General features: G+C 65.7%; 53 protein-coding genes (2 of these 53 only partly in view). 27 read left to right on the top strand and 26 right to left on the bottom strand.

The annotated features are described in order from the left end of the window. Nucleotides 1-1,199, bottom strand: the 5' end (the start) of a protein-coding gene (locus JJB99_RS28985) for a phosphoketolase family protein (protein ID WP_200495651.1). Its footprint begins 1,216 nt before the window's first position; only the first 1,199 of its 2,415 coding nucleotides appear in the window; the start codon lies at nucleotides 1,197-1,199; its stop codon lies off the left edge, out of view. Nucleotides 1,200-1,411: 212 nt separating this feature from the next. On the opposite strand from JJB99_RS28985, the gene JJB99_RS28980 reads away from it, so the two are divergent. The 4 genes from JJB99_RS28980 to JJB99_RS28965 all read left to right on the top strand — a co-directional run bounded on the left by JJB99_RS28980 (nucleotide 1,412) and on the right by JJB99_RS28965 (nucleotide 5,600). Beyond that, nucleotides 1,412-2,590 carry a PA0069 family radical SAM protein gene (locus JJB99_RS28980; RefSeq protein WP_200495650.1) on the top strand — a complete coding sequence of 393 codons (1,179 nt, stop codon included), beginning with the start codon at nucleotides 1,412-1,414 and terminating at the stop codon, nucleotides 2,588-2,590. A 23-nt stretch (nucleotides 2,591-2,613) separates the two neighbouring features. Further along, nucleotides 2,614-3,069, top strand: a complete 456-nt coding sequence (locus JJB99_RS28975; RefSeq protein ID WP_200495649.1) for a VOC family protein — start codon at nucleotides 2,614-2,616, stop codon at nucleotides 3,067-3,069. 74 nt (nucleotides 3,070-3,143) lie between these two features. After that, a complete protein-coding gene (locus JJB99_RS28970; protein ID WP_200495648.1) occupies nucleotides 3,144-3,992 on the top strand; it encodes a ribonuclease HII in 849 nt (282 codons plus the stop codon). A 99-nt stretch (nucleotides 3,993-4,091) separates the two neighbouring features. After that, on the top strand, nucleotides 4,092-5,600 hold the full coding sequence (locus tag JJB99_RS28965) for a glycosyltransferase family 39 protein (protein WP_200495647.1): 1,509 nt from the start codon (nucleotides 4,092-4,094) through the stop codon (nucleotides 5,598-5,600). A gap of 122 nt (nucleotides 5,601-5,722) precedes the next feature. Here JJB99_RS28965 and JJB99_RS28960 read toward each other — a convergent pair whose 3' ends face one another. After that, nucleotides 5,723-6,538, bottom strand: coding sequence for a uracil-DNA glycosylase (locus tag JJB99_RS28960; RefSeq protein ID WP_200495646.1), 816 nt, complete (start codon nucleotides 6,536-6,538; stop codon nucleotides 5,723-5,725). Nucleotides 6,539-6,674: 136 nt separating this feature from the next. Here JJB99_RS28960 and JJB99_RS28955 point away from each other — a divergent pair, with 136 nt between their 5' ends. From JJB99_RS28955 to JJB99_RS28945, 3 genes are all read left to right on the top strand, one after another. Continuing rightward, on the top strand, nucleotides 6,675-8,336 hold the full coding sequence (locus JJB99_RS28955) for an electron transfer flavoprotein-ubiquinone oxidoreductase (RefSeq protein ID WP_200495645.1): 1,662 nt from the start codon (nucleotides 6,675-6,677) through the stop codon (nucleotides 8,334-8,336). Between the two features lie 304 nt (nucleotides 8,337-8,640). Next, a complete protein-coding gene (locus tag JJB99_RS28950; protein WP_200495644.1) occupies nucleotides 8,641-10,437 on the top strand; it encodes a tetratricopeptide repeat protein in 1,797 nt (598 codons plus the stop codon). Between the two features lie 110 nt (nucleotides 10,438-10,547). Further along, a complete protein-coding gene (locus tag JJB99_RS28945) occupies nucleotides 10,548-11,432 on the top strand; it encodes a 4-(cytidine 5'-diphospho)-2-C-methyl-D-erythritol kinase (RefSeq protein WP_200495643.1) in 885 nt (294 codons plus the stop codon). A gap of 100 nt (nucleotides 11,433-11,532) precedes the next feature. Here JJB99_RS28945 and JJB99_RS28940 read toward each other — a convergent pair whose 3' ends face one another. From JJB99_RS28940 to JJB99_RS28920, 5 genes are all read right to left on the bottom strand, one after another. After that, entirely contained in the window at nucleotides 11,533-12,426 is an 894-nt protein-coding gene (locus JJB99_RS28940) for an alpha/beta fold hydrolase (protein WP_200495642.1), read from the bottom strand. Next, entirely contained in the window at nucleotides 12,419-13,045 is a 627-nt protein-coding gene (locus tag JJB99_RS28935; protein ID WP_200495641.1) for a LysE family translocator, read from the bottom strand. The genes JJB99_RS28940 and JJB99_RS28935 overlap by 8 nt, the downstream gene beginning before the upstream one ends. Nucleotides 13,046-13,084: 39 nt before the next feature. Next, on the bottom strand, nucleotides 13,085-14,347 hold the full coding sequence (gene fabF / locus JJB99_RS28930) for a beta-ketoacyl-ACP synthase II (protein WP_200495640.1): 1,263 nt from the start codon (nucleotides 14,345-14,347) through the stop codon (nucleotides 13,085-13,087). 1 nt (nucleotide 14,348) lies between these two features. Next, complete coding sequence (locus JJB99_RS28925) at nucleotides 14,349-14,864, bottom strand: winged helix-turn-helix transcriptional regulator (protein ID WP_200495639.1); 516 nt, start codon at nucleotides 14,862-14,864, stop codon at nucleotides 14,349-14,351. Between the two features lie 389 nt (nucleotides 14,865-15,253). Next, complete coding sequence (locus tag JJB99_RS28920; protein ID WP_200495638.1) at nucleotides 15,254-16,261, bottom strand: polyprenyl synthetase family protein; 1,008 nt, start codon at nucleotides 16,259-16,261, stop codon at nucleotides 15,254-15,256. 131 nt (nucleotides 16,262-16,392) lie between these two features. Here JJB99_RS28920 and JJB99_RS28915 point away from each other — a divergent pair, with 131 nt between their 5' ends. The 6 genes from JJB99_RS28915 to glyS all read left to right on the top strand — a co-directional run bounded on the left by JJB99_RS28915 (nucleotide 16,393) and on the right by glyS (nucleotide 22,067). Next, a complete protein-coding gene (locus tag JJB99_RS28915) occupies nucleotides 16,393-16,620 on the top strand; it encodes a DUF2007 domain-containing protein (protein WP_200495637.1) in 228 nt (75 codons plus the stop codon). Continuing rightward, a complete protein-coding gene (locus tag JJB99_RS28910) occupies nucleotides 16,613-17,380 on the top strand; it encodes a tRNA1(Val) (adenine(37)-N6)-methyltransferase (protein ID WP_200495636.1) in 768 nt (255 codons plus the stop codon). The genes JJB99_RS28915 and JJB99_RS28910 overlap by 8 nt, the downstream gene beginning before the upstream one ends. 214 nt (nucleotides 17,381-17,594) lie before the next feature. After that, a complete protein-coding gene (locus JJB99_RS28905) occupies nucleotides 17,595-18,503 on the top strand; it encodes a S49 family peptidase (protein WP_200495635.1) in 909 nt (302 codons plus the stop codon). A gap of 104 nt (nucleotides 18,504-18,607) precedes the next feature. Beyond that, a complete protein-coding gene (locus JJB99_RS28900; protein ID WP_027558178.1) occupies nucleotides 18,608-18,799 on the top strand; it encodes a hypothetical protein in 192 nt (63 codons plus the stop codon). Between the two features lie 233 nt (nucleotides 18,800-19,032). Continuing rightward, entirely contained in the window at nucleotides 19,033-19,968 is a 936-nt protein-coding gene (locus JJB99_RS28895; RefSeq protein WP_200495634.1) for a glycine--tRNA ligase subunit alpha, read from the top strand. Beyond that, the gene (gene glyS, locus JJB99_RS28890) at nucleotides 19,968-22,067 is read left to right on the top strand and encodes a glycine--tRNA ligase subunit beta (RefSeq protein ID WP_200495633.1); all 2,100 of its coding nucleotides are present in this window, start codon (nucleotides 19,968-19,970) and stop codon (nucleotides 22,065-22,067) included. Before JJB99_RS28895 ends, glyS begins: the two co-directional genes overlap by 1 nt. Nucleotides 22,068-22,408: 341 nt before the next feature. Here glyS and JJB99_RS28885 read toward each other — a convergent pair whose 3' ends face one another. Next, complete coding sequence (locus tag JJB99_RS28885) at nucleotides 22,409-22,762, bottom strand: DUF1236 domain-containing protein (RefSeq protein ID WP_200495632.1); 354 nt, start codon at nucleotides 22,760-22,762, stop codon at nucleotides 22,409-22,411. A 222-nt stretch (nucleotides 22,763-22,984) separates the two neighbouring features. Between JJB99_RS28885 and JJB99_RS28880 the strand changes: the two genes are divergently transcribed. The 3 genes from JJB99_RS28880 to JJB99_RS28870 all read left to right on the top strand — a co-directional run bounded on the left by JJB99_RS28880 (nucleotide 22,985) and on the right by JJB99_RS28870 (nucleotide 28,162). Further along, nucleotides 22,985-23,140 (top strand): DUF3096 domain-containing protein, encoded by a 156-nt coding sequence (locus JJB99_RS28880; RefSeq protein ID WP_014497329.1) that lies wholly within the window; start codon nucleotides 22,985-22,987, stop codon nucleotides 23,138-23,140. Between the two features lie 96 nt (nucleotides 23,141-23,236). Next, nucleotides 23,237-26,173, top strand: coding sequence for a pyruvate, phosphate dikinase (ppdK, locus tag JJB99_RS28875; protein WP_200495631.1), 2,937 nt, complete (start codon nucleotides 23,237-23,239; stop codon nucleotides 26,171-26,173). 510 nt (nucleotides 26,174-26,683) lie between these two features. Continuing rightward, a complete protein-coding gene (locus tag JJB99_RS28870; protein WP_200495630.1) occupies nucleotides 26,684-28,162 on the top strand; it encodes a cell wall hydrolase in 1,479 nt (492 codons plus the stop codon). A 151-nt stretch (nucleotides 28,163-28,313) separates the two neighbouring features. Here the strand turns inward: JJB99_RS28870 and nadC are convergent, their stop codons facing one another. From nadC to nadA, 3 genes are all read right to left on the bottom strand, one after another. Beyond that, nucleotides 28,314-29,192 carry a carboxylating nicotinate-nucleotide diphosphorylase gene (gene nadC, locus JJB99_RS28865; RefSeq protein ID WP_200495629.1) on the bottom strand — a complete coding sequence of 293 codons (879 nt, stop codon included), beginning with the start codon at nucleotides 29,190-29,192 and terminating at the stop codon, nucleotides 28,314-28,316. A gap of 9 nt (nucleotides 29,193-29,201) precedes the next feature. Further along, on the bottom strand, nucleotides 29,202-30,809 hold the full coding sequence (locus tag JJB99_RS28860; protein WP_200495628.1) for an L-aspartate oxidase: 1,608 nt from the start codon (nucleotides 30,807-30,809) through the stop codon (nucleotides 29,202-29,204). 170 nt (nucleotides 30,810-30,979) lie between these two features. Beyond that, entirely contained in the window at nucleotides 30,980-32,086 is a 1,107-nt protein-coding gene (nadA, locus tag JJB99_RS28855) for a quinolinate synthase NadA (protein ID WP_200495627.1), read from the bottom strand. A 328-nt stretch (nucleotides 32,087-32,414) separates the two neighbouring features. Between nadA and JJB99_RS28850 the strand changes: the two genes are divergently transcribed. From JJB99_RS28850 to JJB99_RS28830, 5 genes are all read left to right on the top strand, one after another. Further along, on the top strand, nucleotides 32,415-33,668 hold the full coding sequence (locus JJB99_RS28850; RefSeq protein WP_200495626.1) for an MFS transporter: 1,254 nt from the start codon (nucleotides 32,415-32,417) through the stop codon (nucleotides 33,666-33,668). A 40-nt stretch (nucleotides 33,669-33,708) separates the two neighbouring features. Further along, on the top strand, nucleotides 33,709-34,695 hold the full coding sequence (gene acuI, locus JJB99_RS28845; protein WP_200495625.1) for an acrylyl-CoA reductase (NADPH): 987 nt from the start codon (nucleotides 33,709-33,711) through the stop codon (nucleotides 34,693-34,695). A gap of 112 nt (nucleotides 34,696-34,807) precedes the next feature. Next, nucleotides 34,808-35,395 carry a hypothetical protein gene (locus JJB99_RS28840; protein WP_200495624.1) on the top strand — a complete coding sequence of 196 codons (588 nt, stop codon included), beginning with the start codon at nucleotides 34,808-34,810 and terminating at the stop codon, nucleotides 35,393-35,395. 153 nt (nucleotides 35,396-35,548) lie between these two features. Continuing rightward, nucleotides 35,549-35,800: a DUF6894 family protein gene (locus JJB99_RS28835; RefSeq protein WP_200495623.1), complete on the top strand. Its 252-nt coding sequence runs from the start codon at nucleotides 35,549-35,551 to the stop codon at nucleotides 35,798-35,800. Between the two features lie 247 nt (nucleotides 35,801-36,047). Beyond that, entirely contained in the window at nucleotides 36,048-37,736 is a 1,689-nt protein-coding gene (locus tag JJB99_RS28830) for a methyl-accepting chemotaxis protein (protein WP_200495622.1), read from the top strand. A 4-nt stretch (nucleotides 37,737-37,740) separates the two neighbouring features. On the opposite strand, the gene JJB99_RS28825 is transcribed toward JJB99_RS28830, so the two are convergent. From JJB99_RS28825 to JJB99_RS28800, 6 genes are all read right to left on the bottom strand, one after another. Beyond that, a complete protein-coding gene (locus tag JJB99_RS28825) occupies nucleotides 37,741-40,452 on the bottom strand; it encodes a DUF2339 domain-containing protein (RefSeq protein ID WP_200495621.1) in 2,712 nt (903 codons plus the stop codon). A gap of 50 nt (nucleotides 40,453-40,502) precedes the next feature. Next, entirely contained in the window at nucleotides 40,503-41,471 is a 969-nt protein-coding gene (locus JJB99_RS28820; protein WP_200495620.1) for an NUDIX hydrolase, read from the bottom strand. A gap of 172 nt (nucleotides 41,472-41,643) precedes the next feature. After that, entirely contained in the window at nucleotides 41,644-42,150 is a 507-nt protein-coding gene (locus JJB99_RS28815; RefSeq protein ID WP_200495619.1) for a tyrosine phosphatase family protein, read from the bottom strand. A gap of 126 nt (nucleotides 42,151-42,276) precedes the next feature. Then, entirely contained in the window at nucleotides 42,277-42,891 is a 615-nt protein-coding gene (locus JJB99_RS28810) for a YfbR-like 5'-deoxynucleotidase (protein WP_200495618.1), read from the bottom strand. Next, entirely contained in the window at nucleotides 42,888-43,514 is a 627-nt protein-coding gene (locus tag JJB99_RS28805) for a DNA-3-methyladenine glycosylase I (RefSeq protein ID WP_200495617.1), read from the bottom strand. Before JJB99_RS28805 ends, JJB99_RS28810 begins: the two co-directional genes overlap by 4 nt. Then, entirely contained in the window at nucleotides 43,511-44,386 is an 876-nt protein-coding gene (locus tag JJB99_RS28800; RefSeq protein ID WP_200495616.1) for a YgfZ/GcvT domain-containing protein, read from the bottom strand. The genes JJB99_RS28805 and JJB99_RS28800 overlap by 4 nt, the downstream gene beginning before the upstream one ends. Before the next feature lie 96 nt (nucleotides 44,387-44,482). On the opposite strand from JJB99_RS28800, the gene JJB99_RS28795 reads away from it, so the two are divergent. From JJB99_RS28795 to JJB99_RS28775, 5 genes are all read left to right on the top strand, one after another. Continuing rightward, entirely contained in the window at nucleotides 44,483-45,817 is a 1,335-nt protein-coding gene (locus tag JJB99_RS28795; RefSeq protein ID WP_200495615.1) for a dihydroorotase, read from the top strand. 235 nt (nucleotides 45,818-46,052) lie between these two features. Further along, a complete protein-coding gene (locus JJB99_RS28790; protein WP_200495614.1) occupies nucleotides 46,053-46,922 on the top strand; it encodes a sulfurtransferase in 870 nt (289 codons plus the stop codon). A gap of 112 nt (nucleotides 46,923-47,034) precedes the next feature. After that, nucleotides 47,035-47,724: an RNA polymerase sigma factor gene (locus JJB99_RS28785; RefSeq protein ID WP_200495613.1), complete on the top strand. Its 690-nt coding sequence runs from the start codon at nucleotides 47,035-47,037 to the stop codon at nucleotides 47,722-47,724. Nucleotides 47,725-47,814: 90 nt separating this feature from the next. Then, entirely contained in the window at nucleotides 47,815-48,348 is a 534-nt protein-coding gene (locus JJB99_RS28780; protein ID WP_200495612.1) for a DUF4142 domain-containing protein, read from the top strand. Between the two features lie 11 nt (nucleotides 48,349-48,359). Continuing rightward, nucleotides 48,360-48,680 carry a cupredoxin domain-containing protein gene (locus tag JJB99_RS28775; protein ID WP_200495611.1) on the top strand — a complete coding sequence of 107 codons (321 nt, stop codon included), beginning with the start codon at nucleotides 48,360-48,362 and terminating at the stop codon, nucleotides 48,678-48,680. 54 nt (nucleotides 48,681-48,734) lie between these two features. Here JJB99_RS28775 and JJB99_RS28770 read toward each other — a convergent pair whose 3' ends face one another. From JJB99_RS28770 to JJB99_RS28755, 4 genes are all read right to left on the bottom strand, one after another. After that, nucleotides 48,735-49,001: a hypothetical protein gene (locus tag JJB99_RS28770; protein ID WP_200495610.1), complete on the bottom strand. Its 267-nt coding sequence runs from the start codon at nucleotides 48,999-49,001 to the stop codon at nucleotides 48,735-48,737. Nucleotides 49,002-49,142: 141 nt separating this feature from the next. Continuing rightward, nucleotides 49,143-49,520 carry a TIGR02301 family protein gene (locus JJB99_RS28765; RefSeq protein ID WP_200495609.1) on the bottom strand — a complete coding sequence of 126 codons (378 nt, stop codon included), beginning with the start codon at nucleotides 49,518-49,520 and terminating at the stop codon, nucleotides 49,143-49,145. Between the two features lie 46 nt (nucleotides 49,521-49,566). Then, nucleotides 49,567-50,001, bottom strand: coding sequence for an NUDIX hydrolase (locus JJB99_RS28760; protein WP_200495608.1), 435 nt, complete (start codon nucleotides 49,999-50,001; stop codon nucleotides 49,567-49,569). A gap of 170 nt (nucleotides 50,002-50,171) precedes the next feature. After that, the gene (locus JJB99_RS28755; protein WP_200495607.1) at nucleotides 50,172-50,672 is read right to left on the bottom strand and encodes a hypothetical protein; all 501 of its coding nucleotides are present in this window, start codon (nucleotides 50,670-50,672) and stop codon (nucleotides 50,172-50,174) included. A gap of 63 nt (nucleotides 50,673-50,735) precedes the next feature. On the opposite strand from JJB99_RS28755, the gene JJB99_RS28750 reads away from it, so the two are divergent. Then, entirely contained in the window at nucleotides 50,736-51,506 is a 771-nt protein-coding gene (locus JJB99_RS28750; protein WP_200495606.1) for an SOS response-associated peptidase, read from the top strand. 195 nt (nucleotides 51,507-51,701) lie between these two features. On the opposite strand, the gene JJB99_RS28745 is transcribed toward JJB99_RS28750, so the two are convergent. The 5 genes from JJB99_RS28745 to JJB99_RS28725 all read right to left on the bottom strand — a co-directional run. Beyond that, entirely contained in the window at nucleotides 51,702-52,895 is a 1,194-nt protein-coding gene (locus JJB99_RS28745; RefSeq protein ID WP_200495605.1) for a CaiB/BaiF CoA transferase family protein, read from the bottom strand. A 36-nt stretch (nucleotides 52,896-52,931) separates the two neighbouring features. Then, nucleotides 52,932-53,861, bottom strand: a complete 930-nt coding sequence (locus JJB99_RS28740) for a glycine reductase (protein ID WP_200495604.1) — start codon at nucleotides 53,859-53,861, stop codon at nucleotides 52,932-52,934. Between the two features lie 154 nt (nucleotides 53,862-54,015). Further along, nucleotides 54,016-54,597 carry an NUDIX domain-containing protein gene (locus tag JJB99_RS28735; RefSeq protein WP_200495603.1) on the bottom strand — a complete coding sequence of 194 codons (582 nt, stop codon included), beginning with the start codon at nucleotides 54,595-54,597 and terminating at the stop codon, nucleotides 54,016-54,018. A 9-nt stretch (nucleotides 54,598-54,606) separates the two neighbouring features. Continuing rightward, on the bottom strand, nucleotides 54,607-55,026 hold the full coding sequence (locus tag JJB99_RS28730) for a GNAT family acetyltransferase (RefSeq protein ID WP_433995794.1): 420 nt from the start codon (nucleotides 55,024-55,026) through the stop codon (nucleotides 54,607-54,609). Nucleotides 55,027-55,046: 20 nt separating this feature from the next. Continuing rightward, nucleotides 55,047-55,249: the 3' portion of an FAD-binding oxidoreductase gene (locus JJB99_RS28725; protein WP_200500343.1), read on the bottom strand. Its footprint extends 1,225 nt past the window's final position; 203 of the gene's 1,428 nt are visible here — the last part of the coding sequence; its start codon lies off the right edge, out of view; it ends in the stop codon at nucleotides 55,047-55,049.

The raw sequence follows: 55,249 nt of genomic DNA, 5'->3' as shown, positions 1-55,249 counted from the left end.
CGCGTTGCTTCGCCGGCAACGGAACCTGGCTGCGGTACGTCCACCGCGAAGTTGCGGAAGTCCGGCAGCTCGAGCTCCTTCTTGAGGAGGCCGCCATTGGCGTGCGGATTGGCGCCCATGCGCCTGTTGCCTTCGGGCGCGAGCGCCTGAAGCTCGGAGATGAGTGCGCCGCTCGCATCGAACAGCTTTTCCGGTTCGTAGCTGCGCATCCACTCTTCGAGCAGTCTCAGATGCGCCGGGTTCTCGCGGCAGTTCGCAACGGGAACCTGATGTGCGCGCCAGAAACCTTCGACCTTCTTGCCGTCGACCTCCTTCGGGCCGGTCCAGCCCTTCGGGCTTCGCAGCACGATCATCGGCCAGCGCGGCCGCTCAACTGCCTTGCGGTCCTCGCGGGCGTGCTGCTGGATCGAGCGGATGCTGGCGAGCGCGACGTCGAGCGCGTCCGCCATGGCCTGGTGCATCAATTTGGGCTGGTCGCCCTCGACGAATAGCGGCTCGTGGCCGAATCCGCGAAAGAGATCGCGGATCTCGCTGTCGCCCATCCGGCCGAGCACGGTCGGGTTGGCGATCTTGTAGCCGTTGAGATGCAGGATTGGCAGCACCGCGCCGTCATGGGCGGGGTTGAGGAACTTGTTGGAGTGCCAGGAGGCCGCGAGAGGACCGGTCTCGGCCTCGCCGTCGCCGACCACGCAAGCGGCGATCAGATCGGGGTTGTCGAACGCCGCGCCATAGGCATGCACCAGGGCGTAGCCGAGCTCGCCGCCTTCGTGGATCGAGCCCGGCGTTTCCGGCGCCGCATGGCTCGGAATGCCGCCGGGGAAGGAGAACTGCCGGAACAGTTTCCGCAATCCGTCCACATCGCGCGCGATATCAGGATAGATCTCGCTGTAGCTGCCTTCGAGATAGGTGTTGGCGACCATGCCCGGGCCGCCATGGCCGGGACCACAGATGTAAATGACATCTAGGTCCAGCGCGCGGATGACGCGGTTGAGATGGGCGTAGATGAAGTTCAGGCCTGGCGTCGTGCCCCAATGGCCGAGCAAACGCGGCTTGATGTGCTCGGGCCGCAGCGGCTCGCGCAGCAGCGGATTGTCGAGCAGGTAGATTTGCCCGACGGAGAGATAGTTTGCGGCGCGCCAGTAGCGATCGAGCAGGGCGAGGTCGCCGGCTGCGACGGCCGATTGTTGTCGATTTGTCATGATGTGCCGACCCTTCACGCAAGGATCGTCACCAACCCTGCTCTGGCGCGATCGATCCCTCAGTGCCACCAAACGAAATCGCGAAATTGGTGATGTTGCGGGAGGTCAGGGACCGGTGCGCAAAGTTTCGGCAGCTCTACTGTGCATGGGGTTGTTTTCACGTTTTCGGTTTGCGTTCTTGATTTGTTCTTGTGTCGTGCTATCTTGGCTGCATGAGTCCAGCAGCATCCTCTCATGCTCTCAAGCACCCGCCGGTCAAGGCGCTCTCCGAGCCGGCGGGTGCGGACTCTGATTTTCCCTCCGATTTTCCAGAACTCGGCGTCGCCATCGACCGCGCACGCAGGCGAGGGCGGGGCGCCCAATCCAATGCCAGCGGCCGTTATGAGGCCGAGGCCCGCGTCGCCTTCGACGATGGCTGGCAGAGCCTGGAAGAGCTGCCGCCGTTCAAGACCAGTGTGGCGGTCGACACCTCCCGCAAGGTGATCACCCGCAACGACTCCCCCGATATCGGCTTCGACCGCTCGATCAATCCCTATCGCGGCTGCGAGCATGGCTGCGTCTATTGCTTCGCGCGGCCCACCCATGCCTATCTCGGCCTGTCGCCGGGGCTCGACTTCGAGTCAAAGCTGTTCGTGAAGCCCGAGGCGCCGTCGCTGCTGGAGAAGGAGCTCGCCGCAGCAAATTACGAGCCGCGGATGATCGCGATCGGCACCAACACCGATCCCTATCAGCCGATCGAGCGCGAGCGGAAGATCATGCGCGGCATTCTCGAGGTGCTGGAGCGCGCGGGTCATCCCGTCGGCATCGTCACCAAGTCGGCGCTGGTCGTGCGCGACATCGACATTCTCGCGCGCATGGCCAAGCGCAACCTCGCCAAGGTCGCGATCTCGGTGACCTCGCTCGATCCGAAGCTGGCGCGCACCATGGAGCCGCGCGCATCGACGCCGCCGAAGCGGCTGGAGGCGCTGAAGCAGCTTTCGGAGGCCGGCATTCCGACCACCGTGATGGTCGCGCCCGTGATCCCCGCGCTGAACGATTCCGAGATCGAGCGCATTTTGGATGCCGCCGCCCATGCCGGCGTCAAGGAAGCCTCCTATGTGCTGCTGCGGCTGCCGCTGGAGGTGCGCGATCTCTTCCGCGAGTGGCTGATGGCCAACTATCCGGACCGCTATCGCCACGTCTTCACGCTGATCCGCGACATGCGCGGCGGCCGCGACTACGACGCGAAATGGGGCGAGCGGATGAAGGGCACGGGCCCGATGGCCTGGACCATCGGCCGCCGCTTCGAGATCGCCTGCGACAGGCTCGGCCTCAACAAGCGCCGCTCCAAACTGACCACGGATCACTTCGCAAGGCCGAAGCGGAACGGCGATCAGTTGAGCTTGTTCTGAGCGGGAGATGGAAGAGGCGTCGCATGAACAAGGAATTGCCGGCTCCGGTGCCGCGGCTCACCGTCATCACGCTGGGCGTCAGCGACATCAGCGCCAGCATCGCTTTTTACGACGCGCTCGGTTTCCCGCGCCGGCTGAAGGCAACCGGCGAGGCCGTCGCGTTCTACGATACGGGAGGTCCGGTGCTCGCGCTGTATCCCTGGGATCAGCTCGCAGCCGACGCCGAGTTGCCTGACGATCCGAGGCCCTCGACCTTCCGCGGCATCACGCTCGCCTGGAACTGCCGGACACGCGAGGAGGTCGATTCGGTGCTGGCCTTCGCGCTCGGCAAGGGCGCCAAGCTGCTGAAAGCAGCGCACGAGACGGAATACGGCGGCTATTCCGGCTATTTCGCCGATCCCGACGGCCACCCCTGGGAAGTCGTGGTCGCACCCGGCATCGCGGTCGGCGAGGACCGGCGGGTGCATCTGGCGGAGTAGGGCCGGTCTGAATAACGGGAATTGCGCTGGGTTCCCGGTTGCGCTGGCCAAATCGCGTGCGCACGATCCCGGGCATGATTCGGGACAAGTCCGCCAACAAGCCGGCCAAGGCTGCGCCAAAGAAGGACGCTGCGATCAAGGCTGCGCCTGCCAAAGCATCGGTGGCCAAGGCTGCGAAGGCTCCTGCCGGCAAGAAAGGCATCATCGCCATCGCGCCGCCGAGCTTCCGCCGCGAGCGCGCGCTGATCAAGCGCGGGGTCTGGCCGGTCGCGGGCTGCGACGAAGCCGGCCGCGGGCCGCTGGCCGGTCCCGTGGTGGCGGCCGCGGTGATTCTCGATCCCGACCGCATTCCGCGCGGCATCGACGATTCCAAGCGCCTGACCGCCGAGGAGCGCGAAAAACTATTCGACAAGATCTGCGCCACCGCGCAGGTCTCGGTCGTCGTCGCCTCGCGCGAGCGCATCGACCGCGACAACATCCTGCGCGCCTCGCTCTGGGCGCTGAAGCGCGCCGTGATGGCGCTGCCTGAGGCGCCCCGCCACGTCTTCGTCGACGGCCGCGACCGCCTCGACACGGCCTGCGACTGCGAAGCCGTGATCGGCGGCGACGGCATCGTGCTGTCGATCGCAGCGGCCTCCATCGTCGCCAAGGTGACGCGCGACCGGCTGATGTGCGCGCTGGCGCAGGACTGCCCCGGCTACGGCTTCGAGCAGCACAAGGGCTATGCCGTCCCCGAGCATCTCGACGCGCTCGACCGCCTCGGTCCCAGCGTCCACCACCGCAGCTTCTTCGCCCCCGTCGCGGCGGCGCGGGCCAAGCACATGCCCTGGACGGTCGAGCCGGTGCAGGACCTGTTCTCCGTGAGCGACGCCGAACTCCAGGTGGAAGCCGCCGTTGAAATCGATGCTTCAGCGGGCCTTTAGAGCACACGGTCGTTGCCACGGCGCATAGCGCCCATTATCAAAACACACGTGAGCGAATAGGGCCGGCTGGACGGGTTGGCTGCATCTGTCGGACGTTGCATGCGGTTTACCTCCCTGGTCATCGAGCTCATTCGCGCCCGGCCGCGGCTGATCGTATGGATCGCCGTGCTGCTCCAGGCTTTGATGTGGCTGTTCGTGGCGCTGGCGTTCTACCGCAGCCCGCCCGGCAGCCTTGCGACGCTGCTGGCGTTCGGCCGCGAATATCAGGTCGGGACGGATCTCGGCCCGCCGCTGCCGGTCTGGCTCGCCGACATCGCCTATCGCGCCGCCGGCGGCCACATGGTCGGCGTCTATGTGCTGGCCGAGCTGTGCGAGATCGCGACCTTCATCGCGCTCTATCATCTCTCCCGCGCCGTGGTCGGCTCGCAGCAGGCGGTGCTCGCCGTGCTCCTGACCATGACGGTGCTGGCGTTCTCCTCGCCCGCGCTCGATTTCGGCGCGCTGGTGCTGGCGCGCCCGCTCTGGGCGCTGCTGCTGCTGCATTCCTGGCAGATCATCGGCCAGCGCCGTGGCAATGCCTGGTTCGCCTGGTCGATCGAGGCCGGCCTGTTGCTGCTGACGACGCCTGCGGCGGTTTTCCTGCTGCTGCTGCTCATCATCTTCGCGGTCTCGACCGCCGGCGGCCGCCGCACCTTGCGCGCGCTGGATCCCTTGTTCGCGCTGATCGTCGTCGCGGTGCTGGCGCTGCCCTATGCGGTCTGGCTGATGCGCGCCGAGACGCTTGTGTTGCCGGCGTTGCCTGAGATCGCGGAGCTGAATGCCCGCGCCCTCCACGCGGCCTGGCTGCTCGGCGGGCTGGTGCTCGGAGCCGCGGCGATCCCGGCGCTGACCTTCCTCAATACAGGCCTGTTCGTCGCCAAGGGCGAGGAGGCGCCGATCATCTACCGCCCGCCGGTGGCCCCGCTCGCGCGCAACTACGTCTATTTCTTCGCGCTCGCGCCGGCGCTCGGTGCGGTGCTGATCTCCGGCGTGCTCGGGCTCGATGCCGTCGTCGGCGGGCCCGGCGTCGTGCTGGTGATGTCCGGGCTTGCCGTGGTGGTCGCGGCCGGCGATCTCATCGCACTGCGCCGCGCGCGCATGCTGCGGATGGTGTGGGCCGCCGCCGTCGTGGCGCCCGCCGCCGGCGTCGTGCTCGCGGTGCTGTTCCTGCCCTGGACCGGCGCCAATGAGATCGCGACCTCGATGCCGGCACGCGAGATATCGGATTTCTTCGACGAAAGCTTTGCCCGCCGCACCAATCATCGCCTGCGCGCGGTCGCCGGCGAGACCCAGCTTGCCAGCCTGATCACGCTGCATTCCGGCCGGCCGCATCTGTTCATCGACGCGCAGCCTTCGCGCACCCCGTGGATGAGCCAGGCCAAGTTCAGCGAGACCGGCGGCGTCGTGGTCTGGCGTGCCTCCGATACCGCCGGCACCCCGCCGCCGGAAATCCTGGCGCGCTTCCCCGGCATCGTGCCGGAAGTGCCGCGCGCCTTCGAATGGCTGGTCAATGGTCGACAGGGACTATTGCGGATCGGCTGGGCGATCGTGCGGCCGAAGGGGACGTAAGTCAGTGTCATTCCGGGGCGCGGCGAAGCGGCGAGCCCGGAATCCATTCATCCACCAACTCTGTCGCTCGATGGATTCCGGGCTCTCGCTTCGCGAGCCCCGGAATGACGGCGTGGGTGTAGTTACACCGCCGCTTCCGCCAGCACCTTCGCGATCGCGCGCAGATCCTGCCAGGCCAGCCGCTTGTATGACGGCGAGCGCAAGAGATACGCCGGATGGAATGTCGGCAGCGCGCGGATGGTGCGCTGGCCGGTCTCGTACTCGAACCAGCGTCCGCGCGTGCGCATGATGCCTTCGCGCGTTCCGAGCAGCGTCTGCGTCGAGGGATTGCCGAGCGTCACCAGCACGTCGGGATTGACCAGCTCGATCTGGCGCTGGATGAAGGGCAGGCAGATCTGCGTCTCCTGCGGCGTCGGCGTGCGGTTGCCGGGCGGCCGCCACGGAATGACGTTGGCAATGTAGGCGGTGGTGCGGTTGAGCCCGATCGCCCCGATCATGAGGTCGAGCAGCTTGCCGCTGCGCCCGACGAAGGGCAGCCCCTCGATGTCCTCGTCGCGGCCCGGGGCCTCGCCGACGAACATGATGCGCGCCTGCGGATTGCCGTCGGCGAACACCAGGCGCGTCGCCGTGTGCTTCAGCGCGCAGCCCTCGAAGCCCTGCATCAATTCGCGCAGTGCCTCCAGCGTTGGCGCAGTGCGCGCCGCTTCGCGCGCCGAAGCAATGGCGACGTCTGGTGCGGGCGCAGCTTCGCCGCGCATCACCGTCGGCGCGGCGACAGGCCGCGGCGCCTCGACTGGAGGTGCCGCGCGCGGGGGCGGCGGCAGGGTATCCAATTCCGCCAGGCGGTCGATCGGTTCCTCCGCGAGCGCGCAGTCGACACCGGCCTCCAGATAGAAGGCGAGCAGCTCTCGGACGGTGGGTGCGGGCTCAGGGATCATTGGGAAAGTCAGACTATTAGTTCATCTTAAGGCGCCTTGCATCCCAGCGGAACGCATTTCCGTGGTTGTCCTACCCGGAAAAATCGGAAACAAGGGAGCGCAAATGACAAGGAACCGTCTCAAGGGCTGAGATCAGATGAGCACCGAAGAACTTCCCCCGCGCGAATCCATGGAATTCGACGTCGTCATCGTCGGCGCCGGCCCCTCGGGCCTGGCCGCGGCGATCCGGCTGAAGCAGCTCAACGCCGATCTCAATGTCGTCATCGTCGAGAAGGGCTCCGAGGTCGGCGCGCATATTCTGTCCGGTGCGGTGATCGATCCGATCTCGCTCGACAAGCTGATCCCCGATTGGCGCGAGGATCCCGACTGTCCGCTGAAGACCCAGGTCAAGGACGACCACTTCTACTGGATGTTCGGCGACAACCGCATCAAGCTGCCAAACTTCGCGATGCCGCCGTTGATGGACAATCATCATTGCTACATCGGCTCGCTCGGCAACGTCTGCCGCTGGCTGGCGCCGAAGGCGGAAGCGCTCGGCGTCGAAATCTATCCGGGCTTTGCCGCGACCGAGGTGCTCTATGACGACAACGGGGCGGTGAAGGGCATCGCGACCGGCGACATGGGTATCGCCAAGGACGGCACGCATAAGGATTCCTACACCCGCGGCATGGAGCTGCTTGGCAAGTACACGCTGTTCGCCGAAGGCGCGCGCGGCTCGCTGTCGAAGCAGCTGATCGCGAAATTCGCACTGGACGCCAAGAGCGAACCGCCGAAGTTCGGCATCGGCCTCAAGGAAGTCTGGCAGATCGATCCCGCCAAGCACAAGAAGGGCCTGATCCAGCACTCGTTCGGCTGGCCGCTCAACAATTCCACCGGCGGCGGCTCGTTCCTCTACCACTATGACGACAACCGCGTCGCGGTCGGCTTCGTCGTGCATCTGAACTACGACGATCCCTATCTGTCGCCGTTCGATGAATTCCAGCGCTTCAAGACCCATCCCTCGGTCCGCGACGTGTTCGAAGGCGGCAAGCGTCTCGCCTATGGTGCGCGCGCCATCACCGAAGGCGGCTATCAGTCGGTGCCGCGGCTGACCTTCCCGGGCGGGGCGCTGGTCGGCTGCGCCGCAGGCTTCGTCAACGTTCCCCGCATCAAGGGCGTTCACAACGCGATGGGCACGGGCATGCTCGCTGCCGAGCATGTCGCGGCCGCGCTTGCCGCCGGCCGCGCCAACGACGAGGTCGTCGCCTACGAGAACGCCTGGCGCGATTCCGCGGTCGGCAAGGACCTGTTCAGGATCCGCAACGTCAAGCCGCTGTGGTCGAAATTCGGTACCTTGCTCGGCGTGCCGCTCGGCGCACTCGACATGTGGACCAATCAGCTGTTCGGCGTCTCGCTGTTCGGCACGCTGTCGCACGCCAAGCCCGATCGCGCCACGCTCGATCCGGCCAAGCAGCACACACCCAAGACCTACCCGAAGCCGGATGGCAAGATCACCTTCGACAAGCTCTCCTCCGTGTTCCTGTCCAACACCAATCATGAGGAGGACCAGCCGGTCCATCTGAAGGTGGCCGACATGAACCTCCAGAAGACCTCGGAGCACGACGTGTTCGCCGGCCCCTCGAATCGCTACTGCCCGGCGGGTGTCTATGAGTGGATCGAGGAGGGATCAGGTCCGCGTTTCCAGATCAACGCCCAGAACTGCGTCCACTGCAAAACTTGCGACGTGAAGGACCCCAACGGCAACATCACCTGGGTTCCCCCGGAGGGCGGCGGCGGCCCGAATTACGAGGCGATGTAAGCCGGGCTAGCAAGCCAAGGCCAGCAAGCCAGGCCGATGTGACCAAGATTACGCGGCCCAGCCATTGTGACGCACGTTCGCGTGAGAAACCGGGCCGGGACGTGCGGCCGCGGCCACGATAAGGCCATACTAGCAGCGTCTTCGGGCACTCACGGCCGATTCGCTTGCCCGAATCCTTGCGGTGAAGCGCCAAAAGCGGCATTGTCGGCCCGACGGTTCCGGGTCCCGATGCCACCGGCCGCGTTCGCATGCGAGACGGCCCTCTGCTGCAAACCCAGGCACTACCAACTCAAGGCGAGCCCTGATGTTTTCATATCGTTTCAACCGCTGGACTGTTGCCGCCATCGCCCTCGTGGGCACAGCGATCGCGACGGTCCCCGGCGCGGTGCTGGCGCAGACGCCGGACCATCCGTCCGACACGGCGGCGCAATTTCCGACCCGGAACGATCTGAAGTCACTCACCACCGCCGGCAGCTATCTCGCCGCCCGCCATGCCAGCGTCGAGCGCGACGCGGCCTCGGCGGCTGCGTTCTACCGCTCGGCCCTGCGTTCCGACCCGAAGAACAACGAGCTGCTCGACCGCGCCTTCATCTCATCGGTCGCCGACGGTGACATCGACGAAGCGGTCAAGCTCGCCGAGCGCATTCTCACCATCGACAAGACCAACCGCGTCGCGCGCCTCGTCGTCGGCGTGCATGAGCTCAAGCTGAAGAAATACGCGACTGCGCAGAGCAACATCAACCAGTCGATCCGCGGTCCGATCACCGATCTCGTCGCGACGCTGCTGTCGGGCTGGGCCGCCTACGGCGCCGGCGATGCCAAGGGCGGTGTCGCCAGCATCGACAAGCTCGCAGGTCCCGAATGGTATCCGCTGTTCAAGGATCTCCATGCCGGCATGATCCTTGAGCTCTCCGGCAAGGAGAAGGATGCCGGCACCCGCTTCGAGCGCGCCTACAAGCTCGACGATTCCATGCTGCGCGTGACCGAGGCCTATGCGCGCTGGCTGTCGCGCAACAAGGATTCGGCTGCCGCGACCAATGTCTACCAGGCTTTCGACAAGAAGCTCGCCCGCCATCCGTTGATCGTGGAAGGCTTGCGCGAGACCAAGGCCGGCAAGAAGCTGCCGCCGCTGGTCGATTCCGCGCAGGCGGGCGCGGCCGAAGCTCTCTACGGCATCGGCGCCACGCTGACCCGCCGCGGCGGCGAGGATCTGGCGCTGGTCTATCTCCAGCTCTCGCTCTACCTGCAGCCGACCCATCCGTTGGCGCTGCTCTCGCTTGCCGATCTCTATGAATCGGTGAAGCGGCCGCAGATGGCGATCAAGATCTATGAGCGCGTGCCGGCGACCTCGCCGCTCAAGCGCAACGCGCAGATTCAGCTCGCCATCGACCTCGATTCCGCCGACCGCACCGACGAGGCAATCAAGATCCTCAAGGGCGTCACCTCAGAGGATTCCAAGGATCTCGAAGCCATCATGGCGCTCGGCAATATCGAGCGCGGCCGCAAGAAGTTCGGCGATTGCGGCGCGACCTATTCGCAAGGCATCGACGTGCTGCCGGCCGGCAACGACAAGGCCAACAGCGTCTGGTACTATTATCGCGGCATCTGCGAGGAGCGCTCCAAGCAGTGGAGCAAGGCCGAGGCCGACATGAAGAAGGCGCTCGAACTCCAGCCCGACCAACCGCATGTCCTCAACTATCTCGGCTATTCCTGGATCGACCAGGGCGTGAATCTCGACGAAGGCATGAAGATGATCAAACGCGCCGTCGAGCAGCGTCCCGACGACGGCTACATCGTCGACTCCCTCGGCTGGGCCTATTACCGCATCGGCAATTACGAGGAGGCGGTGAAGAACCTCGAGCGCGCGATCGATCTCAAGCCCGAGGATCCCACCATCAATGATCATCTCGGCGATGCTTATTGGCGCGTCGGCCGCACGCTGGAAGCCAAGTTCCAGTGGGCGCATGCGCGCGATCTCAAGCCCGAGCCGGAGGAGCTTCCGAAAATCGAGGCCAAGATCGCGAACGGCATGACCGACGACAATTCGAACTCTTCGGCCGCGCAGGCGGAGAAGAAGAAGGACGACGGCAAGGGCGGCTGATCTGGGCGCATGATCCGGAAAGTGTGCAGCGGTTTTCCCGCGACAAACGCGGAACGCGTTGCGCAGAGATCATGCGCAAAGACGAATTTTGTTCTGGGGGCTGATCGCCAATGCCGGCGTTGATTGAGGAGGGGCGCGCGAAGGTCAATCTGACCCTTCGCGTGGTCGGTCGTCGTACCGACGGCTATCATGATCTCGAAAGCGTGGTTGCGTTCGCCGACTGCGCCGACCGGCTCACGCTGGAGCCGGGCGGCGAGCTGAAGCTCACCGCCACGGGACCGTCGGCGGCCGCCTGCGGCGACACCGCCGACAATCTCGTGTTGAAGGCGGCCAAGCTTCTGGCCGAGGCCGTGCCGAACCTGAAGCTCGGCGCCTTCGCGCTCGACAAGGTGCTTCCCGTTGCCGCCGGCATCGGCGGCGGCTCGGCCGATGCCGCGGCGGCGCTGCGGCTGCTGGCGCGCCTCAACAATCTCTCGCTCGATGATCCCCGCCTGCAGAAGGTCGCGCTCGCGACCGGTGCCGACGTGCCAGTGTGCTTGCTCTCACGCGCCTGCGACATGACCGGCGTCGGCGAGCAGCTGCTGCCGCTCGCGCTGCCGAGCATGCCCTGCGTGATGGTCAATCCGCGCGTGCCCGTCGCCACCAAGGACGTCTTCCAGGAGCTGGGCCTGCGCAACGGCGAACTCCTGGTCGGCGCCACCGACGTCCTTGAAGCCCCGGCCTGGCCGGAAGCGGGCGGCTCCATCGCCGACTGGGTCGACGTTCTCGAAACCGTCGCCAACGATCTCGAAACGCCGGCGCTGCGCATCCAGCCCGTGATCGGCGAGGTGTTGCAAGCTTTGCGCAATTCCGCCGGGGTCAAGCTCGCCCGCATGTCCGGCTCGGGCGCGACGTGCTTTGCGATCTACGGCGCGCCGGCTGATGCCCATGCGGCCGCCGAAAGGATCCGGCGCGACCAGCCCGGCTGGTGGGTTCATGCGGGGACGTTGAGCTAAGCGCAACTGCCGTAGGGTGGGCAAAGCGAAGCGGGCCCACCAACTTATTCGTGCAATCGGAAGGCATGGTGGGCACGACGCTGTCGCGCCTTTGCCCCCCCTACGGCGGCAGCGCTAACCCCCCACCGTCCTCCGACAATCCCAAAAACCGGCGGATTTCACCCAGCACCTCCTGCGGCTTGTCGTGCTGCAGCCAGTGCCCGGCGCCGGCGATCGTCTCGACGTGCGCCTGCGGGAAATAGCGCTCCAGGCCTGCCGCCCTGGCGCCGGCCAGAAAACTTTCGCCGGCATTGAGCAGCAGCGTCGGGCAGGTGATGCGCGACCACAGTGCGATGTGATCATCCGGCCAGAGCCGGTGCGGCGCACTGGCGCGCTGGTAGGGATCGAACTTCCAGCTGTAGGTGCCGTCCTCGTTCTGCCGCGCGCCGTGGGTAGCGAGGTGCAGCGCGAGGTCGCGGGTGAGGCGCTTGTTGTGCAGCATCATCTGCGCGGCGGCGTCTTCGAGGGTCGCATAGCGGCGCGGCGTGCGGTCGTGCAGCTTGTCGAGCTGGCCGACCCATTTGCTGATGCGCTCATGCGCCGGCGGCTTCGCGGCATCCGGCAGCATGGTCACGCCGTCGAGGACAACCAGCTTCGCGACCTGCTCGGGGAACGTCCCCGAAAAGATCAGGCTCACCATGCCGCCCATCGAATGGCCGACGAGAGTTACTTGAGGCGCTGCGATGACGCGAACGAGCTGGGCGAGATCGTAGACATATTCGGTCAGCGCGTAGCTGCCGCCACGGGTCCAGTCGGAATCGCCGTGGCCGCGCAGGTCGGGCGCGATCACGTGGAAATGCGGTTGCAGCGACCGGGCGAAGATGTCCCAACTGCGGCAGTGATCGCGGCCGCCATGGACCAGGATGAGAGGCGGCGCGCGCTCGTTGCCCCAATCGGCATAGTGCAGCCGCAGGCCGTGCGACTCATAGAAGCGGCTTTGCGGTGCGCTAGCCATTTGCCGGCCGCCGCGCCAAAGCGAGGGAGAGGCCAAGGCCCGCGATGAAGACGCCGGAGCCCTGGGTGAGACGCCGCATCAGATGCGGCCGCCCGATCAGCGGGATGCGTGTCGCCGAGGCCATCAGCACCACCGCGACATCGGCGAGCGTGTTCAGCGTCACTGAGATCGCGCCCAGCATGATGAATTGCAGCGTGGGATTGGATCCCGCGGGATCGAGGAATTGCGGAATGAAGGCGAGAAAGAACGCCGCGGTCTTGGGGTTCAGCGCCTCGACCAGCACGCCGTCGCGAAACGCGCGCTTGTCGCCCATGGGCTCGCTCTCCAGCACGCGGCCGGCGCTTTGATACGTCCTGATGCCGAGCCAGACCAGATAGAGCGCGCCGATGAATTTGACCGCGGCGAACAGCTCCGCGCTGGCGAGGATGATCGCGGAGATGCCAAGGCTGCCCGCGACGACATGAACCAGGCCGCCCAGCGCGGTGCCGGTGGTCGAGGCAAAGCCGCTGGCGCGTCCCTCCGACAAGGTGCGTGCCGCGACGTAGAAAATGCCGGGGCCCGGAACGGCGGCAATGATCAATGCGGCGGCTAGGAACAGCCAGAAATTCGTTGCGGTCATCCTGCTTTGGTAGCGATGCCAGGGGCGATTGCAAGCCCTCTAACCCATCCTTCGGAAGATCGCGCTCGCATTCACCCCGCCGAAGCCGAACCCGTTGGAGATTGCGTGCTGCATCGGCATCGGCCGCGCGCGGCCTGCGACGATGTCGATGCCATCAGCACCCGGATCGGGATGTTCGAGGTTGAGCGTCGGCGGCGCGATCTGGTCGCGCAAGGCGAGGACAGTGAAGATCGCCTCGAGGCCGCCGGCGGCGCCGAGCAGATGGCCGGTGGCGGATTTGGTCGCGCTGACGGCGATGTTTCGGTTGCGGCCGAACAGCGCGCCGATGGCGCCAAGCTCGCTCTCGTCGCCGGCCGGCGTCGAGGTCGCATGCGCATTGAGGTGCTGCAAATCGTCCGGAGCAAGGTCGGCCTGGCGGAGTGCGATCTCCATCGCGCGGCGGGCACCGTCGCCGTCGGGCGGACCCGACGTCATGTGATAGGCGTCCGCGGTCGTGCCGTAGCCGACGAGCTCCGCGATCGGCGTCGCGCCGCGCGCCAGCGCATGCTCGAGCGCCTCGATCGCGAGGATGCCGGCGCCTTCGCCCATGACAAAGCCGTCGCGATCGCGATCGAACGGCCGCGAGGCGCGCGCGGGCTCGTCGTTGAAGGCGCTCGACAGCGCGCGCGCCGCAGCAAAACCGCCGAGGCTGACGATGTCGATGCAGGCCTCGGCTCCGCCACAGATCGCGACGTCGGCTTCGCCGGCGCGGATCATGCGCGCGGCATCGCCGATTGCCTGCACGCCGGCGGCGCACGCCGTGACCGGCGTGCCCAGCGCGCCCTTGTAGCCGTATCTGATCGAGACGTGGCCGGCGGCGAGATTGGCAAGAAACGAGGGGATCGTAAACGGCGAGAGCCGGCGCGCGCCACGCTGCGCGGTGATGCGCACGGCCTCGGCCATGGCCGGGAAGCCGCCGACGCCGGAGGCGATAATCGTCGCGGTGCGTTCCAGCGCGCGCGCGTCCTGCGGCGTCCATTTGGCCTGCGCGACGGCTTCTGCGGTGGCGAGCAGGGCGAACAGGATGAAGCGATCCATTTTGCGCTGGTCTTTTGGCGCAGCGGCATCGCCTGGGTCGAAGCCGCCCTCGGCATCGTCAGCCTTGTCAGGCACGAGGCCGGCAATGCGTGCGGGCAAGGATTGCGCCCATTCGGGCAGGGGGCGCAATCCGCTTTGGCCTGCCAGCAGCCGGCGCCACGACAATTCGACACCGTAGCCGAGCGGCGACACCGCGCCCATGCCTGTCACGACGATACGACGCATGTCAGTCTCCAGCCGGCGCGATGGCCGGGTTCATGGCTTTGAGCGAGGCGAGCCGCGCGCGCATGCCGCGGCTGGCGCGGGGGCCTGCGACGACCACCGCATCGGCGAGCGTGATCGGACGCATGTCGGTCGCATCGACGACGATCGGATCGAGCGGACGAACTTCGTCACGGTTCGCCAGCAGGATGGATTCGCCTTTTGGGGCGAGATGCTTGTTGCCCCAGGCGAGCAGCGCCACGACCACCGGAAAGAAATCCCGCGCCTTGTCCGTCAACACATATTCGTAACGTGGCGGCCGCTCATGATAGCGGCGGCGGACGAACATGCCGGTCTTGGTGAGATGGGCCAGCCGCCGCGACAGGATGTTCGGCGCGATGCCGAGGCTCTGCGAAAACTCGTCGAACTTCGTGGCGCCCTGGAATGCATCGCGCAGGATCAAAATGCTCCACCACTCGCCGACCGTCTGCACGGCGCGGCCAACCGGGCATTCCAGGATGGAGGGCGATTTGGGCTGCATGGGGTGGAAGGTAGGGAAGTAACTTGCAAAATGCAAGTCACCGGGCAGGCAGCCTCGTGATCCCGCGCGAGGAAATTGTGGGGCTGCGAAACTGTCTCTGCGATTCAAAAGGTGAATTGGCGATGACGCCTGCGCACCTTACTCCGTCATTGCGAGCGCAGCGAAGCAATCCAGAGTCTTGCCGCGGTGGCAGACTGGATTGCGCCGCTGCGCTCGCGACGACCGAGAGCGAGCTGCTCTACGTCGCGAACGCCGGGACCCATAACCACAGGGAGAGGTTTGGCGAAGAAAGACGTTCGGTACTCCCACCTACCGCGGTCGATAGAGCACGCGGTATGGGTCCCGGCGGTCGCCGGGACGACAGCGAAGGTGGGGCGAACGTGTAGCGCCTAATGCGACCTTGCCAGACAGAACGCCACCACCTGCTCCAGCGCGCTCTTCATCGGCGATGAGGGAAACAGTGCCAGCGCGTCGACGGCCATGGCGCCGTAGTGCTGGGCGCGGCTCAGCGTGTCCTCGAGCGCGCGGTGCTTGTTCATCAGCCCGATGGCGTGATCGAGATCGCTATCGCCGATCTCGCCGCGCTCGAGGGCGCGGATCCAGAAGGCGCGCTCGGTGTCGTTGCCGCGGCGGAAGGCGAGCACGACGGGCAGCGTGATCTTGCCTTCGCGAAAATCGTCGCCGGTGTTCTTGCCGAGCTTGGCGCTCTTGCCGCCATAATCGAGCACGTCGTCGACGAGCTGGAAGGCGATGCCGAGATTCATGCCGACCGAACGGCAGGCCGTCTGCTCCGCCTTGGGGCGGTTGGCGATCACGGGCCCGACCTCGCAGGCGGCGGCGAACAGCTCGGCGGTCTTGCCGCGGATCACGGCGAGATATTCGTCCTCGGTGGTCGCGGTGTTCTTGGCGGCCGCAAGCTGCATCACCTCGCCCTCGGCGATGGTGGCGGCGGCCGCCGAGAGGATGTCGAGCGCGCGCAGCGAGCCGACCTCGACCATCATGCGGAAGGCTTGCCCGAGCAGGAAGTCGCCGACCAGCACGCTGGCCTCGTTGCCCCAGAGCATGCGTGCTGAGAGTTTGCCGCGGCGCATCTCGCTCTCGTCGACGACGTCGTCGTGCAAGAGCGTGGCGGTGTGCATGAACTCGACGCTGGCAGCTAGCTTGATGTGGCCGTCGCCGGTGTAGCCGGCGAGGTTGGCCATGGCGAGTGTCAGCATCGGCCGTAGCCGCTTGCCGCCGGAAGAGATCAGATGGTTGGCGACCTCCGGGATCATGGTGACGTCGGAGCCGGTCCGCGACAGGATCGTGGTGTTGACGCGCTCCATGTCGGGAGCGACAAGGGCCACCAGCTCTTCGATCGACGCGCCGGGAGTTTCGAAAGGTACGATGACGGCCACGCCGGTCTCCAATATTTGCCCCGGAAGGGCTATTCTGATGGAAAGACAATAGAAACTGGCGGTGGATGCGGCAAGGCCTGCGGACCATTGACATTTGCCGCTTGACCCCTTTCAGGCAGGAGACCTGCGTTTTGCGTGAACTGGTTCGAACCAACGACATGGTGCTGGTGTCGGCGATCGGCGCGCTGCTCGACGGTGCCAACATCCATCATCTGGTGCTGGACCAGAACATGAGCATCATCGAGGGCTCGCTCGGCATCCTGCCGCGGCGGATCCTGGTCCATGAGGACGACGCCCAGGAGGCGAGGGCGCTCCTGACCGAGGCCGGCCTCAGCCACGAACTGCGCGGCGATGAGTGAGGCTCTGGCAGACATCACCGAGGACGCTTTTCTCGGCGGGCAGTTGCGGCTGAAGCAGAAGCGCAGCGGCCATCGCGCGGGACATGACGCCATCCTGCTCGCGGCAGCGACGGAGGCCAGGGCGGGCGACCGCGTGGTCGATCTCGGCGCCGGCATCGGCACGGCCGGGCTGGCGCTGGCGCGGCGTGTGGTGGGGATCAGGCTCGGTCTCGTCGAGATCGATCCGGAACTGGCGGAGCTTGCGCGCACCAATGCGGCAGCGAATGCGATTGCCGCCGAGACGATCGTGCTCGACGTCACCGCGGATGCGCAGGCCTTTGCGGCACATGGGCTCGTGCCCGACAGCGCCGATTTGGTGCTGATGAACCCGCCCTTCAACGACCCTGCGCGCCATCGCGGCTCGCCCGACCAGGCGCGTCAGATCGCGCATGTCGCGACCGACGCGACGCTGGATGCCTGGGTTCATGCGGCCCGGCGCATCCTCCGGTCGAATGGCGCGCTGACATTGATCTGGCGCGCAGATGGGATCGCCAATGTCCTGGCGGCGTTGTCGCGGGGCTTCGGAAGCGTCGCGATCCTGCCGGTTCATGGCGAAGCGGGACGGCCCGCAATTCGTGTGCTGGTGCGCGCGGTCAAGGGCGGTCGGGCGCCGACGCGACTGCTGCAGGGCCTGGTGCTCAATGATGAGTCACGCATGCCCAAAAAAGAGGTCAGCGATATTCTGGAGGGAAGGGCGGCCTTGCCGCTGGCGGAGTCGTGACGGCTTATTGCGGAAGCGATTCCGACTGCTGTTCCTGCGGAGCCGTTAGGCGAATCGCCATGAACAGCGCACCGATCAGCAGCATCAGCAGGTAGATTTTCATGGCGTTCTCCGCTGCCTCATTGCAGCCTCCCAACCGGAAATCTGCAAAACACGTTCCAGGCACTTCCAATGACAGTCGCGTGATAAGAAATGGTTAATCAGAGGTAACGGCATGGCCGAACAATTGAACGATCGCGAGGGTTCCGGCCTGGCCGACAAGCTCTTGCAATATCTGCCGGCGCGCTTCCGCCCTGGCGCGGCAGTGGTGCCGGTGGTGCGGCTGTCCGGTGTGATCGGGGCGGTGACGCCGCTGCGGCCGGGCATGACGCTTGCGGGCGTCGCGCGAATCTTGGAGCGGGCGTTTTCGTACCGGAACGCCAAGGCGGTGGCGCTGGTGATCAACTCGCCCGGCGGCTCGCCGGTGCAGTCGCGCCAGATCTATCTGCGCATCAAGCAGCTTGCGGCGGAGAAGAAGCTGCCGGTGCTTGTCTTCGTCGAGGACGTTGCGGCCTCCGGCGGCTACATGATCGCTTGTGCCGGCGACGAGATCATTTGCGATCCGTCCTCGATCCTCGGCTCGATCGGCGTGGTCGGCGGCAGCTTCGGTTTCCAGGAGGCGATCAAGCGGCTCGGCATCGAGCGGCGCCTCTACACCGCCGGCGCACACAAGGCGATGCTCGATCCGTTCCTGCCCGAAAATCCCGACGACGTGGCGAAGCTGAAGGCGATCCAGCGCGAGATTCACGACATCTTCATTTCGCTGGTGAAGGAGAGCCGCGGCGCGCGGCTCAAGGGCAGCGACGACACGCTGTTCACGGGCGAGTACTGGGCCGGCGACAGTGCGATCGCGCTGGGGCTTGCCGACAGCATTGGCGATCTCCGCTCAACTCTTCGTGCCCGCTATGGCGAGAAGGTTCTCACCCCCGTGATTGCCCAGCCGTCCGGTCTCTTGTCCGGCCTTTTCGGGCGGAAAGCGCCCGGCGCGGGGCAGCTTTCGGCCATGGAATCAATGACCGGGCTGCCGGACGAGCTGATCTCGGCAATCGAGACGCGGGCGATTTGGGCGAAATTCGGGTTCTAGGCACGGCCCTCCCGCGCCATTTGGTCCGGGCCGAGCCAATTGCGGCGCGGCCCGGAGTGCGCGAATATGCGCGTGGGGGCTGAGCACTCAACAAGGATCGACCGATGCCGCCGTTCGTCGCTTTCGCGGGCGTGCTGGGCGGGCTTGCCGTGGTCCGCTGGGCCTACAAGACCGCCGTCAGGATCAACCAGGAGCTGGAGGAGATGCGCCTGTCGCGCGTCGCCGAGGCCGCCCATATGGGGGACATCCAGACGCTGAAGCGTGACCCCGTGACCGGAGCTTATAGGCCGGGTTAGCACTCGCCGCGCGCAAGGTGCGCTCCCTCTCCCGCTTGCGGGGAGGGCTGGGGCGGGGGTCTCTCCTCTGGCGAGACCGCCCCAGAGGACAGAGCCCCTCACCCGGCGCAACGCGCCGACCTCTCCCGCAAGCAAGTGGGAGAGTGAGAAGCCCGCCCCTTTGCCTTGATTCCCACCCCGCCGTCGATACGGTCCCGCGCGATTCAAAACCCCCGCGAGAGCCTGATCTGACGATGGACGCCTCATTGCCCGCCCATATGCGCCCGGAACGCTCGTTCCAGGGTTTTATCCTCGCGCTCCAGCGGTTCTGGGCCGAGCAGGGCTGCGTGATCCTGCAGCCCTACGACATGGAGATGGGCGCGGGCACCTTCCATCCGGCCACCACACTACGCGCGCTCGGGCCAAAACCCTGGAACGCGGCCTATGTGCAGCCCTCGCGCCGGCCCAAGGACGGCCGCTACGGCGAGAACCCGAACCGCATGCAGCACTACTACCAGTTCCAGGTGATCATGAAGCCGTCGCCGCCGAACCTTCAGGAGCTATACCTGAAGTCGCTCGCCGCGATCGGCATCGATTCCGCCGTGCACGACATTCGCTTCGTCGAGGACGATTGGGAGAGCCCGACGCTGGGCGCCTGGGGTTTGGGGTGGGAGTGCTGGTGCGACGGCATGGAAGTCAGCCAGTTCACCTACTTCCAGCAGGTCGCCGGCTTCGAATGCGCGCCGGTGGCGGGCGAGCTCACATACGGGCTCGAACGTCTCGCGATGTATGTGCAGGGCGTCGACCGCGTCTATGATCTCAACTTCAACGGCCGCGAGGGCGATCAGAAGGTCACCTATGGCGACGTCTTCCTGCAAGCCGAGCAGGAATATTCGCGGCACAATTTTGAATATGCCGACACCGCAATGCTGTTTGACCAGTTCAAGATGGCCGAGGCGGCGTGCCGGAAATACCTCGACGCAGGATGGAAAGAGGGCAACCGCGAAGAGCATCTGATGGCGCTGCCGGCCTACGACCAGTGCATCAAGGCCAGCCACGTCTTCAATCTGCTCGACGCGCGCGGCGTGATCTCGGTGACGGAACGGCAGAGCTACATCCTGCGCGTGCGCGAATTGGCAAAAGCCTGCGGCGAGGCCTGGATCCACACTGAAGCGGGCGGAGCGGCCTGATGCCCGATCTTTTGCTTGAACTGTTCTCGGAAGAAATCCCCGCGCGCATGCAGGCCAAGGCGGCCGACGATCTGCGCCGCATGGTCACAGACAAGCTCGTCGCCGAAGGCCTCGTCTATGAGGGCGCGAAAGCGTTCGCGACGCCGCGCCGCCTCGCGCTCACCGTGCACGGAATCCCGGCGCGCCAGCCTGACCTCAAGACCGAGCGCCGCGGCCCCAAGATCGGCGCGCCCGATGCGGCCGTGCAGGGCTTTCTGAAGGCGACGGGTCTGAAATCGCTCGAGGAGGCCAAGATCCAGCGCGACCCCAAGGGCGACTTCTACATCGGCCTGATCGAAAAGCCCGGCCGCGATGCGATCGAGGTGCTGGCGGAAATCCTGCCTGTCATCATCCGCACCTTCCCCTGGCCGAAATCGATGCGCTGGGGCGCGCGCTCCGGCAAGCCGGGCTCGCTGAGCTGGGTGCGTCCGCTGCACGCGATCACTGCGACGTTCGGGATGGAGACTGAAGAGCCCGATGTGGTGAAGTTCGAGGTCGACGGCATCGAGGCCGGCCAGACCACGTACGGCCATCGCTTTATGGCGCCGGCTGCGATTTCAGTGCGTCGTTTCGAGGACTACGAAGCCAAGCTGAAGGCCGCAAAAGTCATCCTCGATCCGCAGACGCGCAAGGACATCATCTTCGCCGATGCCAAGGAGCTGACCTTCGCGCAAGGTTTCGAGCTGGTCGAGGATCAGGTGCTGCTGGACGAGGTCTCGGGCCTCGTCGAATGGCCCGTCGTCATGATGGGATCGTTCGAGGAAGAATATCTCGCGATCCCGGACGAGGTGATCCGCGCCACCATCCGCAACAACCAGAAGTGTTTTGTGGTTAGGGATCCCAAAACCGGGAAGCTGACCAACAAGTTCGTCCTCACCGCCAATATCGAGGCGGCCGACGGCGGCAAGGTCATCGTATCAGGCAATGAGCGCGTGATCCGTCCGCGCCTGTCGGATGCGAAGTTCTTCTACGAGACGGACCTGAAGACGAAGCTCGAGGATCGGCTGCCGAAGTTCGAGCAGATCGTGTTTCACGAGAAGCTCGGGACGCAGGCGGAGCGTATCAAGCGCATCGAGCGCCTCGCCGCCGAGATCGCGCCGCTGGTCGGCGCTGACGTCGCCAAGGCGACGCGCGCCGCGCATCTGGCCAAGGCGGATCTGCTGACGGAAGTCGTTGGTGAGTTTCCGGAAGTGCAGGGCCTGATGGGCAAGTATTATGCACTGGCCCAGGGCGAGGATGCCTCGGTCGCTGCTGCCTGCGAGGAGCACTACAAGCCGCAGGGGCCGACCGATCGCGTGCCGACCGATCCGATCAGCGTGGCGGTGGCGCTCGCGGACAAGATCGACACGCTGGTTGGCTTCTGGGCCATCGACGAGAAGCCGACGGGCAGCAAGGATCCGTATGCGCTGCGTCGTTCGGCATTGGGCGTCATTCGGCTGATCGCCGAGAACGCGCTGCGTCTGTCGCTCATGAACGTGGCGGGGTCGGCACTCACCGGCTTGTCGGTGAAGCCGGCTGACATGAAAAAGCTGCCGAACGATCTGCTTGCCTTCTTCGCCGACCGCCTCAAGGTCCAGCTCCGCGAGCAGGGCGCGCGTCACGATCTCGTCGATGCCGTGTTCGCGCTTGGCGGCCAGGACGACCTCTTGATGATCGTCCGCCGTGTCGAGGCGCTCGGCAAATTCCTCGAGAGCGACGACGGCAAGAACCTGCTCGCCGGCACCAAGCGCGCCGGCAACATCCTCTCGATCGAGGAGAAGAAGGACAAGCGCACGTTCGACGGCGCGCCGGATGCTGCGCTCTACAGTCTCGTTGAGGAGAAGGCGCTGGCGAAGGCGATCGGCGAGGTGAAGACCGAAGCAAGCGCAGCCGTTGCGAAGGAAGATTTCGCGGCTGCGATGAGCGCGATGGCAAAGCTGCGTCCGCCGGTCGATGCGTTCTTCGACAAGGTTCGCGTCAACGACGAGGATGCGAAGGTGCGCGAGAACCGCCTGAAGCTGCTGAACGAGATCCGCAGCGCCACACGTGCGGTGGCGGATTTCTCGAAGATCCAGGATTGATCTCCTGCCCGGGACGCAGCGCAGCGCCTCTTGGCGGTGCGCTGCAGAGCCGGGCCCATGCCGCCTCGTGCTCACAGCTTCTGGATCCCGGGTCGCGCTTCGCTTGCCCGCGACACGAGAAAAAAGCCCCGCCCGGCGGGGGGAAGACCGGGCGGGGCCTGATGTCCGATTACACTGCTCGCGCCAGCCTGATTGATGTGGCGCGCCGGACATCGAGCTGAACTCGTGTCGGGTTGAGCTCTAAGGCATGATCCGGAAAAGTGCGCAGCGGTTTTCCGGAAAGGTCATGCTCAAACAAAGAGCCAAAGCGCGATGGCGATTCATCCTAATCGCATTGCGCTTTAGTCCAGTACCTCGACGATGCGGCGCGAGCGCGGCTCGACCAGCACGGTCTCGCCGTTCACGACGGTGTAGCGATAGGTCGTGGCGCCGAAACGTTGCGGCACGTCATAATAGGTGATGCCGGTCTCAGGTAAGGTGGCACCGACCACCACGCGATCCGGAATGCGGAAGGCCGGCACACGTTGTTCGACGACATAGTCACGGAAAGCCGGTCGCTGCTCGACCGCAATCGTCGGCTCGCTGTCGACCACGGCCGGCGCACGTCCCACCGTGACACCGCTTTGCGCCTGCGCCGCCAAAGGCGAACCGATCGCGGCCGCAAGCGCTGCAAGAGCAAGAATCCTGTTCCGCATGCAAAGCTCCTTCGAGAAGTTTTCGGGAAGCGCCAGTGGCGCGACCGGTTGCCAATGCTGCGACGCGCGCGATGTTCCGGAAAATGGCTTGCCGCATTCGTGGCATTTTCAGGCAGATTTCGCGAAGCCGGGAACCCAATCGGCGCTGGTGCGTCTCTACGCGCGGAACCCGGTCCGCTATGATCCGGCCGCGATTCGCCTCAGTCCCCGGAAAGACATTTCATGCACATCACTGTCGCCCACATCTCGCCGCTTCTGTCGCTGCTTGCGGGCGTGCTCATCCTGATCATGCCGCGCCTGCTCAACCTGATCGTCGCGATCTTTCTCATCATCAATGGTGCGATCGGGCTCGGATTGTTGAAGTGGCTCCATCTCTAGGCCTTCATTTTCCGGAACTCTTCGACTTGCGCGGGCCCGCTCAAAGTGGTGTAAGGCCCGCAATTTCCCCTCCCTCTCGCAGGTTGTGTGCAAGCTATGGCCAAAGCCGCCTCGAAGCCTAATAAAACTCCAGCGAAATCAAAGTCTTCCGCTGCCGCGAAAGCCGCGCCGGCAGCCCGCAAGGCGCTGGCCAAGAGTGCCCCGAAGCCGGTCGCCAAGGCCGCAAAGCCCGCCGCCAAGGCTGTTGCAAAGGCTGCTCCCAAGCCTGCTGCAAAGACCCTGACCAAGCCGCTTGCGCCGAAGCCCGCCGCAAAAAAGGCTGCTCCCGCCAAGGCTGCGCCGGCAGCAGTCAAGGCCGGCAAATGGGTGTACACGTTCGGCGACGGCAAGGCCGAGGGCAAGGCCGAGATGCGCGACCTGCTCGGCGGCAAGGGCGCCAACCTCGCCGAGATGGCCAATCTCGGCCTGCCGGTGCCTCCCGGCTTCACCATCCCGACCTCGGTCTGCACCTACTTCTACGCCCACGACAAGACCTATCCGAAGGAGCTGCAGTCGCAGGTTGAGAAGGCGCTGGAGCATGTCGGCAAGTTGACCGGCAGGGTATTCGGCGACACCAAGAACCCGCTGCTGGTCTCCGTGCGTTCCGGCGCGCGCGCCTCGATGCCTGGCATGATGGACACCGTGCTCAATCTCGGCCTCAACGACGAGACCGTGGAGGCGCTGGCGGAGCTCTCGGGCGACCGGCGCTTCGCCTATGACAGCTATCGCCGCTTCATCACCATGTATTCGGACGTGGTGCTCGGCTTCGAGCATCATCATTTCGAGGAAATCCTCGACAGCTTCAAGGACAGTCAGGGCTATTCGCTCGACACCGACCTGTCGGCGGAGGACTGGGTCGAACTCGTCGGCAAGTACAAGGACGCGGTCGCGCACGAGACCGGCAAGGACTTTCCGCAGGATCCGCACGACCAGCTCTGGGGCGCGATCGGCGCGGTGTTTTCCTCCTGGATGAACGCGCGCGCGGTGACCTACCGCAAGCTGCACGATATCCCCGAGTCCTGGGGCACTGCGGTCAACGTGCAGGCCATGGTGTTCGGCAACATGGGCGAGACCTCGGCGACCGGCGTTGCCTTCACCCGCAACCCCTCGACGGGCGAGAGCAAGCTCTACGGCGAGTTCCTGATCAACGCGCAGGGCGAGGACGTGGTGGCGGGCATCCGCACGCCACAGGACATCACCGAGGAGGCGCGGAAAGAGTCGGGCTCCGACAAGGCGTCGATGGAATCGGCGATGCCGGAGGCGTTCAAGGAGCTGACGCGGATCTACACGCTGCTCGAGAAGCACTACCGCGACATGCAGGACATGGAGTTCACGGTCGAGCAGGGCAAGCTGTGGATGCTGCAGACCCGCGGCGGCAAGCGCACCGCCAAGGCGGCGCTGCGCATCGCGGTCGAGCTCGCCAATGAAGGCCTGATCTCGAAGAAGGAAGCGGTGACGCGGATCGATCCGGCTTCGCTCGACCAACTGCTGCATCCGACCATCGATCCCAACGCCAAGCGCGACGTGATCGCAATCGGTCTGCCGGCGTCGCCAGGTGCGGCTTCCGGCGAGATCGTGTTCTCCTCGGATGAAGCCGCCAAGCTTCAGGGCGACGGCCGCAAAGTGATTTTGGTCCGCATCGAGACCAGCCCGGAAGACATCCACGGCATGCACGCCGCCGAAGGCATCCTGACCACCCGTGGCGGCATGACCTCGCACGCGGCGGTCGTCGCGCGCGGCATGGGCAAGCCCTGCGTCTCCGGCTGCGGCACCATCCGCGTCGATTACGGCCGCGGCACCATGAGCATCGGCTCGCGCACCTACAAGACTGGCGACGTCATCACCATCGACGGCTCGCTCGGCCAGGTGCTGGCCGGCCGCATGCCGATGATCGAGCCGGAGCTCTCCGGCGAGTTCGGCACGCTGATGACCTGGGCCGACCAGGTCCGCAAGATCGGCGTCCGCGTCAATGCCGACACGCCGGAGGACGCGCGCACAGCGATCAAGTTCGGCGCCGAAGGCATCGGCCTCTGCCGCACCGAGCACATGTTCTTCGAGGAGACGCGCATCCGGACCGTGCGCGAGATGATCCTCGCCGAGGACGAGCAGGCGCGCCGCGCTGCGCTGGCAAAGCTGCTGCCGATGCAGCGCGCCGACTTCGTCGAGCTGTTCGAGATCATGAAGGGCCTGCCCGTCACGATCCGGCTGCTCGACCCGCCGCTGCACGAGTTCCTGCCGCACACCCATGCCGAGGTCGAGGAAGTGGCGCGCGCCATGAACACCGACCCGCGGCGCCTCGCCGACCGCGCGCGCGAGCTCTCGGAGTTCAATCCGATGCTCGGCTTCCGCGGCTGCCGTATCGCGATCGCCTACCCCGAGATCGCCGAGATGCAGGCGCGGGCGATCTTCGAGGCGGCGGTCGAGGCCGAGAGGCGCACCGGCAAGGCCGTCGGCCTCGAGGTGATGGTGCCGCTGATCGCGACCAAGGCCGAGCTCGATTTGGTCAAGGCGCGGATCGACGCCACCGCCCAGGCGGTGATGCGCGACACCAACACCAAGCTCGGCTACCAGGTCGGCACCATGATCGAGCTGCCGCGCGCCTGTCTGCTCGCGGCCGAGATCGCGCAGTCGGCCGAGTTCTTCTCGTTCGGCACCAACGACCTCACGCAGACGACCTACGGCATCAGCCGCGACGATGCGGCAAGCTTCCTCGGTCCGTACGTGGCGAAGGGCATCCTCTCGGTCGATCCCTTCATCGCGCTCGACCAGGAAGGCGTCGGAGAGCTCGTCAAGATCGGCGTCGCGCGCGGCCGCAAGACCCGCGCTTCGCTCAAGGTCGGCATCTGCGGCGAGCACGGCGGCGATCCCGCCTCCGTCGCCTTCTGCCACAATATCGGCCTCGACTACGTCTCGTGCTCGCCCTATCGCGTCCCGATCGCGCGGCTCGCAGCGGCGCAGGCCGCGCTCGGCAAGGCGATTGCGAGCCAGGCGTAAGGCGAAGCGCAGTTTGAGTTGAGAGAGGCGGGGCCAAACCCCGCCTCTTTCATTTTGCGCTCCGCTACATCCCATCGTCATTGCGAGCGCATGTCGCCACACACTCGCTGTCATCGTCCGGCCTTGACCGGGCGATCCAGTACTCCGAGAGGGGCATGAATAAATCGAGAAGCCGCAGCCCTGGGTGCCCCGGTCAAGCCGGGACATGACACGGCTTGGCGTCGCAGCAGCGCAAACTCACGCGTCCCGTAATGATACGTACGCGCAAGAACTCTCAGCAAGAGTTCCTTCACCATACGCGTTGACCGATTGTTTACCGTTTCACGTGAGGCGGCATTTACCAACGCGCATCATCGCTCCGTGAAAACACCTGCAATCGCTTGAGTGTGCCGCGCGCGCAACGCCGGTTAACGCCCCGGCAACCTAAATTAGTTACTCACGATAAAGATCGAATTGCACGGATGTACTGGGTTCGATCGGAACGGGCGTAAGCGTTGCGTGAGCGTATCGATGTCAGTGTTGCGTAACCATCCGAAGGGCGCGCGGTTCGCGTCCTTCGGAATCGGTCTCTGCATCTTCGCATTGATGCCGAGAGAGACCGGCTATCAGGACATTGCCTCCCTGCTGGCGCGCCAGCCTGGCGTCGCCGAGCGCTGGCAGAAGCAGGTGTTTTCCGCAGCGTCCTCGATCCAGCTCGCGACCTACAGTTTTTCCCGTCCCATCGGCACGTCGGCGCCGCAGAGCGCGATGGTTCGCCTCGCGAGCCTCGACGGCCGCGATGTCACCGGCGCGATTGCCCGCAATCCGGCGCTGCAGGCGCCGCCGCGCTACCAGGCCGCCGATTTTCCCAAGGTCGATCGCTCGCTGAAGGGCGATCGCCTCGCCATCGTCGCGCCTACGCAGGCACCGGAGACGGCAGCGCCGGCCGCGGCACCCGCCCAGGAAGATCCGGCGACTTCGAACAGCTCGGTGTTCGGCGCCAAGACCGCCGCATTGCCGCAAGCAACGTCGCAAGCCATGCCGCAAGCGATGTCGCCGGAGTCCGCAGCTGCGCTCGATCCGGAGCTCGCCGAAGCGCTGCGCGCGCCGCCGCTGCCGCAATACACCAATCCGCCAAAGGCCAGCGACAGCGCGCGTTCGTTTGCGGTCCAGCCGCTCGAAGCGCTGAAGCAGGCGACGCTTCCGGCTGCACCGCCGCGCGATCCCTTCAGCGTCAAGACCTCGAACCTGTTCTTCGGCAGCTCCTCGCTCGGCGGCAATCTCGAGAGCATCGAGAGCTGGCAGCCCGGCGCCGAGCCGCTGATCGTGATGCCCGACCCTGACATGAAGGTGACAGCCTCGCTGACGCCGCCGACCGAAGAGATCGCCAAGGACATCGAAAGCGGCGAGAGCATCGCGCCGAAGGGCGAGGTCAACGCCGACAACCAGCGCGCCAGATCGCCGGCGGAACGGCTCGCGCTCGACGGCAAGTCGCGCGCGAAGTCGGAGAAGTGTCTCGCCGAAGCGATCTACTTCGAATCCCGCGGCGAGGCCGTGCGCGGCCAGATGGCGGTCGCACAGGTCGTGATGAACCGCGTGTTCTCCGGCAAATATCCGGACACCGTGTGCGGCGTGGTCTACCAGAACAAGTATCGGCACTTCGCCTGCCAGTTCACCTTCGCCTGCGACAACAATCCCGACGTGATCCGCGAGCCCGAGATGTGGGACCGCGCCAAGAAGATCGCGAAGGCGATGCTCGACGGCCAGATCTGGCTGCCCGAGGTCGGCAAGTCCACGCACTACCACGCTTACTGGGTGCGTCCGTCCTGGGTTGCCGAGATGAAGAAGATGTACAGGACCGGCGTGCACACCTTCTACCGCCCGCGCGCTTGGGGCGACGGCAGCGAGGAACCGAGCTGGGGCACCCCGGCGCAAACGGCCGCGCTATCGGCCGAACTCGCGCAGGAAGCCAAGAGCTCCGCCGAGATGGGCGTGAGCGAGCGAAGGTAGGACTCTTACCTCGCCCCGCTTGCGGGGAGAGGTCGCCGCGAAGCGGCGGGTGAGGGGGACTCTCCGCGAATTCAATTCTCATCATCTTTGCGGAGGCAGCCCCTCACCCCAACCCTCTCCCCGCAAGCGCGGGGCGAGGGAGTAGACCGCCTCACGCCTCGATATCCAGCGCGCAGTCGAAATTCGGCGCCGAATGCGTCAGTGCACCCGCCGAGGCGTAATCGACACCCGTCGCTGCGATCGCCGCGATCGAGTCCAGTGTGACGCCGCCGGATGCCTCGAGCTTGAGGCGTCCCTCATTCATCCGCACTGCCTCGCGCAGCGTCGCAAGGTCCATATTGTCGAGCAGCACCGCGTCGGCCATTCCGCTGTCGAGCACCTCGCGCAATTGCGCCAGCGTATCGACCTCGATCTCGATCTTGACGAGATGGCCGCCATGGGCACGGGCGCGCTCCAGCACCGCACCGATGCCGCCGGCGACGGCGATGTGGTTGTCCTTGATCAGGATCGCATCGTCGAGACCGAAGCGGTGGTTGAAGCCGCCGCCGCAGCGCACCGCGTATTTCTCCAGCGCGCGCAATCCCGGCGTGGTCTTGCGCGTGCAGCAGATGCGCATCTTGGTGCCTTCGGTGCGCGCGACGTAGTCGGCCGTGAGCGTCGCGATGCCCGAGAGGCGGCCGACGAAATTCAGCGCGGTCCGCTCCGCCGCGAGAATGGCGCGCGCAGGGCCGGAGATCGTCAGCACATGCTGCCCGCGCGTAACGCGCGCGGCGTCGCGGACATGGGCGCGCACCTCGATGTCGGAGGAGAGCTTTTGCAGGGTTGCCAGCGCCAGCGGCAATCCGGCGATCACGCCGGACTGGCGTGCGACCAGGATGGCCTGCGCCTTGGTCGCTTCGGGAATTGTCGCGAGCGAGGTGATATCGCCGGCGCGGCCGAGGTCCTCCGCCAGCGCGCGCTGTACGGCTTCGTCGATCGCGAGCGGCGAGAGGAAGGCGTCGGGATAGAGCAGGGAGGTCGGGGTCATCATCGGCTTCCTTCAGGCGATCATGGGCTCTGCGGTACGCGGCAGCGGACGGTCATTCAGGCTCTCCACGACCTCGCGCGCGGCCGTGAGTGTCGTCATCGTCCGCTGCGCCAGCGCGGGAACGTCCGCGGGGTGGTCGGAGCGGAAATGCGCGCCGCGGCTCTCGCGCCGGGTCCAGGCGGATGTGGCCACCAGCAGAGCCGTCGTCGCCATGTTGCGGATTGCGATGCTCGTTGCTTCGCGCTCGAGCGCGGCGAAGCTGCGCACAGCCTCCGCAAGCCCGTCACTGTTGCGGATCACGCCGACATTGGCGCTCATCGTAGCCCGCAGCCGCCCCATGCTAGCTGCATCCGGTGCGCCGCCGCGTTGTGTCACCGGCACATCGGCAAGTCGGGCGGGCGAGGGGATGGTGCGGCCGGCGATGTCATCGGCGATGCGTGCGGCATAGACCACGGCTTCGAGCAGCGAATTCGAGGCGAGGCGGTTGGCGCCATGCGCGCCGGTGGACGACACTTCGCCGCCGGCCCAGAGCCCGTCGATCGAGCTGCGGCCGCGTTCGTCCACTGCGATGCCGCCCATATGGTAGTGCGCAGCCGGCGCGACCGGGATGGCTTGCCTCGCCGGATCGATGCCGGCGGCAATGCAGCTTGCATGCACGGTCGGGAATTTTTCCGCGAAGCGCGCGCCCAGCGCCGCCCGCGCGTCGAGGAACGCGCCGCGCCCGGCCGCGATCTCGGCGAATACGCCGCGGGCCACGATGTCGCGCGGTGCGAGCTCGGCGAGCGGATGGCGCGCCGCCATGAAGCGCTCGCCATCGCCGTTGATCAGCGTCGCCCCTTCGCCGCGCAGCGCTTCGGTGGCGAGGGGCGCGGGATCGCGGCCGACCATGATGGCGGTCGGGTGGAACTGCACGAATTCGGGGTCGGCGATGACAGCGCCAGCGCGCGCGGCGATCGCAAGGCCGGAGCCGCTGGCCTCGATCGGATTGGTGGTGGCGGCATAGAGATGGCCGATGCCGCCGGTCGCAAGCACCACCGCACGGGACGCGAGCAGGACCGGCCGTGCTGCCGGGTCGCCGGCCTCGCGCAATTGAAGGCCGGTGACGGCGCCGTCCTCCGTCAACAGCGCCTCGGCGACAAAACCCTCGAGCAGGCGGATCGACGGCGTGCGGCGCGCGGCCTCGCTCAGCGCCGCGATGATCGCGGCACCGGCGCCATCGCCGCGTACATGTACGATGCGGCGCGCGGAATGCGCAGCTTCCCGCCCCACCGCGAGCCGGCCTTCGAGATCGCGGTCGAACGGCACGCCATAGCCGAGCAGATCGCGGATTCGCGGTGCAGCCTCGCGCGCGATGCCGAGCGCGATCGTCTCATCGACGATGCCGCCGCCGACGGCAATGGTGTCGGCCGCATGCGCTTCCGCTGTATCGCCTTCGGCCACCGCCGCGGCGATGCCGCCTTGCGCCCAAGCGGACGAAGCGCCTTGTCCGAGCGGCGCCGCCGAGATCAATGTCACTGGGCGCGGCGCGAGCTTGAGTGCGCAGAACAGGCCGGCGAGGCCGCCACCGACGATGACGACGTCGTTGGTGGTGCGGGTGAGATTGTGGATGTTATTTGCCATCGTCTTCTCCATTTGCTCCGCTGTCGTCCCCGCGAACGCGGGGACTCATACGCCGCAGCGGAGCTTGTTGCGCGAAGCTGCTTGTTGCCGGTCTTCGCAAACACGTCTTGCTGTGGTTATCGGTCCCGAATCTGCGCTGCGCTTGTCCGGGACGACAGCGGTGTCTGTTGCTAGTTTTTCAGATTGATCATCCGCTCGACCGATCGCCGCGCGCGCTCCGCGAGCGCGGGATCGATCGTCACCTCCTCGCGGAGTGTCAGCAGGCTCTCCAGGATGTTGGCGAGCGTGATGCGCTTCATGTGCGGGCAGAGATTGCAGGGGCGCAGCATCTCGACATCAGGCAGCTCGGCGCGGACATTGTCGGCCATGGAGCATTCGGTGATCATCACTAGACGTCGCGGCCGCCGCTCGCGGACCCAGTTGATCATGTGCGCGGTCGAGCCGGTGAAGTCGGCTTCTGCCAGCACATCAGGCGGACATTCCGGATGTGCGATGATCTGCACCGACGGATCGGCGTCGCGAAGGCCGCGCAGCTCGGCGCCGGTGAAACGCTCGTGCACCTCGCAGGCGCCCTTCCAGGCGATGATCTTCACGTCGGTCTTCGAGGCGACGTAGGTTGCGAGATAACGGTCGGGCAGGAAGATCACGCTCGGCGCGTTCAGGCTCTCGACCACCTGCACCGCGTTCGACGAGGTGCAGCAGATGTCGACCTCGGCCTTCACCTCCGCCGAAGTGTTGACGTAGGCGACGACGGGCACGCCGGGGAATTTTTCCCGGAGCAGCCGGACGTCGGCACCGGTGATGCTGGCGGCGAGCGAGCAGCCGGCGCGGGTATCCGGGATCAGCACCGTCTTGTCAGGATTGAGCAGCTTTGACGTCTCCGCCATGAAATGCACGCCGCACTGGACGATGATGTCCGCCTTCACCTTGGTGGCTTCGACCGCGAGCTGGAGCGAGTCACCGCCGATATCGGCGACGCAGTGGAAGATCTCCGGCGCCTGGTAATTGTGTGCGAGGATCACCGCGCCGCGCGCCCGCTTCAGCTCGTTGATCGCGTGGATCGTCGGCGCCATCAGCGGCCACTCGATCGGCGGGATCACGTGCTTGACGCGCTCGTAGAGGGGGGCGGTGGCGCGCTCAACCTCCTCCGTCCATTCCAGGGAGGGCATCGGCAGCGCGGGCTCCGTGCGCGGCAGCGCGGCGCGGGGAGTGGTGGTGATTTGGCCCTGAGGCCGGCCGGCAAGATCGTCGGGGCCGTAAAGTCCAGTGATCGGCATGGAAGCCTCCCGTCTATCATATATGCTCTGTATGAGCATATATGAAGCCTGAGAAATCCGGCCCTCAGGGCCGGCAACGATTCGTCAGAGCTTTCGATATACTCAATCTGAGTAAATCTAGGATAGCACCTCATCCGGGAAGCCGCTAGGGCCAACAGCACACATTCTCGTCAAGTCACTCTCCGGCGAGGCCGCAAGGAAACGCAATGCTCCCGGAGCAGCCCTTCGTGGAACGCAAGCGTTTTTGACTTGGGATTTTCATGCAGTTGCATTAAACGCAATGTTGCGGCTGCCTCTTCCGGATCCGCCAACGACGATGAGGACTACCATGTCGACGCAAGCAGGTGAGCTGAGTCCGGTCTCTCGTTCTGCCTCCTGGCGTACGCCGGCGATCATCATTCTCTGCGGCTGCGCCATCGGCATGCTCGGCTTCGGCCCGCGCTCGGCGCTCGGTTTTTTCGTGCAGCCGATGAGCCACGAATTCGCCTGGGGCCGCGACGTGTTCGGTCTCGCTATCGCCGTGCAGAACCTCCTGTGGGGATTGGGCCAGCCGTTCGCCGGCGCGGTCGCTGACCGCTTCGGCCTATTCCGCGTGATGTGCGTCGGTGCGCTGCTCTATGCCGGCGGCCTCTTGCTGATGCGCTATTCCTCGACGCCGCTGTCGCTCAATCTCGGCGCGGGTGTCATGGTCGGCTTCGGCCTTGCCGGCTGCTCGTTCAACCTGGTGCTGTCGGCGTTCACAAAACTGCTGCCGGCGGAGAAGCGCGGTCTCGCGCTCGGCGCCGGCACCGCGGCGGGCTCGTTCGGCCAGTTCCTGTTTGCCCCCATTGGTGTTGCACTGATCGACAATTTCGGCTGGCAGCAGGCGCTCACCGTGTTCGGTTTCCTGATGCTGCTGATCATTCCGCTGGCGCTGGCGCTCTCGACGCCGCCGGTCGCAGCTACGGCGAACGCAGCGCCTGCGGATGAGCAGACGTTTACGAAGGCGCTCGCGGAAGCCTTCGGCCATCGCTCCTACGTGCTGCTGGTGCTCGGCTTCTTCACCTGCGGCTTCCAGCTCGCCTTCATCACCGTGCATCTGCCGGCTTTCCTGGTCGACCGCGGCATCTCCACGCAAACCGGCGGCTGGGTGATCGCGGCGATCGGCCTGTTCAACATCATGGGCTCGCTCAGTGTCGGCTATCTCCAGAACTATCTGCCGAAGCGCTACATCCTGTCCGCGATCTATTTCACCCGCGCGCTCGCGACGCTCGCCTTCATCTCGTTCCCGATCACGCCGTTCTCGGCGATCGCCTTCGGCGCCGTCTCCGGCCTGACCTGGCTGTCGACGGTGCCGCCGACCTCCGCGTTGGTGGCGCTGATGTTCGGCACGCGCTGGCTCGCCACGCTCTATGGCTTTGCCTTCGTCAGCCATCAGGTCGGCGGTTTCCTCGGCGTCTGGCTGGGCGGCATCGTGTTCGAAAAGTTCGGTTCCTACACGCCGATCTGGTGGCTCTCGATCCTGTTCGGTGTGCTGTCCGCGCTGATCAATCTCCCGATCGTGGAGAAACCGGTCGTCCGGACGGTTGCGCAACCGGCCTGATCGGCTAAACATCCCGACAAACAAGTCAGGGAGTTCAGTCGTGGCCACATTCAAGGCGATCCGGATCGACAAGGCGGACAAGGGCACCACCGCGCAGCTTACGCAGTTCGACGAAGCCGAACTGATGGAGGGCGATGTCACCGTTCGCGTGGAATGGTCGACGCTGAACTACAAGGACGGTCTCGCCCTGACAGGCAAGGCGCCGGTGGTGCGCCGCTTCCCGATGATCGCCGGCATCGACTTCGCCGGTACGGTCGAACAATCCTCGCATCCGCAGTGGAAGGCAGGCGACAAGGTGGTCTGCACCGGCTGGGGCATGGGCGAGACCCATCTCGGCGCCTATGCGGAGAAGGCACGGGTCAAGGGCGACTGGTTGGTCGCGTTGCCGCAAGGGCTCTCGGCGCGCGACGCCATGGCGATCGGCACTGCCGGCTTCACTGCGATGCTCTCGGTGCTGGCGCTGGAGAAGCACGGCATCTCGCCGAAGAGCGGCCCTGTGGTGGTGACGGGCGCCGCCGGTGGGGTCGGTTCAGTCGCGACCGCCGTGCTCTCCAAGCTCGGCTACCACGTCATCGCCTCGACCGGCCGCGCCTCCGAGGCGGATTACCTGCAAGAGATCGGCGCGACCGAGGTCATCGACCGCAACGAATTGTCGGGAGCTGCGAAGCCGCTGGCCAAGGAGCGCTGGGCCGGCGGTGTTGACAGCGTCGGCTCCACCACGCTCGCGAATCTCCTGTCGATGACGAAATATGGCGGAGCCATCGCGGCCTGCGGCCTGGCCGCCGGCATGGACCTGCCGTCTTCTGTCGCACCCTTCATTTTACGCGGGGTGTGCCTTCTCGGCATCGATTCCGTGATGTGCCCGCTTCCGCCGCGGAAGGTCGCCTGGCAGCGTCTCGCGTCCGACCTTGATCGAACGAAACTATCTGAAATTGCTCAGGAAATTTCGCTCGACCAAGTTCCCGAATGGGGCGCGAAAATCCTGGCCGGTCAGGTCCGCGGCCGCATCGTGGTAAAAATTGTCTAACGGCGTTTAGACTTTACCAACCGAGCTGCTTCAATGTCGCCATGGTTAGTATGGTAAGCAGCGGGTAAAGAGATAAGGCATCGCCCGCTGCGGGGTTGGTTCGGAGTAGAGCATGCTTGCGCGTATTGTGTTGGGGGCTGTCACGGCGGCGGCGACATTGGCGCCGGCCATCGCTGGAAGCATGAATGCCGACGAGGCGCGCCGCTTCGTGGCGGGCAAGGTGTTCGCCTTCACCTGTTTCGACGGCACCCGGGGCGCCGGCCGCATCCTGGACGACCTCGGCGCTGCCGGCGCCGTGCAGTTCTCGGGTTCGGGCCCGGTGCGCCATCTCCGTCTGCCCGGCAACACGCTCCAGATCCGTGGCCAGAACGTCTGCGCCTCGATCAAGGGCATCCCGTTCGAGCCCTGTTTCAACCTGGAAAAGACCGACGATCGCAGCTTCCGCGGCTCGGTGTCCGGCATGGGCTTCGCCTATTGCGACTTCCACCATCAGGGTGGCAATCAGATGCTGATGGCCCGCGCTGTGGCGCGGCCGCGTTCGCTGCGCTCGTCGGAGCACACCGGGTCCGTCGGCGCCTCCAACACCGAGGTCGCCGCGCGCGTCGAGACGCCGCGCGTCGAGAGCAGCCGGCTCGAGCCGGTGAAGTCGGAGCCCGCCAGGAACGACGCCCCGCTGGAGCTGCGCCGCTCGACGCAGTGAGCTGGATGCGCGAGACCACTCGCGCACTTTGTCGTTGAAGATATTCGTCGATCACCAGGCCGCTGCGCCGTAGTCATACGGGCGGCGGCTTTCATGCGTTGGTAGCGACTTGCGCCCAGTTTGCGAATGGCCGGGGGGCGCAAGGGTTTTACGATGCCGCTGTATTTCTTTCGCATCAGCACCGGCCGCTATTCCGGCGCTGCCGACCAGCCCTATGAATTCGAGGACCGTGCCGCCGCCTGGACCGAGATGACCGAGGTCTGTGCCAATCTGCTCGGCGGCATCGCGCGGAGCCTCAAGCCCAATGCCGAATGGCGTTTGGAGCTGCTCGACGAGAACAAGAAGCCGGTCTTTTGCATAAGCCTGGTCGGCGAGAGCCATCCGCTTCCCAACCGCACCGAGTGAAGGCCGTATCGCACGAGACGACCGCGATGTCGCGCTGCAACACATGATTGCAGGGAAAATAGCGGCCGTCGCCTTGTTCCCGTGGTTTCACGTAGGTTCCTGTTAACGCCTGTTTGCAATGATGGGCGCAATCTTACCGGATAAGAACCAGCCAGCATTGTTGGAATGAATTCCGCCCTGTCGTCCGTCGTGACGAATGCGGCGCGGATGACTTGTGTCTTGCCAGGTATCAGCGGGATTTGTCGTGATGTCGAAGTTGTCGATCGTCTTCAAGCTCCTGACCGTGTTGTCGGTCCTCGTGCTCTCGCTCGCCGGGGTCGGCGTGACGGCAATCGGCACCATGCAGAACATCAACGCCCACACCGTCGACATCGCAGAGAGCTGGCTGCCCAGCGTGCGCGCACTCGGCTCGCTTCGCGCCGACATCAACGAGCTGCGCGTCGCGCTCCGCCTGCACCTGATGCAGGATACTGCCGAAGGCAAGGATGCCGCCGAAAAGCGCCTCGCCTCGCTCCGCGAGCGCATCGAGAAGACACGCAAGGTCTACGAGCCCTTGATCACGTCGTCGGAAGAGCGCGCTCTCTATCAGCAATGGAACGCGGCCTGGCGCGATTATTTGAATGGCGTGCAGGACGTGATGGCCTTGTCGCGAAAGAGCGTTGGCAAGTTCCCGACTGAGGCCAACGAGATGTTGCAGACCAAGGTCGCCAAGATGGCCCAGGCGGCCGATCCGTTGCTCCAGAAGGGCATCGAGATGAACAATCGCGGCGCCGAGTTGGAGACGAAGCAGGCGGCCGACAGCTACGCCATGATCTTCCGTGTGCTGGTCGGCATCATCGTGCTGTCGGTCGTGATCGCGATCGGCGCCGCCTATTATCTCGTGCGCGACGTTTCCCGCGGCATTGCCTCGATCATCAAGCCGATGCAGTCGCTCGGCCAGGGCGATCTCTCGGCCGAGGTGCCGCACCGCGGCGAGAAGACCGAGATCGGCTCGATGGCCGATGCGCTGCAGATTTTCAAGGAAGCGCTGATCGCCAAGAAGGCCGCCGACGAAGCGGCCGCGCGCGATGCCGAGGCCAAGATCGAGCGCGGCCGGCGCGTCGACGCCATCACCCGCAAGTTCGAGGCCATGATCGGCGAGGTCGTCGGCACCGTCTCCTCGGCCTCGACCGAGCTCGAGGCGTCGGCATCGACGTTGACCAGCACCGCGCAGCGCGGGAAGGAGCTCGCGACCGTCGTCGCAGCCGCCTCCGAGGAAGCCTCCACCAACGTCCAGGCGGTGGCCTCCGCCTCGGAAGAGCTGTCGTCCTCCATCACCGAGATCAGCCGGCGCGTGCAGGATTCGGCGCGGATGGCGGCCGAAGCGGTCGAGCAGGCTGCGCGCACCAACGAGCGCGTCAATGCGCTGTCGCAGGCGGCCTCCCGTATTGGCGACGTCGTCGAGCTCATCAACACCATCGCAGGCCAGACCAACCTGCTGGCGCTGAACGCCACCATCGAGGCGGCGCGCGCCGGCGAGGCAGGCCGTGGCTTTGCGGTCGTCGCCTCCGAGGTCAAGGCGCTGGCCGAACAGACCGCGAAGGCGACCGGCGAGATCGGGGCGCAGGTCTCCGGCATCCAGGCGGCGACGCAAGAATCCGTCAGCGCCATCCAGCAGATCGGCGGCACCATCGAGCGGCTGTCCGAAGTGTCGGCGGCGATCGCGGCCGCCGTCGAGGAGCAGGGCGCGGCCACGCAGGAGATCTCGCGCAACGTCCAGCAGGCCTCGGTTGGCACGCAGGAAGTCTCCTCGAATATCACCGACGTGCAGCGCGGTGCGATGGAGACCGGCGAGGCTTCGGTCGAGGTGCTGTCGGCTGCGAAATCGCTCGCAACCGACAGCACGCGGCTGAAGGTCGAGGTCGCGCAGTTCCTGGAATCGGTCCGCGCGGCCTGACGCTCTACGTGCCCGTCTGCGGAGCCGGCGGCGGCACCTGTCGCCGGAACAGGATGCGCTGGTAGAGCCAGCCGATCGCGACCAGCACGATGCCGAGGCCCATGAACGACAGCGCGCGGTAGACGCCTGTCAGCGTCGACATGTCGATGACGAAGGCCTTCAGGATCGTCAGCGCGATCACGACCGCCGATGCCAGCCGCGCCCGCTCCGAGTTGACGAGGATGCCGACGCCGAGCAGCACCACGCCGAAGCCGAGCCAGCCGATCGAATAGGTATATTGCTCCGCGCCCGTCGTAGGTCCGGTGGAGAGGATCGGGCCGTGATAACAGCGGCGGATCTCCAGCGTGACATAGGCGAGCGCGAACAGCAGCGCGCCGCCGGCGATGATGTTGGCGTAGACCTTACCGCGCTCGTCGGCCACGGCATAAGCGAGTAGCAGCATCAGCACCGCCGGCAGCGCGTAGCCGAGCAGCAGCAGGTTGAACACGGCGCCGCCGACATCGATGTGCCAGATCAGCGGGTTCTCCAGGAACAGCAGGCCGAACACGCTGATGAGGCCGGCGATCGCGGTGAGCACGACCGCCCCGACATTGTGCACGATGCTGCGGCTGCGCAGCCGCAGCCGTTCCAGCCCGATCGCCATCGCAAGCGCCATACAGACCTGCAGCGCGAATTCGAGCAGCGACGGGGACGAAATCATGTCGCCGCCGGTCGCAAGGTGTCGGATCTCCGTGAACGCCAGCAGCGCGGTGAACAGGATCGCGGCGGCCTCGATCATGCGCAGCGGCGCATCGTCGGCGCGGCGGCGCAGGAAGATGCTCGCGCCCCAGAATGAGGCCGCCGGCAGGCCGTAGCCCCATAGCAGCCAGTTGAAGATCGGTGTGGTGCCGACGGCGTCGCCGACGATGCGCGGATCGTAGCCGATGCGCGCCGTCACGATGCCGGCGAAGATGGCGGCGAGCCAGCGCAGGAACGGGATCGGCCGCTGCATCGAGATCCAGGCGGTGCCGAGCGACATCAGCGCGAGCGCAATGGTGAGCCAGCCCTTCTCCAGCGCAAATGTGAGCGCCAGCGCCAGCGCGCCGAGTGTGCCGGTCGCGAACAGCGCGGCGGAGATTGCAACGCCGGGCCGGGTCTCGCGGCGCGTCAGCGCCTCGGTCGCGGCGCCAAAGGCGGCGGCGAGCAGAACAGCGAGAATCGCGAACGGGATCGAGCGGTCGAGATGGGCGATCCGGGCGTAGAGCGCAACCAGGATCGCGATCGGCGTCGCGACGCCAGCCGCCGACCATACTACGGGGATGATCGCCGAGTTCGAGCGGCCCTGCGCCAGGAAGCCGGCGATGCCGAAGCCGGCGGCGAAGATCGCGGCCATCACGAGGTGCAGCGTCACCGAGCCGTCGGTCGCGACCGGCCCGACGCCCGGCATCGGGCCGCCCGGCAGCACCAGCATGTCGGGATTGGCGCGTACCGCCCATTCGGCGAACACGATGAAGACGGTCGCTGCCGCCGCGCCCAGCGCACCGGTGGCCGCCGGCGCGCGCCAGGCGACCAGCAGCGTCGCACCAACCAGCAGCGTGTACGCGATCAGTGCGAGGTCCGCATGCGCGCTCGACAGCACGACCAGCATCGCGCCGAACAGGTAAGCGCCGAGCGAGCTCGACGACACCGGCTCGATCTCGCCGTCTTCGATGGTCGGGCCGAACATGAAGCCGCAGACGACGAGCAGCGCGGCGAGCACGAAACCCGCGATGGCATGGAAGGCGTGCGGCGCGACTTGCAAGTCGCCGGTATCGAGGCCCGGGAAGATCCACAGCACGGCGAAGACGATGGTGGTCACGGCAAGCCAGCGCCACAGCCGGATGCGGGCGAGGCCGAAGCTCGCGGCGGTGACGATGGCCAGATAAATATAGAGCGCCCGATAGTCCGGCTTGCCGCTGGAGACGAGGATCGGCGTCACGAAGGCGCCGACCACACCGAGCCCGGCGAGCGCGGGCCCGTGCAGCAGCGCTGCGACGAGCGTGCCCATTGCAACGATGCCGAGCAGCACGAAAGCGGTCGCGGGCACGAGGAAACCGTAGAGTGCATAGGCGGCATAGATGGTCGCGAACGCCACCGCCGTGCCGGCCGCCGTGAGGATGGCCGGAATGTTCGCGATCGGCAGCGCCGCGATGTTGGAGATGCTCTCCTTGCGCCGCGTCCATTCGCCGGCACCGAGCAGGGCCAGCGCGAACAGGCCGCCCAGGAACACGCGCACGCCAGGGCCGACAAGGCCCGCCTCGATCGAGTAGCGCACCATGAAGAAGCCGCCGAGCGCGAGCGCGAAGCCGCCGATCCACACCACCCAGCGGGTGCCGAGCCGCTCCTCGAAGCCAGGTTCTCTGGAAACAGGTGCCGGCGCCGGCAAAGGCGGCGGTGTGTCGGCCGGCGGGCTCGCTTCGGGCGGCGGCGATGCTTCTTCGGTGACGAGCGGAGACGGCACTGGCGTGGCCTCGGGCGCAAGCGGAGGCGGTTCTGCGGGAGCTGTTGCGGGCGCTTCAGCCTGGACCTGCGCAGGCATGAGCGGTGGCGGCTGTATCCGCCGCTGCGCGTAAAACATCTCTTCGAGCGCGTTCAGCCGGCGGCGCAGATCGGCTGCCTGGCTCGAAGCCTTGATCGCAATCAGGAAGGCGATGATCGCAATGATCAACGCAAAGACGTCAAACGGGCCGTCGAACATGAAGCCTCCAGGCCACCGGCGCGCAGGGCCGGTCGCACACATCTCAGGATCTAGCGCCGGGAGCGCACGCGCAAGCCCGGCGCGGGCCGCTCCTGGAGCACCTCGCGGCGGAAGCGGTAGAGCGCTGCCGGCCGTCCGCCGGTCTGTGTCGACATCACGCCGGTCGGTTCGACCAGGGCTTCAGCTTCGACCAGGCGGCGGAAGTTCTGCTTGTGCAAATGCCGGCCGGAGATCGCCTCCACCGTGTACTGCAGTTCAGTGAGTGTGAACTCGGCCGGCAAAAGTTCAAACACCACGGGGCGATACTTCAGTTTTGCGCGCAGCCGCGCGATTGCCGTGGCGAGAATCCGGCGGTGATCGAACCGCATGGAGGTGCCGAGCGCGGGCAGCGTCTTGCGCGCTAATGCCGCAGGGCGGCCGTCGCGCCGCGCCTCCTCGATCAGCCCGGCCTCGTAGAGCAACTCGTAGCGGTCGAGCACGCGCTCCTCGTCCCAGGGCGCGCCGTCGAGGCCGAAATAGAACCGCACGCGATCTTTGCGTGGCAGCGCGCGGGTCGTCTCCGGCGGCTCCTCTTCGGCCCATGTGGTCAGTGCCGGAATGATGTCGCGGGCGATGATCGCGGGCGGCTGCTCGCGCCAGTCTTCCCAGGGGAAGAAGCGATACCAGGGCTCGAAGCTCGCGCCATCGGCGGCAAGCTCGGGGTCCGCCGCGCGCGTCAGCGCGAGATAGCCGATCGACACCATATGTGCGCCGGTGTCGCCGGCCTCGGCATGGCGGCCGCGATCGCCAAACGTGTAGAGCTGCTCGACATAGCCGAGCCGCAAGGCCGCCTGTTGCTCGACCCAGGCGCGCAGGCCGATCTCGAAGGTGCGGTGAGCGAGCGCGTCGAACGGGCCGAACGGCAGTCCGGCCAGTCCGTCGCTGCCGCGTGCAGTCAGGATCAGCGGCTCATGGTCCGCGATCGCGACGATTGCGGCAGTCAGGCCGATCTCGATCGGCGTCAGCGGCTTGTCGCTCATGCGGCTGTTGTGTCCTTCACCTCTCCCGCTTGCGAGAGAGGTCGCGCCGAAGGCGCGGGTGAGGGCTCTCGCCTCTTGGGGAATCCTAATGAGGAGGCACCCTCTCGCCGACCCTCTCCCGCAAGCGGGAGAGGGGGCGCAGGCCCCGCGCGGCTGCTACTCGGCGCTCGCCTCATTCGAGCTCGATCACGAAGGGGCGGCCTTCAACCATCATCGCGCCCGGGCCCATCTCGTCGAGCGCGCGCAGCATGCGGCCGTTGCGCCCGAGCGCGCGGTCGGCGAGGCTGACGATGCGCCGGTTCGGCGAGGCGATTGGCGAGGCCGCGCGGATCTTCCTGGCGATCTCGATCTCGTCGCGCGCCGGATTGAGCGCGCACACGGCCGCGAACGCGCTCGCGGTGGAGCGGCTGATGCCGGCATAGCAATGCACCACCAGCGGTGCGCTCCGGTCCCAGCCGCGCACGAAGTTCAGCACCTGGTCGATATGCGCTTCGGAGGGCGCGACGAAACCGTCCATCTCCTCGGTGATGTCGTCCATCGACACCTTGAGATGGTTGGCCGGCAGCACCGACACCGGACGTGCCACCTGCTCGACATTGGCCATCACGGTCAGCACGTGGCTTGCCTTGGTGAGACGGACCGTTTCGGGAAGCGCGGCGAGGGAACAGACGTGGATCATAGCGGACCTTTTTGTTGATTATAGCCGCAGCCGTAGGGTGGGCAAAGCGAAGCGTGCCACCATCTTCGTCGCAAACGCGAAGGTGGTAGGCATGGCGCAAGTGCGCCTTTGCCCACTCCACAGGGCTCACGCAAACACCGCGCCAAACCGCTCCAGAAACTGCTTCTCGGCCCGTGCCGCGGTCCAAGGCGTGAGATAGTCGCGCCGGACGCTGTCGGAAAGGCCGGGATCCTTGCCGAACAGGCGCTTCGCCTCGCTTTCGCTGAAGCCGGCAAGCTCGGTCGCCTCGAGGTAAGCCGCGCCGCGATCGGCGGCCTTGATGGCTTGCGCGATCTCCTCAGGCAGCTCCGGCGGCAGGCCGAAGCGGATGTGAATGGCGCCGAGCAGGCGCTTCTCCACCGCCTTGTAATGGCCGTCGAGCACGGCCTTGAACGGCGAGATCATGTCGCCGATGACATATTCGGGCGCATCGTGCAGCAGGGCTGCGAGTCGCGTGCGCTGGTCGACACGCGGAATCTCGTGCCGCAGCACGGTCTCCACCAGCAGCGTGTGCTGCGCGACCGAGAAGATGTGCGCGCCTGTGGTCTGCCCGTTCCAGCGCGCAACACGCGCCAGTCCGTGCGCAATGTCGGCGATCTCGACATCGAGCGGAGAGGGATCGAGCAGGTCGAGCCGCCGGCCCGACAGCATGCGCTGCCAGGCGCGGGATTGCGCATCGCGCGCCGTCTTCTTCGCGGTCATTTGACCTTGAGGCGCGGCTTGCGCTGCGTCTTGCCGCAAGTCGCGTGGCAATGGCACTCGACCAGATGGTCGTTGACCATGCCGGTCGCCTCCATGAAGGCATAGACGATGGTCGGGCCGACGAATTTGAAGCCGCGCGAGGACAGCTCCTTGGAAATTTGCACCGACAGCGGCGTCGAAGCCGGCACGCTCGCCGTGGTCTTGAAATTGTTGACCTTGGGCTGTCCGTCCATGAAGTCCCACAGCAGCTTCGAGAAGCCCGGTCCTTTCTCCATGATATCGAGATAGGATTTCGCGCTCAGGATCGTGCCGTCGATCTTGGCGCGATTGCGCACGATCCCGACATCGTTCATCAGCGCGTGAACTTTCTTCTCGCCGTAGCGCGCGATCTTCTCCGGCTGGAAATCGTCGAAGGCTTTGCGGAAATTGTCGCGCTTGCGCAGGATGGTGATCCAGGACAGGCCGGCCTGGAAACCGTCGAGGATCAGCTTTTCAAACAGCGCGCGGTCGTCATACTCCGGCACGCCCCATTCGGTGTCGTGATAGGCGACATAGAGCGGATCTTCGCCCGGCCAGGGGCAGCGGGTCTTTCCGTCGGGATGCAGGCGGGGAGCACGGCTCATGCGGTGGGCTGCTTGGTTGGAATACGAACGACATCGGGTTCGGCGAGCCTCACGGCGAGGCCGCCGGCGGTGAGCGGCTGGCCGGCGTCGAGCGCGTCGGCGACGCGGTCGATGCGCACCAGCGCGATGCCCTTTCCTTGCGCCGACGAGCCCATGGTGCCGACTTGCTTGTCCCCGGCCATGACGCTGACGCCGACCTCCGGCGAGAGATCGTCGAGCAGCACCTTCACGCTGCGGGTGCGCGCGGTGCCGCGATGCTGCATGCGCGAGACGACCTCCTGGCCGACATAGCAGCCCTTGTCGAAATCGACGCCGGCGAGGCGGTCCATGTTGGTCTCGTGCGGGAACGCATCGCTGTACATGAAGTCAAGCCCGCCGCGCGGCACACCGAGCGCGATCCGGTGCGCCTCGTACTCGGCGGCATCGACCAGCTCCGCGCCGATCAGGTCGGACAGTTTTTGCTTGAGATCCTCGGGGATCAGGATGCGAGTGCCGAGCGCTTCATTGCGCGGATCGGCGAAGGCGAGGTCCGGCTGCGCGGCAGGCTGGCCGTCCCAGGCCGCGAGCACACCGAGATCGAGGTTTTCCACCGTGACCTTGGCGCGCAGCTTGTAGAATTTCAGCTTGGTGGCAAGGCTATCTGCCAGCGCCTTGGGGCAGTCGATCAGGAACCCGCCGCCGTGGCCCGCGGGCGCCTCCGTGATCAGGAAGTCGACGATGATCTTGCCCTGCGGCGTCAGCAGCGCGCCGAATCGCCCAAGGCCCGGCTTGAGCTTGTCGACATCGGTGGTGATGAGGCCGTTGAGGAAGTTGCGCGCGTCCTCGCCCGCGACCTTGATCACGCCCCGGTCGGGAAGAAACGCTGATTTCATGTGAAAATCTCTTGCGACATGGTGCTCCGGAACGTAAGCCCGCAAGGCATAAACGACAAGACCTCGAGCCCTGCGCTTGGGGATGAGAGAGGCCCCATGACCCAGCGTTTCGATGTGATCTTGAAGGGCGGCACCGTCGTCAACCAGGATGGCGAGGGCGTTCGCGATATCGGCATCACGGGCGGTCGCATCGCCGAGCTGGGGGCGCTGTCGCAAGGCTCCGCGGCCGAGGTGATCGACTGCAAGGGCCTGCACATCCTGCCCGGCGTGATGGATACGCAGGTGCATTTCCGCGAGCCCGGGCTGGAGCACAAGGAAGACCTCGAGACCGGCTCGCGCAGCGCGGTGATGGGCGGCGTCACCGCCGTGTTCGAGATGCCGAATACGTCGCCGCTCACCGTGACCGAGGCGACCTTCACCGACAAGGTTAAGCGCGCCCACCACCGCATGCATTGCGATTTCGCCTTCTTCATCGGCGGCACCCGCGAGAACGTGCAGGACCTGCCGGTGCTGGAGCGCGCGCCGGGCTGCGCGGGCGTCAAAGTGTTCATAGGCTCGTCCACCGGCGCGCTGCTGGTCGAGGACGACGAGAGCCTGCGCCGGATCTTCCAGGTGATCCGCCGCCGCGCCGCCTTCCACGCCGAGGACGAATACCGCCTCAATGATCGTAAATCGCTGCGCATCGAGGGCGATACGCGCTCGCATCCGGCCTGGCGCGACGAGACTGCGGCGCTGATCGCGACGCAGCGCTTGGTCAAGCTCGCACACGAGACGGGCAAGCGCATCCACGTGCTGCACATCTCGACCAAGGAAGAGATCGAGTTCTTGCGCGACCACAAGGACGTCGCCTCCTGCGAGGCGACGCCGCATCATCTGACGCTGGTCGCGCCCGAATGCTACGAGCGGCTCGGCACGCTGGCGCAGATGAACCCGCCGGTGCGCGGCGCCGATCACCGCGCCGGCATCTGGCGCGGCATCGAGCAGGGCGTCATCGACGTGCTCGGCTCCGACCACGCTCCGCATACCCTGGAAGAGAAGCAGAAGGCCTATCCCGCCTCGCCCTCCGGCATGACCGGTGTGCAGACGCTGGTGCCGCTGATGCTCGATCACGTCAACGCTGGCCGCCTGTCGCTGGCGAGGTTCGTCGATCTCACCAGCGCCGGCCCTGCGCGTCTCTACAACATGGCCTGCAAGGGCCGCATCGCCGCCGGCTACGACGCCGACTTCACGGTGGTTGACTTGAAGCGCAGCGAGACCATCACCAACAAATGGGTGGCGTCGAAGGCCGGCTGGACGCCGTATGACGGCGTCCGCGTGACGGGCTGGCCCGTCGGCACCGTCATCCGCGGCCGCCGCGTGATGTGGCAGGGCGAGCTGGTGACGGCCTCGCAAGGCGAGCCGGTGCGGTTTCTGGAGACGCTGAAGCAATAGGGGCAGGAGCGAGCCTCTCCCTCCGCCGTCATGCCCCGGCTTGCCGCCTTCGCTGAAGCTTCGGCGAGCCGAGAACCCCGCGGGCCTCGGCGTAGCCTTGGCGGAGCCGGGACCGGGGCATCCAGTACGGCGCGGCCCCTCGATTCAAATTTTCTGCCTCTGGAATACTGGATTGCCCGCCTTCGCGGGCAATGACAGAGTGCCTGGCGGCGCAAGCTCAAATTGGGAGAGAGCAATGTCCCAACCGGCACCCCTCATCACCACCGAGCAACTCGCCGCCATTCTCGGCGATCCCGACTTGCGCCTCTACGACTGCACGACCTACAACGAGCCGGTCCCGCCGGGCAGCGACGTGCCTTATCGTACCGTCCCCGGTGACAAGACGTTTGCCGCCGGCCACATCCCGGGCGCCGATTTTCTCGATCTGCAAGGCCAGTTCTCCGACGCTTCCGCACAGCAGTTCTTCATGATGCCTAATGTCGCCCAGCTGGAAGCCGCGTTCGGCCGCCATGGCCTCGATGCGTCCAAAACCATCGTGCTCTACAGCATCGGCACCATGATGTGGTCGACGCGGTTCTGGTGGATGCTGCGCTCGCTCGGCGTCGATGCGCAGGTGCTCGACGGCGGCTTCGACAAATGGAAGGATGAGGGACGGCCAATTGAGACCGGTGCGCCGAAAGGCTATCCGGCAACGACCTTCCAGGCCACACCGCGTGCGGGCTTGTTCATCGACAAGAACACCGTCAGAGCGCGGATCGGCGATCCCTCGACGGTGATCGTGAATGCGCTTGGGCCGCAGTTTCACCAAGGCCTCGAGCCCAGCCGCTACGGCCGGCCCGGTCGCGTTCCCGGCAGCGTCAATCTTCCGGCCGCAACGCTCGTGACCGCCGACAAGACGTTGACGACGCTTGCCGATGCCGAAGCCAGGTTCGCCGCGGCGGGCGTCACGCGGAACAAGAATGTGATCCTGTATTGCGGCGGCGGCATCTCGGCGACGATCGACCTGCTGATGCTGACGCAACTCGGCTACGACAAGCTGACGCTGTACGATGCCTCGATGGGCGAGTGGGCGAGGGACCCGGCACTGCCGATCGAGACGGACTAGGGGCACGTCTCATACCCTCGCCAGCCCTACAGGGCAGGACAAGAAATCTGGGAACCTTTTGTGCCAGCTTGCATCCAATGTTTGAAACCAACGATCACAAGCAGGTAACGCCATGCAACGGACCGCAGCCGGCCTGTCTACCGGCCCAAGAACGTCTGAAGCCGAGCTGATCGACCGGGCGCGAGGCCGGGACGAGGCCGCGCTCCGTGAGATCATGCAGGCCAACAACCGCAGGCTCTACCGCCTCGCGCGCGGCATCCTGCGCAGCGACAATGAAGCCGAGGACGTGGTGCAGGAGACCTATGTCCGTGCCTTCACCCATCTCGACGGCTTCCGCGGCGAGTCCGGGCTGTCGACCTGGCTGTCCCGCATCGCCATCAACGAAGCGCTTGGCCGGGTGCGAAGCGCAAAGCCGCATGTTGAGCTCGGTGCCGTCCCGGAAGAGGCGCTCGAGGCGCAGATCATCAAATTCCCCGTTTCTCCCGCAGGCGATCCGGAAAGGACCATGGCCCAACGTGAAATCCAGCGCGTCGTCGAACGCGCCATCGACGAGTTGCCGGATGTCTTCCGCATGGTCTTCGTCGCGCGGGTCATGGAGGGCATGAGCGTCGAGGAGACTGCCGATCTACTCACCATCAAGCCCGAGACGGTAAAGACCCGGCTGCATCGCGCCCGCGGCATGTTGCGCGAGAACGTCGAGAAGGAGATCGGTCCGGTGATGATGGATGCATTCCCGTTCGCTGGATGGCGATGCGAACGGCTGACAGTTGCCGTGCTGAAGCGGCTCGGAATTGGCGGCTGAAATTTTTCGGGAACCTTTGCGCGACACGTCCATCCAATTCCTGTGAAGTAACGCCGGCAAAGCCGTCCGGCAGCACAGGAGTGTCAAACCATGTTCATCCGTTGGAGCGCGGCGGTCGCCGCGGCAATTCTGTTGTCCAGCCCCGTGCTGCTGCAAGGCGCACGTGCTGCCGACAAGCTCACCGATCCCCAGATCGCGCATATCGCCTACACCGCCGGCGTCATCGACATCAACGCGGCCAAGCAAGCGCAGAAGAAAGCCAAGAACAAGGACGTCAAGGCATTTGCCGACGACATGCTGCGCGACCATGAGGCGGTCAACAAGCAGGCGCTGGCGCTGGTCAAGAAGCTGAACGTCACGCCCGAGGACAACGACACCAGCAAGGCACTGTCGAAGCAGGCGAGCGACAAGCTCGCCGAGCTGGACAAGCTCAGCGGCGCGGCCTTCGACAAAGCCTATGTCGCCAACGAGGTCGCCTATCACAAGACGGTCAACGGTGCGCTGGAGACCCAGCTCATTCCGTCCGCGAGCAATGCCGAGCTGAAAAGCCTGTTGCAAACCGGCCTGAAGATCTTTCAGGGCCATCAGCAGCACGCTGAGCACGTCGCGGCCGAGCTGAAATAGGAGCGTGTGAGATGAAGCCGGGACGCCTCGCATCGGTCGCGCTTGCGGCCATCTTCGCCTCGATGGCCGTCCCGGCACATGCTGCGACCATAGAGATCACGATGGAGAATCTCGTGATCGCACCGGCCGAGGTGTCGGCGAAGGTCGGTGACACCATCAACTGGATCAACAAGGACGTCTTCGCCCACACCGCCACGGCAAAGAACGGCGATTTCGACGTGACGCTGGCGCCGAAGAAGTCGGCGAGTTCAGTTCTGAAGAAAGCGGGAACGGTCGAGTACTACTGCCGCTATCATCCCAACATGAAAGCGACGCTCAAAATCGAGCCGTAGTGACGTCCGTCAATCGGTCCCGCCGGCATGGGGCGGGTCATTCTCGGAGAGCGCTTACTGCCTGGAGACGCCGACCGAGAATTCGCCGTTGCGGATGCGGGCCGGAAAACCCTCGACGAACTTCGCCACCGCATCCTCGCCATAGGTGCCGACGAGCTCGGCCAGCGCGGCGAACAGGCTCGCCTGCGCCAGGCAGTCGCCGTCGATCCCGTCATGGCGCGCCTCGGCCCAGGCCTCGTTGAGATAGCTCAGCGCAGCCTGTTTTTGCTCGTGATCGGGCAGCGGCGCGCGGGCGGGGGCGTAGGATACTGGATGGCTCATGAAACTCGTCAGGGCTGAAGGCGCGATCCACGGCGATGCGCTGCACGAGAGGTGTAGCACGCACGTTAACGTCCGCTAGGCCACATCTTTAAGAACGGTTAACAGCTGTGAACAAAGACGATGACAGGGTTCCAGCAAGCTCTAATTGGCGTAGCGCGCCGTGAGATCGCGCGAGATCTTCGAGCCTTCCTCGATGTAGCGGCGGATCGCCACAGTCGCAGCCGGCGTGCAGCTCCGGTAGGTCTGCTGAAAGCCGTTATAGCCGCGGTTGAAGCCGGCGATCATGCGGGTGCGGCGCTCGCCGGAGGGGGTTTCGGCATCGATCAGCGCCTGCATCTCGCTGCGCCATTTGTTACCCTCGTTGGACCCGCAGATGCCGCGCAGATAGTGCAGGCCGCCCAGGATCTCGGCCAGCCGCTGCAAATCGCCGTCAAACGGCGCCGCCACGTCCTGGGCTCTCGCGGGCACGGAGGCGCAGGCGAGAATCAGGGCAAGAATGGCCAGAAATCGCGTGGACATCGGCGGGTGTATGCCTCCTCGGGGCGATTGACGCAAGGCAGGAGGGTCAGGCGCGGATCAGGCGCGCGGCCGACTGGATGACATCCTCCAACCCCCCGGTCAGCTTGAGATCGCCTAGGCTCGCCAGGGCGTTCGGGGCGATCCAGCGGTAATCGTCGAGCTCGTCGTTGAGAGTCGGTTCCCTAGCCAGCCAGCGGGCGGCAAAGGACATGATCAGATAATGGCCGGCGCCGGCCGCCGCCGGCAGGACCTCGCGCCAGCCGGCGAGGCCGACGATCTCGATCTGAAGCCCAGTCTCCTCGTCGACCTCGCGCTTGAGCGCCTGGTGCAGCGATTCGCCGAACTCGACCCGGCCGCCCGGCAGCGAATAGAAGCCTTTGGCCGGCGAGCGGGCGCGGCGGGTCAGCAGCACCTTGCCGTCGCGAAAAATCGCGGCACTGACCGCGATCTGGGGATGGGTGGGCTGCATGGCGCTGGCCATGGCTTCTTCACCTCTCTCCAGCGGGGAGAGGTCGATTTGCGCAGCAAATCGGGTGAGGGGGCGCAGTTATGACGAGAGACCGAAGCCCCTCACCCGGCGCTACGCGCCGACCTCTCCCAACGGGAGAGGTGGACAATGCGCGGAACAAGGTTCGATCCAATGACATGGGCTCAGTTCGCCATGATGGTGTCGACGTCGGCCTCCGCGCCGCCATTGATGATGCCGCCGCAGGCGGCGATCAGCGGCTTGACCCAGGCCGCGGCCTGCTCGGCGAGGCGGACGCGCGTCGTGTCCTTCTCGACCTCGCGCATGGCCGAGCCGACTGCGGTCAGGATCGACGTCATGGTGTCGGTGATGTGGTCGAACTGGGCGCGCACGTTGGGATCGGCCTTCTCATAGGCTTCGATCGCGAGATCCCGGGCCTTGAAGTTCGAGGCGGTGAAATGCTCGGCATAGGACAGCGGCGACCAGGTCAAGAAGTCTTCCGCGCATTCGGGCATGTCGGGGACCATTTCCAAGAGCATCACCGCTTCATTGAAATGGTTGAGATAGTCGGTGGCAAGCCCGGTCCGCGGATTGATGTTGGCCACGCGCAGCCGTTCGGCCCAGGCTTGCGCCTCGGCGCCCGTCTGTACATGGGTCCGCGCGGGTTGGGAGGCCATTGAGCTCATCGGCCGCAGTGTTAACGTTCGGGGTTAAAAGGACCTGAACGGACCCTATATAGACAGCCAAGGATGTGTGGACGCTTCGTCATAACTTCGGCCCCCGAGGCCTTGCGGCAACTGTTCGGCTATGTCGAGCAGCCGAATTTCCCGCCCCGGTACAATGTGGTTCCGACGCAACCGATTCCGGTCGTATTGGTCGAAAACGGCGCACGCCATTTCCGCCTGATGCGCTGGGGCCTGCTGCCGAGCTGGGTTAGGGACCCCCGCGGATTTACGCTCCTGATCAACGCCCGCTCGGAGACGGTGCTGGAGAAGCCCGCGTTCAAAAACGCGATCCGCCGCCGGCGCGGCCTGATCCCCGCCGACGGCTATTACGAATGGAGGGTGACCGACGGCCGCAAGCAGCCCTTCTTCATCCATCGCGCCGATGGCGCACCGCTCGGCTTCGCCGCAGTGTTCGAGACCTGGCTTGGGCCGAACGGCGAGGAACTCGATACGGTCGCGATCGTCACGGCCGCGGCGGGCGAGGATCTGGCCACGCTGCATGATCGCGTGCCGGTCACCATCAGCCCGCGTGATTTCGAGCGCTGGCTCGATAATCGCGGCGATGAGGTCGATGGCGTGCTGCCGCTGATGACGGCGCCACGCATCGGCGAATTCGCCTGGCATCCCGTCTCTACGCGCGTCAACCGCGTCGCCAATGACGACGAGCAGTTGCTCTTGCCGATCAGTGCGGAGGAGATGGAGGCGGAGGCAGAGGCAGAGGCCATGAAGCCCAGGAAGGCAGCGCGGAGGGTTGCGGCCGCGCCGGCCGACGACGGGCAGGGGTCGTTGTTTTAGCTCGCGCGTATCATGCCGTTGTCGTCCCGGACAAGCGCGCCTCAAGCGCGCGCCGATCCGAGATCCATACTCCCAGCGAGCAGTTGTCGCGCGAGAAGGTGGTTACGATCCTCGCCAAACTCAATCCTGGGACTATGGGTCCCGGCTCTGCGCTGACGCTTGTCCGGGACGACAGGTGAGTTTGTCGCGTCACCCTCACACAATCTCCCTTTCCCTCAACGCCGCGATCTCCGCTGCATCGAAGCCCAGCTCGCCCAGCACGGCATCCGTATCCGCCCCCAGCTCCGGCGCCATCCGGTCGAGCTTGCCGCCGCCATGGGCGAGCTTGAAGCCGCTGCCGGCAAAGCGCAGGCGGCCGTAGGGCGTGTCCAGCTCTTGGATCGCGCCGCGGGCCTTGATCTGCGGATGGTCGATGACCTCCTCGACTTTCCAGATGCTGGCGCAGGGCGCGCCGGCGTCTTCCAGGATTGTCTCCCATTCGCGTGCCGGCTTTGCCGCGAGCGCCTCCTCGATGATGGCGCGCAGCGCCGGCTCGTTCTCGTTGCGCGCGAACCAGTCGGCGAAGCGCGGATCGCTCAGCGTATCCTCGCGGCCGAGCGCGCTCATCAGCGCGCGGTACTGCTTCTCGTTGTTGACGGCGAGCAGGATGTAACCGTCGCCCGCCTTGAACAGATTGGCGGTGGTCTTGCGGCTGACGGCCTGGTTGCCCGAGAGTGTCTGGCGATGGCCGGCCACCGACCAGTCCGCGATCTGTCCCGACAGAAACGCCAGCGTCGCTTCCAGCATGGAGACGTCGATGAGCTGGCCCTTGCCGGTGCGGTCGCGCTGATACAGCGCGCTCGACACACCGAATGCGGCGGTCGCGCCCGACAGCACGTCGCATACCGCAAAGCCCGCGCGCGTCGGCCCCGTCTCGGGATGGCCCGTGATCGCCATGATGCCCGAGAGCGCTTGCATCTTGCCGTCATAGCCGGGCCGCAGACGGTCCGGGCCGGTTTGGCCAAAACCTGATACGGCGCAATAGATCAGCTTGGGATTGACTGCTGAGAGCGCCTCGTAGCCGATGCCGAGCTTGTCCATCACGCCCGGGCGGAAGTTTTCCATGACGACGTCGACAGTCGCGGCGAGCTTCTTCACGATCGCGATCGCATCGGGCTTTTGCAAGTCCAGCGTCAGGCTGCGCTTGTTGCCGTTGATGGCCTGGAACGCGGGCGCGAGGCCGCGTTCAGCCCATTCGCGGCTAAGCGGCGTGCGCCGCATGTCCTCGCCCTCGCGCCGCTCGACCTTGATGACGTCGGCCCCTAACAGCGCGAGCTGATAGCTCGCATAGGGGCCGGCCAGCACTTGGGTGAAGTCCAGGATCTTCACGCCCTCGAACGGTCGCGTCACGTCGTTCTCCCATCTGCTTGTTGTTGCCGGAGGACGTCAGGCGGCGCGGTTGCCGCGCGCGATCTCCTTCTGCTTGTCGAATTCGGCGCGGCGGCGCGCCAGCTCTTCGGCTGAGAGCTGCGCGACATTGTTGTAGTCGAGCTTCCACGAGGCGTCCTCGCTCCAGCGCAGCGGCGATTGCATCGTGGTCTGCGGGCCGCTCGCAGTCTGCAGCAGCTTGAGCGCCAGCTCCAGCGTCTGTTGCTGCGAGGCTGTGTCGTGCGGCTTGCCGGCGGAATTGCCGAGCGGGAAGTCGGAGAACAAAAAGCGCGGCACGGCAGCGTGCTCGATGATGTCCTTGGCGCAGCCCATGATTACGGTCGCAATGCCGTTGCGTTCCAGGTGCCGCGCCACCAGTGCCGTGGTCTGGTGGCAGACCGGGCAGTTCGGCACCAGCACGGCGACATCGACCTTGTCCGCGAGACAGCGCGCCAGGATCTCCGGCGCGTCGGTGTCGAGTGTGACGCGATGGCTGCGGTTGGTCGGCGCGCCGAAGAAGCGCGGGGCGACTTCGCCGATGCGGCCCGCGGCCGACGCCTTCAACAGCTGCGGCAGCGGAAACCAGGTGCCGCTGTCTGTGGCCGAGGTGTGCTTGCGGTCGTAGCCGATATGCGAGATCCGCAAATCGTGCTGCTTGGAGGTGTCGCCGTCATAGACCTGGTAGAATTTCGCGCCGCCATTATACGCCGCTCCGGGCCCCTGATCGCCCTTGGTGGGATCATAAGGCGCGGCGGTCGTGATGATGGTGACGCGCGATTGCGCCAGCGGCTTCTTCAGCCGTTGGAATGGCGCCTCGGTGTAATGCGCCCAGCGATACGGCGTGGTGTAGCCGATCGCGGCATAATAGTCGCGCGTGCGCTGCATATAGGGAACGGGGGAATCATAGTCGGGCGCAAAGCCGAATTCATCGTCGCGCGGAGCGGACATGGGCGCGTCTCCTGGTTCCTGGTTGGAGACAGACTAGAGATAGTTTTCGGGTTGCTCAACGGGGAGCGTGATGGCGCAGGCCAGAATTGCAGATGAGGATGGAGCGGCGCAGACGGTGCCTGTTACCCTCCGCTGGAGGGGACGGTAAGCAGGTTCACCGGAACACATGCAGCGCCGCGTATTGCAGCAGCATGATCGCCTTGGCGTCGATGATGCGGCCGTCGGCGATCATCGCCAGCGCCTCGTCGATGCCGAGCTCCAGCACCTCGATGTCTTCGCCCTCGTGCGCGAGCCCGCCGCCGTCGCTGACGCGCATCTCCGGCTCGTACTCGGCGATAAAGAAATGCAGCTTCTCGGTGATCGCGCCGGGGCTCATGAAGGCCTCGAACACCTTGTGGACGTGGTGCAGGCGATAGCCGGTTTCTTCCTCGGCCTCGGCGCGGATGCGCTCTTCCGGCGAAGCATTGTCCAGTACTCCGGCGGCCGCCTCGATCAGCAGATCGTCATAGCCGCGGATGAACGCCGGCAGGCGGAACTGGCGCACCAGGATCACCGTGCGCTGGCCGAGATTGTAGGGCAGCACGGCGGCGGCGTTGTCGCGCTCATAGGTCTCGCGGTGCTGCGTCTGCCATTCGCCATTGGCGCGCCGGTAGTCGAACGTCGTGGTCTTCAGAGGCGTCCAGTTGTCCGAGAGCACGCGGACGTCCTTGATGCGGACGCGGTCGGAAATGGTCATGGCTGGATCTCAGTTGCTTGGCGTGGTCGCGCGGCCGTCGAGCCACTTCTGGAACATCACCGACGTCGATTCCTCGAAGCCGAGCGATTGGTAGAACGCATTGGCCTGCTCATTGCCGCGCCGGACCAGGAGCTGCAGCTTCAGAATCCCCGCCGCCCGCAGCCAGTCTTCCGCCGCTGCCATGATGACACGGCCAAAACCGCGCTTGCGGCAATCGGGATCAACCGCCACGTAATAGATCCAGCCGCGATGACCGTCATGACCGACCATGACGGTCGCGACGATCGCGCCGTTGTCGCGGCCGACCAGCACCGCGGAATTGTCGCGCCGCCGCGCCAGCGCGATGTCGGCCTGCGGATCGTTCCACGGCCGCGTCAGGCCGCAGCGCTGCCACAGCGCCACGACCGGCTCGACGTCGGCATCGTTCATCGCCTCGATCTTGAGAGCACTCACAGCACCTTCCCCGGATTCATGATTCCCAGCGGATCGAGCATCGCCTTGATCTGTCGCATCAGCTCGATCGCGGTCTTGTCCTTGACCTCGGGCAGTTCGTCGCGCTTGAGCACGCCGATGCCATGCTCGGCCGAGATCGAGCCGCCCATGCGCAGCACGATCTCGAACACCACCGCGTTCATCTCGTGCCAGCGCGCCA

It is taken from the genome of Bradyrhizobium diazoefficiens, assembly GCF_016616235.1.
GTDB lineage: Bacteria > Pseudomonadota > Alphaproteobacteria > Rhizobiales > Xanthobacteraceae > Bradyrhizobium > Bradyrhizobium diazoefficiens_H.
Note: the sequence above shows the minus strand (reverse complement) of the source record. Positions and strands in the feature narration are given on the sequence as shown.

What these genes read in the sequence shown, in the direction of transcription:
- JJB99_RS28980 (WP_200495650.1), top strand. Translation starts at nt 1,412, where the DNA reads ATGAGTCCAGCAGCATCCTCTCATGCTCTCAAGCACCCGCCGGTCAAG.
- JJB99_RS28975 (WP_200495649.1), top strand. Translation starts at nt 2,614, where the DNA reads ATGAACAAGGAATTGCCGGCTCCGGTGCCGCGGCTCACCGTCATCACG.
- JJB99_RS28970 (WP_200495648.1), top strand. Translation starts at nt 3,144, where the DNA reads ATGATTCGGGACAAGTCCGCCAACAAGCCGGCCAAGGCTGCGCCAAAG.
- JJB99_RS28965 (WP_200495647.1), top strand. Translation starts at nt 4,092, where the DNA reads ATGCGGTTTACCTCCCTGGTCATCGAGCTCATTCGCGCCCGGCCGCGG.
- JJB99_RS28960 (WP_200495646.1), bottom strand. Translation starts at nt 6,538, where the DNA reads ATGATCCCTGAGCCCGCACCCACCGTCCGAGAGCTGCTCGCCTTCTAT.
- JJB99_RS28955 (WP_200495645.1), top strand. Translation starts at nt 6,675, where the DNA reads ATGAGCACCGAAGAACTTCCCCCGCGCGAATCCATGGAATTCGACGTC.
- JJB99_RS28950 (WP_200495644.1), top strand. Translation starts at nt 8,641, where the DNA reads ATGTTTTCATATCGTTTCAACCGCTGGACTGTTGCCGCCATCGCCCTC.
- JJB99_RS28945 (WP_200495643.1), top strand. Translation starts at nt 10,548, where the DNA reads ATGCCGGCGTTGATTGAGGAGGGGCGCGCGAAGGTCAATCTGACCCTT.
- JJB99_RS28940 (WP_200495642.1), bottom strand. Translation starts at nt 12,426, where the DNA reads ATGGCTAGCGCACCGCAAAGCCGCTTCTATGAGTCGCACGGCCTGCGG.
- JJB99_RS28935 (WP_200495641.1), bottom strand. Translation starts at nt 13,045, where the DNA reads ATGACCGCAACGAATTTCTGGCTGTTCCTAGCCGCCGCATTGATCATT.
- fabF (WP_200495640.1), bottom strand. Translation starts at nt 14,347, where the DNA reads ATGCGTCGTATCGTCGTGACAGGCATGGGCGCGGTGTCGCCGCTCGGC.
- JJB99_RS28925 (WP_200495639.1), bottom strand. Translation starts at nt 14,864, where the DNA reads ATGCAGCCCAAATCGCCCTCCATCCTGGAATGCCCGGTTGGCCGCGCC.
- JJB99_RS28910 (WP_200495636.1), top strand. Translation starts at nt 16,613, where the DNA reads ATGAGTGAGGCTCTGGCAGACATCACCGAGGACGCTTTTCTCGGCGGG.
- JJB99_RS28905 (WP_200495635.1), top strand. Translation starts at nt 17,595, where the DNA reads ATGGCCGAACAATTGAACGATCGCGAGGGTTCCGGCCTGGCCGACAAG.
- JJB99_RS28900 (WP_027558178.1), top strand. Translation starts at nt 18,608, where the DNA reads ATGCCGCCGTTCGTCGCTTTCGCGGGCGTGCTGGGCGGGCTTGCCGTG.
- JJB99_RS28895 (WP_200495634.1), top strand. Translation starts at nt 19,033, where the DNA reads ATGGACGCCTCATTGCCCGCCCATATGCGCCCGGAACGCTCGTTCCAG.
- glyS (WP_200495633.1), top strand. Translation starts at nt 19,968, where the DNA reads ATGCCCGATCTTTTGCTTGAACTGTTCTCGGAAGAAATCCCCGCGCGC.
- JJB99_RS28885 (WP_200495632.1), bottom strand. Translation starts at nt 22,762, where the DNA reads ATGCGGAACAGGATTCTTGCTCTTGCAGCGCTTGCGGCCGCGATCGGT.
- JJB99_RS28880 (WP_014497329.1), top strand. Translation starts at nt 22,985, where the DNA reads ATGCACATCACTGTCGCCCACATCTCGCCGCTTCTGTCGCTGCTTGCG.
- ppdK (WP_200495631.1), top strand. Translation starts at nt 23,237, where the DNA reads ATGGCCAAAGCCGCCTCGAAGCCTAATAAAACTCCAGCGAAATCAAAG.
- JJB99_RS28870 (WP_200495630.1), top strand. Translation starts at nt 26,684, where the DNA reads ATGTCAGTGTTGCGTAACCATCCGAAGGGCGCGCGGTTCGCGTCCTTC.
- nadC (WP_200495629.1), bottom strand. Translation starts at nt 29,192, where the DNA reads ATGATGACCCCGACCTCCCTGCTCTATCCCGACGCCTTCCTCTCGCCG.
- JJB99_RS28860 (WP_200495628.1), bottom strand. Translation starts at nt 30,809, where the DNA reads ATGGCAAATAACATCCACAATCTCACCCGCACCACCAACGACGTCGTC.
- nadA (WP_200495627.1), bottom strand. Translation starts at nt 32,086, where the DNA reads ATGCCGATCACTGGACTTTACGGCCCCGACGATCTTGCCGGCCGGCCT.
- JJB99_RS28850 (WP_200495626.1), top strand. Translation starts at nt 32,415, where the DNA reads ATGTCGACGCAAGCAGGTGAGCTGAGTCCGGTCTCTCGTTCTGCCTCC.
- JJB99_RS28840 (WP_200495624.1), top strand. Translation starts at nt 34,808, where the DNA reads ATGCTTGCGCGTATTGTGTTGGGGGCTGTCACGGCGGCGGCGACATTG.
- JJB99_RS28835 (WP_200495623.1), top strand. Translation starts at nt 35,549, where the DNA reads ATGCCGCTGTATTTCTTTCGCATCAGCACCGGCCGCTATTCCGGCGCT.
- JJB99_RS28830 (WP_200495622.1), top strand. Translation starts at nt 36,048, where the DNA reads ATGTCGAAGTTGTCGATCGTCTTCAAGCTCCTGACCGTGTTGTCGGTC.
- JJB99_RS28825 (WP_200495621.1), bottom strand. Translation starts at nt 40,452, where the DNA reads ATGTTCGACGGCCCGTTTGACGTCTTTGCGTTGATCATTGCGATCATC.
- JJB99_RS28820 (WP_200495620.1), bottom strand. Translation starts at nt 41,471, where the DNA reads ATGAGCGACAAGCCGCTGACGCCGATCGAGATCGGCCTGACTGCCGCA.
- JJB99_RS28815 (WP_200495619.1), bottom strand. Translation starts at nt 42,150, where the DNA reads ATGATCCACGTCTGTTCCCTCGCCGCGCTTCCCGAAACGGTCCGTCTC.
- JJB99_RS28810 (WP_200495618.1), bottom strand. Translation starts at nt 42,891, where the DNA reads ATGACCGCGAAGAAGACGGCGCGCGATGCGCAATCCCGCGCCTGGCAG.
- JJB99_RS28805 (WP_200495617.1), bottom strand. Translation starts at nt 43,514, where the DNA reads ATGAGCCGTGCTCCCCGCCTGCATCCCGACGGAAAGACCCGCTGCCCC.
- JJB99_RS28800 (WP_200495616.1), bottom strand. Translation starts at nt 44,386, where the DNA reads ATGAAATCAGCGTTTCTTCCCGACCGGGGCGTGATCAAGGTCGCGGGC.
- JJB99_RS28795 (WP_200495615.1), top strand. Translation starts at nt 44,483, where the DNA reads ATGACCCAGCGTTTCGATGTGATCTTGAAGGGCGGCACCGTCGTCAAC.
- JJB99_RS28790 (WP_200495614.1), top strand. Translation starts at nt 46,053, where the DNA reads ATGTCCCAACCGGCACCCCTCATCACCACCGAGCAACTCGCCGCCATT.
- JJB99_RS28785 (WP_200495613.1), top strand. Translation starts at nt 47,035, where the DNA reads ATGCAACGGACCGCAGCCGGCCTGTCTACCGGCCCAAGAACGTCTGAA.
- JJB99_RS28780 (WP_200495612.1), top strand. Translation starts at nt 47,815, where the DNA reads ATGTTCATCCGTTGGAGCGCGGCGGTCGCCGCGGCAATTCTGTTGTCC.
- JJB99_RS28775 (WP_200495611.1), top strand. Translation starts at nt 48,360, where the DNA reads ATGAAGCCGGGACGCCTCGCATCGGTCGCGCTTGCGGCCATCTTCGCC.
- JJB99_RS28770 (WP_200495610.1), bottom strand. Translation starts at nt 49,001, where the DNA reads ATGAGCCATCCAGTATCCTACGCCCCCGCCCGCGCGCCGCTGCCCGAT.
- JJB99_RS28765 (WP_200495609.1), bottom strand. Translation starts at nt 49,520, where the DNA reads ATGTCCACGCGATTTCTGGCCATTCTTGCCCTGATTCTCGCCTGCGCC.
- JJB99_RS28760 (WP_200495608.1), bottom strand. Translation starts at nt 50,001, where the DNA reads ATGGCCAGCGCCATGCAGCCCACCCATCCCCAGATCGCGGTCAGTGCC.
- JJB99_RS28755 (WP_200495607.1), bottom strand. Translation starts at nt 50,672, where the DNA reads ATGAGCTCAATGGCCTCCCAACCCGCGCGGACCCATGTACAGACGGGC.
- JJB99_RS28750 (WP_200495606.1), top strand. Translation starts at nt 50,736, where the DNA reads ATGTGTGGACGCTTCGTCATAACTTCGGCCCCCGAGGCCTTGCGGCAA.
- JJB99_RS28740 (WP_200495604.1), bottom strand. Translation starts at nt 53,861, where the DNA reads ATGTCCGCTCCGCGCGACGATGAATTCGGCTTTGCGCCCGACTATGAT.
- JJB99_RS28735 (WP_200495603.1), bottom strand. Translation starts at nt 54,597, where the DNA reads ATGACCATTTCCGACCGCGTCCGCATCAAGGACGTCCGCGTGCTCTCG.
- JJB99_RS28730 (WP_433995794.1), bottom strand. Translation starts at nt 55,026, where the DNA reads ATGAACGATGCCGACGTCGAGCCGGTCGTGGCGCTGTGGCAGCGCTGC.